Raw genomic sequence first — 55,257 nt, forward strand, 5'->3', positions numbered from 1 at the left:
CAGCGCGAGAAGCCGAGTTCCTCCTTCGCTCGGGCGGCAATGCGTCCGTCTTGGCCCGACGAGGCCGTCTCGCTCATGTGCCGTGGTGTCTCGTGACCGGTATCAGAATTGCGTTCGCGGAGGCTACCGAACTCCGTGTCCACTTTCACGACGGTGGCCCTAGTTACTTCTGTCCACGTCATCTACCGTAGCGTATGTCGCACGAGAAAGAGTCGAAACACACGTTAGCGGGCATCGGAACTGGATCCACTCTCGGCGCGATGGTAGGGGGTCCAGCAGGAGCACTCGCAGGTGCAGTCCTCGGAGGGGCACTCGGGTACAACAAGGACACCGAAGAGGAGTAAGTGAGAGACGCCTGGTGAAATACTCAGAGGCTCTACCAACACGCAGGCTGTTCGGTGCAAACCATCGGTGGGACTGGGATTCGAACCCAGGAGGCCTGACGGCCACCTGCTCTCAAGGCAGGCGCAATAGTCCACTCTGCCATCCCACCGCGTCTGGACTGATGGTCGTCTGTGATTTCAACCTACCGTTCGCGGCTCGGGAACAGACGAGATGGCGCTGGGGAATGTGCCGCAGGCGGTCGAGGTTTTTGAGGTGAGAGGACACGGGTTCGCTCGGAGACAGCAGACCCCCGCACACAGTTTATGTAGCGCGGAACGCAAAGGACCAAATGGAGATGCCAGAGTTTGTCGAATACAGCATTCGACACCTTCCGGACAGTGACAGTCACGACAGTGTCGGTTTGCTCGTCGGATGCTCCGGAGACCGAGACGAACTCAAGCGAGACGTTTGCTCTCTCGACACCGAACGTGTCGATGAAGTGGGACGGAAGACACTGCTTGTGGAACTCCCGGCGTCCGAGGCTGGGGAGATTTGGGAACTCGACAGCATCGAATCGATCGAACCGAACGACACTGGTGTCGAGACACAGGGAAGCTCGTAGTTCTCGACCATCTCTCCCCCGGACAACTGGAAAAATCGGGTTTATTACTCGTTTCTTAATTCGGTACCCTACCACCGATGTAATCACGGGCAGCCGCACTCTGCCATCTCACCGCGTCTCTGACCCCGTCCAGACCGCCGTCGGAAACTGTCGTTCCTCTCGGCTCACTCGCGTGTGATTCCGTCCCAGCCGTGGGTGTCGTAGTACCGACGGAGGGCGTCGGCGAGGGCCGTGACCGCGCGTTCGCGGGTCGTCTCCCCGTCGGTCGCGGTCGTCTCTGGTACCGCCCGCACGACCGCCGCCGGCGGAACTCGGTCCCGACGGTACGGCGCGGCGTTCGTCAGCGTGGTCTCGACCACGCCGTCGCCGTCGGCGACCGTCGTCTCGACCGCACAGACGACACACGCGACGTGTCGCGGCGGCGAGCCGTCGCGGCACCGGTTCGCCTCGGCGACGTGCGCGAGGAATCTGTCGGAGCTGTCGACCGGTGGCTCTTCACCGAGTGGGTACGGAGGTGGCTCGCTCACGGCTCGACAGCTGTGACTATCTGTGGTAATTGTTGGGCCGGTGTCCAGGCAGTTCACCACTCCCCGCCGAAGGAGACTTGCAGACCGACCTCGTCGGCGAGCAGTTCGAGCTTCCGGCGCTTGTCCGCGACACTCAACGAGGTGTACAGGAACGTCCCGTCGAGGAGTTCGTAGAACGCCCGCATCCGTCGCCCGTCGGGGTGGTCGGCGGTGTCGTTGAGCAGACAGTTCTTCTGCGCCCGTGGCGTGGAGTACGGGAGTTCGACCCGGTCGGTCAGATCGTGTGCCGCGATCAGGTGGTCGACGGCGGTCCCCAGCGCCTGCCTCTGTTCCGCGGGTGGAGACTCGCCCGGGGCTGGGAGACGCCAGCCGTCGTCGAAACCGACGGCGTACCCCTCCGACACGTCCTCGACGCGCCAAACGTCGCCGTCGACGGACGCGCCGCGGGTCGGTGCCGTCGTGCCGCCGTCCGTCGGCGTGTACGACTCGGCGACGAACTGACGACGATCCTCCAACACGGCCGCGAGGTCGCGGACGAACTCGCGCGCCTGCTCGCTCGTGTCGACGCCCACGTCGCCGACCTCCGACTCGACCGTCTCCGCGACCGCCTCCGCGACGGCCGTCTCCTCGCTGCGGAGGTGTTCGATCGCCTCACTCGTCCGCCTGATCTCCTCTGCGATCTCCCTGGCGCGCCCGGACTGGATCGACTCCTTCGTCAGCAGTTCCAACACGTCCGGGTCGTCCCCGAGGTCGGCGAGGTCGAACTCCACGACGGACACCTCACCACTCTCGTCGGCGTTCTTCGACAACACCTCGAACTGACGACCGTTCGTCAACACGCCCCACTCGACGCCCAGTTCCTGCCGCATGTAGCTCCGTAGTTGCTCGACGTTGTCGTCGGTCAACCCCGACCGAGCCGCCTTCGCCTCGACGAACACGGCAGGTGAGTCGCCGACCGTCAGCGCGTAGTCGACGTGTGTCGTCCGGGTGGCGAACCGGACGGTGTACTCCAGTTCGACCTCGGTCGACCGGAGGTCCCACCCCAGCAGTTCGAGAAACGGGTTGACGAGCCGAACCTTCGTCGTCTCCTCGTCCATCTGGGGGGAGGCGTCGATCAGCCCCTGGCTCTGATCGACGTACTCCGCGACCGCGTCCTCGTCCATTTTGAGTACAGTTCGAAAGCGTTCAGTATAATACTGCGGTTACGACGGTGTCGTGTGGTCTGCCTGTTTGCCGAGTTTCTGACTACCATAGAGAAGAGAAACCAACACGGCACTGCGGACTGTTTCTACGTAGGGTTGCGCCAGCGGCAGAGGGTGAACAGCGTTTTATATCTCACCAGTATGAACTACACCAATGGCCGACGGCGACGCCCTCCACGGCGCACTCCAGACGATCGGAACGCAGACGGATTCGGACATGAGCGAGCGTGACGTGGAGAGTCTCTTCCTCGAACACGAGTTCTACGACGCGCTCGGCTACGAGGGGACTGGCGTCGACCTCCAGAGCGAATTCAGCCTCCCGGACAACCGACGGCCGGACTACATCACACGAGACACGAACAGGGCGGTCACCGCAGTCTACGAGTTCAAGACCACTGGGGCCGACCTGCTCGAACACGAGTCACAGCTGTTCGACTACATGGACGAGCTCCGTTCGAAGTACGGAGTGTTGACCAACGGGGAGACCCTTCGGCTGTACCGACGCGGGGAGACGACTGCGATCAGTGTCGTGGCGTTGGAGTCGGCAACCGCGAGCGAGGCACGCGACCTGGCGAGCGCCCTGGAGAAACGGGAGTTCGACCTCACGGACCCCGACGACGTGAACCAGTTGCTCGACAGTTCCGACCCGATTCCGCTCGACAGGAACGCCGACCTCGGGAAGGACCACTTCTTCGACACGTTCCAGCTCGACGACCGGAGTCCGTTCGCCGATCTCGTCACCGGGCTGATGGATCTGTTGCACGAACTCAGAGACGAGCGGGACAGGAAGTTCGTGGAGGGTGCGTACGACTTCTGGGAGGCGACGTACGCCGACATCCCGGACGAAGATGACATCCCGACCGCGTGGGAGCCGTTCGTCGACGGTGACGACTCGCTCCGTGACTTCATGTTCTGTCTGGAGAGCGGCCACGCACTGCTCTCGCGGCTCCTGTTGGCGAAGGCGACGGAGGATCACGACTTCTTCGCCGGCACCGGCTACGACGGGATGCAGGGGTACTTCCGCGGGCTACAGGGGTTCAGCGACAGCATCAACCTCGATGCGTTCCCGGTCGCGGCCAACAACCTCATCGACGACATGCAAGAGCAGTTGGTCGAGGGGTTGTTCCAGGACGACATCTTCGTCTGGTGGACCGACGGATACAGGGAGCAACTGGATCGCGGTCACGGGAGCGGCGTGAATCAGTTCGAGGACGTGGCTCGCGGGAGCGGGTCGGTCGAGCGGATCAGTGAGGCGACCCGAGACCGGTTCAGCCGTGCGGTCGCGGAGGTGTTCTTCAACGTCCTCCGGTTCGACTTCGAGGACGTCGAAGGCGACCTCCTGGGTGATCTGTATCAGCAGTACTTCGACCCGGAGACGCGGAAGGCGCTCGGGGAGTTCTACACGCCACAGCCGGTGATCGACTACATCATGGACGGCGTCGGCTACGACCGTGGGGTGTCGGGCGAGCGGCTGATCGACCCGGCGTGTGGCTCCGGGACGTTCCTCGTCGAGGCGATCGAGCGGTATCTCGACGACATCGAGCGGTACGAGGACGACCCGAACTGGGAGGAACACCTGCGTGATCTCTGTACGCGGCCGCGGGTGGTCGGGCTGGACATCCACCCGTTCGCGGTGTTGATGGCACAGATTCGGTTCGTCGTCGCAATCCTCCCGGCGTACCAGAAGGCCAAGACACAGAACCCCGACTTCACACTCCGTCGACTGCCGATCTACCGGACGGACACACTTCGCAACGAGAGAAAATTGACGGGCGTCGACCTCGGTGACGACGGCTCACAGCAGTTGACCCTCGACGCAGTAACCGAGGACGAACAAGACGTGTTGATCCCCGTTCCGTTGCCTGTAGAGGTGGACGAAGGCAACGGACAGGAGACCGATGACGGATTCCTCGTTCGACGGGTCCGGATGCCGTTGTTCGAGACGATCCAACTGGGGACGGGTGTCGACAACTTCGGGGAGTACTTCGCGGCCCTCCAAGGCGTTCTCGACAACGTCAAGGATCACATGCAGTACGCCGAGGAGGTGGGTGACGACTTCGACTGGGAGTACCAGAGTGGGCTCGCTGAGAGTATCGGAACGTACACTTCCCGAGACTACGACGGTGTCGAGGAGTTCTTCGCGCCGTACGTCGACGACATGCTGGAGAACGTCCAGTACCTCAAGGAGGAACACAACGACGGGCGGCTGTTCAAGATGTTCGAGGACACCGTCCTCGCGTTGGTCGTCAAGAACTACATGGAGTACGACTACGTCGTCGGGAATCCGCCGTACGTTCGCGTCCAGAACCTCCCGGACGATCAGAAGACGATGCTAGAGGAACTGTACACCTCGACGACGGGCAACTACGACATCTACTGTCCGTTCTACGAGCGGGGGCTCGACTGGCTCTCGGAGGACACCGGAAAGCTCGGCTACATCACGCCGAACCAGTTCGCGGTCACGGACTACGGCGAGGGACTGCGAGAGGTCCTGCTCCGTGACTCTCGGATCGAAGAGGTGTACGACTTCCGCGACTCCGGCGTGTTCGAGGACGCGACCAACTATCCGGCAATCGTGATCGCCGAAGACGAACCGGACGCGGACGTTCGGGAGAGCAACGACATCCGGTGTGTCCGGGTGAAGGCGGACACGGACGACGACGACGAAGGGCGGGAACTGGACGAGGCGATCATCGACGGCGTGCGAGACCACCGCGACGAGCCGGGCTATAGTGACGACCTGATCGACGTGTTCGACTTCCCGCAGAGGAAGCTGTCTCCAGAGCGGTACTGGGCGTTCATGCCGCCCGAGGAGTTGCAGGTGTTCGAGAAGTTGGAAGAGAACAGCACCGACGAGTTCGAGGACATTACTGACGCCATCTTCGCCGGGACACAGACGAGTGCCAACAAGGTGTACTTGGTGAAGCCAGTCAACGCGGATCGAATTCTCCCCAGCAGTACGGGAGGCACTGTCAAAGTCGTTCCAACCGGGGAGTCCCGTGAGTACGAAATCGAGACGGACCTCCTCTGTCCGTGGCTGAACGGTGACGATGTCGGGCGCTGGAGAGGTGAGTGGTCGGGACTGCACGTAATCCTGCCCCACTACGTCGAGCACGAAGACGGAGAGCCGACGACGAAGTCGTACGACAGAGAGTACCTTCGTGAGAACCTTCCGCTGACTTGGGAGTACTTCGAGGCTCACAGAGAAGCCCTGGAAGGGAGAGAGAGTGGCCGAATGGAGGGTGAAGACGACTGGTACTCGTTCATCTACCCGAAGAGTCACCCTAGATTCGAGAAGCCGAAGATGATAGGCGCACACATCTCACAGAGCGCCCGGTTCATGCTCGACAGCGAAGGTGTCTGGTACTTCAAGACGGCGTACGGAATCGAATTAGACGAGCCGTACCGTCACCTCACAGAAGAGATAGCCTGCCAACTCAACTCGAAGGCGCTCGACTTCTACTTCAAGCACATCACGACAGTCAAGATGGGCGGCTACTACGAGTACCGCTCACAGTACGTCGAGAAGCTACCCTGTGTCACCTCCGACGACGGAGGGGAGTTCGAGACGATGGAAGAGTCCGCCAACGAGATCGTCGACACAGTCGACCTCGACAGCAAGACCAAACGGTTCCCGGAGGCGTACCTCGGCGACTACGACGGCGAACTCCAGTACATCGACTACGAGTGGCAAACTGGCCGACGCCCGGTAGACGCCAGCGTGCAAGGAGAAGTGGACGGTGACTTCACCGTCCAAGCGGGGCGCACGGACACGATCCGGGACCCGGCGATGTACTCCGACGAGCGCGAGGCCCGGAAGCGCCGTGCGGAGTACGTCCACGCGGCCGTCGACGGCCGCAACGTCAAGAGCGGCGAGGAGACCTCAATCCCGATCCCGCGCAGCGACGCCGGCGTGGAGGAACTGCTCGCGCGACTGGAGGCAGACCGCGAGCGTGTCGCCGAGACCGACATCGACGCGCTGGAGGCCGAGATCGACGACGCCGTCTACGACCTGTTCGGCCTCACGCCGGACGAGCGCGAGGTGGTCGAGGAGTATCTGGAGGTGTTCTGACCGCCACAGCCTACCGAATCACACCCTTCTCACCCACCCTCAGTTTGTCACCGAACCTATAATTCCAACCGCAGAGCAAGCGTTAAGTGCCCCTAGGCGCGATGGGAAACTACGACGCTGCGGGCGCGTCACTCGAAAGAGTGGCAGGGTGTTGGAGCACCCTACCCGCTGCGTCGTGGGCCATCCACGACATGTGTTCGAACACTTCGCCGTCTGAAAAGCATGACGGCACGGTGGACGTATCGGAGCTGTGCGACCAGTACGAGCAGCACGTCGAGACCGTCGAGCAGCTACCGCTGCCGGCACACCGGATCGACTCGCTCGTCGCGGAGACGGAGACGGTTCGGGAGACCCTGGCGACGGACGGGGCGGTGCCGGCGAGGACGCTCCAGACGCTCCTCTGTGTGATCGCGGAGGCAATCGGCGACGTGGAGCACGCCCGGACGGTGTCGCCGACGGCCGCGCGGGACGCGGACCGACGCGACAGCGACCCGCGACCCGAACTGACGCCCGACGAGCAGGCGACGTGTCTCGACGCGCTGTCGCAGTTGCAGTTCGCGGTCGTCGAGACGCCGGTCGGGAGCGACTGATCGGCGCGGTCACGCCGCCGTCCGTCGGCGTGTCCGACTCGGCGGCGATCTCTTTGCCCGAGTCAGTAGGTCTCGATCTCGACACCGAGCCGTTCGAAGTCGTCGACGTTCCGTGTGAGTACGGGTTCGTCGACGACCTCGGCGGTGGCGGCGATGATGACGTCACCGTCGCCGACCGGTGTGCCGTCGTTCTGTAGTTCGCCGGCGAGTCGCCCTGCCTTCCGCATCACGGCCGTGTCGGCGGGGTAGACCGGCTTCGACGCGAGCACGTCTTCGACCGTCTTCCGTTCGGCCGCCGAGTCGGTCGCGCGAGCGACCCCGTAGTACAGTTCGAACAGCGTCATCGCCGACAGGCGCTGTTGGACGAGATTCGCTTCGAGTTCGCGTGCCTTCTCCACGGCGTCGGCGTCACCGTTCATCAGATCGACGAGATAGGCGGTGTCGAGGAGCATGCTACCGCAGTTTGTCGGCCGTCGATTCGAGTTCGGCCGCCCGGCGCTCGCGTCGCTCCGAGATTGCGTCCCGAAGCGCGTCTGCTTCCTCGTCGCTCAACACCCCGGCGAGATCCAACAGCGACCGCTCCCCGGCGAGACGGAGCACGACATCCGAGAACGTCTCGTCGTCTGCCTTGTGTGCGTCGAGCCGTTCGTAGGCTTCCTCCGAGAGTCGGATGCTCTTCGACATGTGCATACAGTTGTATGCAGCGCCTCATATCTGTTTTCCTCGGTCCAATGCCGTCGGCCGTTCGTGTCACAGACCTCGACGCCCTCTCGCAGTTGCGGTTCGCGGTCGTCAAGACGCCGGTGGCGATCCGCGAGCGACGCTCAATCCGCCAGTACTCTGAAGTCCACGGAACTCGGAGTTTATCGTGTGACGGGAGAGGACGCGGGGGACGCCGACCCACAGAACGACGCCGATCCGCGAGGCGGCAACGACCCGAGAAACGGCGCCGACACCCAGAGCGACACCGACGAGCGCCCGCCGACGGCAGACGGCGGCGTCGACGCGCGGCTCGCCGGGCTCGACGCGGCGCGGCTCGACCCGGCGGCGATGGCGTCGCAGTCGTCCGGGCTCGACGGGCTGTCGACGCTGTTGGACCGGCCGTCGCTGGCCCGGGTGTACGTGTACGTCTGTTACTGGGAGCCGACGACCGTGCCGGAGACCGTCGACGCGCTCGACCTCTCGGAGTCGACCGCGTACGAGTACGTCGACCGGCTCGTCGACCACGGGCTGGTGACGCGCGCCGACGCCGGCCGGCCGCGGACGCTGCGCGCCGACCCCGTCGCGGTCGTCGACCCGGTCGGCCCGGTGGTCGTCACCCCGACGGTGTTGCACGCCGTCGCGCTGGCCGCGACCGACGAGGGGCTCGCTCGGTTCCACGACCGCCACGGCCTCGGGACGCTCGTCGCCACGCTCCGCGGTGCGGGGCTCCACTACGCCGGCGAGACGACCCGACGGAGCGTCGCCGCGGACGTGGGCGTTCGCCCGACGGAGGCGATGCTCGTGATCGAGGCGCTGGCGCCCGTCCTCGCGGTGGGCCGCGAGCGTGACCCCTACTTCGAGGCGTTGTTCCCCGACGTTGCGACGGCGATGGAGCTGCCGGATCTGACCGACCGCGCGACCGTTCCGGCGACGGACGGGCCGGTGGACGACGGAGCGTGAGTCGATGTCGGGGTCCGACACGCTCCCGACCGGGGCGACTGTTCTCGTAGACACGAACGTCTTCTTCGCAATCGGTGGTCCGTCGAACGAGAAGTACCGACGGTTCCGGGACGCGATACGGGCGGCCGAGGCGTCGTGTCGCCTCCCGCAGCGTGTCGTCGAAGAACTCGGCGGCCCGGAGACGGATCGAATCGAGACCGCGCTGTCGACCGGCTGGGTCGAGATCGCCGAGCCGCCCGACCGGACGGACAGTGACGTGGTCACGGCCACGGACGTGGCTCGCCGGACAATCGCAAACGAGACCGACCGCCCGGAACACGACATCGAGAAGGCAGACGCCGCGCTCGCTGGGCTCGCCGTCCAGTTCGCACAGCGTCGGACCGCGCCGGTCGTCGTCGTGACAAACGACATCCCGGCCCGCGCCGGCGTCGAACACGGGGTGACGGCGAGCGGCTACGACGAGACCGTCGACGTGTGTGGCGTTGACGCCGTGATCGGCGACGACACAGACGATCCGGTTCCGATACTCTGATCGGTCGGCACTCACCACAGCCCGGCGACGGACCCCTCGTGTCGGAGGGCGTACTCGACGCCGGCGACGGCGAGGTACACCGCCACACACATCGGCCAGAAGAAGAGCAGGAGTCCGAACGCGGGCGTCTCCGGCGGATTCCGTTCGAAGAGCGTCGGCACGAGCAGGACGCCGGCGACGACGAGCGGGCTCACCGTGCCGTAGCGAACGTACAGCGCGACCGGGACGCCGGCGACGGCCATCGACCCGACGAGCACGAACCCCTGTCGCAGCAGGGTCGCGGCCGGCTCCTCGCCGAAGGCGGCGAGACTGAATCCGCGCCGGAGGTAGACGGCCAACACCGGCAGCCCGGCGAGGAGGCCCGCGACGACACCTCGGGGGAGGCCGAACTGAACGGACGGGAGAGACACACGTGCCATCGGGCGGGGAGGGCGGTTGTGGTTGTCGGCTCCGACGCGACACTCACCGCTCGGTCGGGGTCACTCGTCGAAGAACGTCCACCAGCCGCTGTGTGACGAGAAGTCGCTGGTGGTGTTACCGACGTAGGTGTACTCGGCGTCGACATCGTGACCGCTCTCCCAGAAGTCGTCGACCTCGTCGCGCGACCGGTCGAGCTGCCAGTCGACGTCGAGCTCCACCATGGGGAGCTTCGAGAGGAACCGCTCGGGGTTGCCGTGGAGACACGGGTCGTAGTGGGCCTGCCCGATCGCGCTGACGCCGTAGTACGGAACGTCGTACAGCCGGACGTGGTACTGCTCCGTGGGACACCAGCCGGCGGACTGCATCACGTGGGCCGTCGTCGAACTGGTCCCCCCGTCCGGGAGGTTCACGTACAGGTCCTTCACCAGGAAGTCGGGGTAGATCCACTCGTTGCCCCACTCCGGGCCGTTCGTCCCGCTCTCCATCGCGGATTCGACCGCCGAGGCGTCGGTGGCGTCCCAGGCGACGTTCATCGGCGAGGTGCGGTCCTGGAGCCCGCCGCCGTCTGCGCCCGACTGCGTCGCGTAGCTGTACAACGGGACGTTGCCGTCCATCTCCGGGACGTACAACGGGTGCGTCTCCTGGTCGTCGACCTGTCGCTTCCAGACCGTCCGTTCGGAGGTGCGTTGTTCGCGCGGTGTCCCGACGACGCGCTGGGTCCGGAAGCTGTACTCCGACCGACCGTCCTCGCGGAGCGTCTCCGGCACCTCGTCGGCCGGGAGCGTCGTCGGATCGTACTCGAACGTTCGGGTGCCGTAGCGCTCGTTCAGCGCGTCGCTGTAGAACGTCGGCTGCACACGGAACCGACTCCCGTCGACTCGGGTCAGTGTCACGACCAGTCGGCCGTCGGCCGCGACCGGCAGCCCCCTGTCGTTGTCGGCGTCGGCTGCCCCGGCCGGTGTCGTGGTGTCGTCACCGCCACGAGCGGTTCCGAGCCCGGCGACACCGACGGTCCCGACTGCCGCGCCGATCGACTGCAGTACGCCACGCCTCCCGAGGCCGCGTTCCTCACTCACACCGGATGGGTTCTCGTGTCTGCACTTGTATTTTCCTCTGACGAGTGCACACGCCACGGAGGCGTCGTTCGGCCGTGACACACCACCTCGTCTCGGCAGGAACTGTGCGCTCCGTCGGCCCGGCAGCCGCGACCGTGTCGGGTGTCTCGAGACGACGAGTAGAACGCGAGTCGAGATCGGATATCTGAGCTAGAGTCGAAGAGTGGATACAACCCACAGATACTTCAACTTCGAGTAGGGAGATATGCGTATGGCACATAAGAACACGTCACCCGAACCGGAAGGATCGGCAGCGCCGGAGCCACCGACGCTCTCGGGGTGGTTCGCGAGCCACTTCGGTGGCTGGGCGCGCGACTACGTCGAGATGCGAGCAGCACGGTACGATTGACTCGTACCGGGGTCGGGTCGTGTTCGACCCGGTGATCGGGAGTCAGACGCCGGCCGCCATCCCGAACAACGCGACCGAGATTACTGCGAACAGTCCGCCGACACCGACGGTGATCGTGTCGGTGTCCAGCGCGTTCGAGACGTACGGAGCGACCTGTCCGCCGGTGACCGTCGCCGGCACGGTGAACACGACCATGTTCCACGGTGTCGACGCCAGGCTCAGCGAGTGACCACCGGGGACGAGCCCGCCGCCGAACACGTGGACCAACGACGCGAGGACGGCCGTCGAGGCGACGACGATGTGGTTCGTCCCGATAGCGACCCGAACGGGCACTTTCGTGCCGAGCATCGAGACGATCCCGAGTTCGCCGATTCCGAAGCCGGCCAGCCCCTGGAACGTCCCGCCGATGCTGTAGTTGAGGAACCGTCGGAGGTACCCCCCGCGGGTGTAAGTGTAGTCGCTCCCGTCACGGTCGACTCGGGTGACGGTCCCCTCGGCGTCCGTCTCGACACCCGCCGGTCCGAGCTTGCCGGGGTCGTCCGGCAGGCCGGCGTGGCCACCGTCCGTCGCGGCGGCGTCGTCGTCGTCGTGAGTCTCCCCGTGGCCGAGGTCGGTCCGGAACAACAACACCGAGGCGGCCAACAGCGCTGCTCCGAGGAGCCCGTGGAACAACGGCTCCGGGATGACGAACGACAACAACGCACCGCCGACGACGAACGGGACTCCGCCGGCGACGAGCGACAACGCCAGCCGACGGTCGACGAGTCCGTACTGGACGAACGCCACCGCGGAGCTCGACAGCCCGAACGCCTCGCTGATCAGTCCGACCTTCACCAACGTCTCCGGAGTCAACGGCTCCGAGAACAACGGGAACACGAAGATAAGGAACGGGACGAACAACGCCGACCCACTGATCCCGACCGTGTTGACGATCGTCGCGCCCAGCAGGAAACACGGGAACAGCCACCAGAACTCCAGCCAGTAGCTCACCCCAGATCCGCTCGTCGGTGCGAACCCCAGCACACCGGCGATGAACACGATGGGGGCGACGAACACCAGTAGATGTTGGTGGCGGAGGAACGTCCGCTGCACCTGTTCGACGTTCACGCCTGCTCACCCGACAGCCGTGTCTCTGTGGCCAGCCGCGTCGCGTGCCGTCTCGTGACGACCGCCAGCATTCAGTGGACACCCCCTCTCGCCGACCGCAACCAGTTCGGTGTCGTGTGTGGGTAGTGACTGCTCTCTCGGGATGTACGGAGAATCACGATAACGCGTCCTTACGGTTCCCCATTGAAAAGCATTGATACCGGTGACCGACCGCCGTCCGTCCCGAACGGTTCTTGAGCCTCCCCGGAGTACGGGGCGACATGTCAGAGCCGCGGATCGTGGTGATCGACAACCACGGCCAGTTCACACACTTGGAGAAGCGCGCGCTCCGGGACGCGGGCGTGGACACGGAGATCGTCGACAACGAGACGGCACCCGCGGAGGTGGACGCCGACGGCGTCGTCCTCTCCGGTGGGCCGTCGATGGACCGCACCGGCCGCGCCGCGGAGTACCTGGACGCGGACGTCCCGGTGTTGGGGATCTGTCTCGGGATGCAGCTGATGGCCACCGAGCTCGGCGGTCGGGTGGCGAGCGGCGACTACGGCGGCTACGCCGACGTGACCGTCGAGGTGACCGACGGCGACGACCCACTGATCGGGTCGTTGGCGCCGGAGACCCGCACCTGGGCGTCACACGCCGACGAAGTGACGGAGCTGCCGGCCGGGTTCACCCGGACGGCCACGAGCGAGGTGTGTGGCGTGGAGGCGATGAGCGACCCGGGGCGTGACCTCTACGGCGTCCAGTGGCACCCGGAGGTGGCCCACACGGAGCAGGGGGAGGCCGTCTTCGAGAACTTCCTCGACATCTGTCGGTAGCTACTGGGGCCGGAGGTCCCCGAGCACTCCGAGGATCAGCCACAGCAACACGCCCCCGACGAGCGCTCCGGCGACGACCGCTCCGACGAGCTGGACCGGAGTCGCGCCCGCCCGGACGGCGACCAGCCCGCCGGAGCCCGCAACCAGGGCGACGAACCCGACCTTCATCCGCGTGCGTGCGGCGTCCCGTTCGGCGGGCGTGGTAGAGGGACCGACCATCTACTCCTCCGTCGGCCCGGCGACGGAGACGTGCATCCCGGCGAACTTCCAGACGGCCGCTTCCCCAGCTTCCGTGTCCCCCGCCTCTGTCCGGGTGAGCGTGCCACTCCAGCGCGTGTCGTACGCGTGAGTCTCGAAGTCGTCCGTGTCGTACCACTCCAGGCGAACGTCGTCGGAGAAGGCGGCGTGGTCGTCCCGCGTGACGGTCTGGAGCGCCCGGCTGTCGACGGTCCAGTCCCGGGTGCGGGCGGTCTGTGACTCCAGCCCGTCCGCGACCGCGGCGTACCCGTCCAGCCGTTCGCCGACGCCGAACTTCACCACGTCCGGCGACTCCAAGAAGAAGGTGGTCAGCGACTCCCCTGTCCGCAGCGCCTCGTAGTACGCCCTGACGGTCGACTCCGGTGTCATACCCACCCGTTGTCACCCGGGTCACGTAATCCATGCCCTTTCGTCGTCCCGAGGCGACACAGTCACCCTGCTCGTCGCGCCGGGGCGAAAGCCGAAAGCCTCCGGCCCGTCTCGTTCGGGTGTGAGCTACACCGTCACCTACTACTGTCCCCGATGTGGGACGCTCGCCGGTCTCGAACGCGAAGGCTACCTCGACGACAAGTCCGTCACGCCGTACCCGTTGGAAGGGTGGTCGTACGTCGCCCCCGACGAGCCGTTCGGCGACGCCGACGGGGTCCGGTTCGTCTGTGGCGCAGACACGACGGTCTCGTGGCAGACACCGCCGACGGCCGACGACCCGGACGCGACACCGGCCGGGGCCAGCGGAGCGACACCTGACGACACGGGCGGAGACGGCCCCGGCGACGAGGGCGACGACGGCGAACCGTCGGAGCTCGGCTGCGGCGAGCCGTTCTACCTCTCGTTCGTCCGGTTCGAGGAGGGGGAGGAGGTGGACCCGCGGGGACCGAACGAACAGGTCGAGCTGGCGGAGGGGAGCGGCCCGACCGGACCGGGCGGCCCGGACGGGCCGACGGGACCGGACGGCGGCGGGTTCTGGGGGTGAACTCGTCGGAGGAGACGGACCGCGGGGTGTCGGTGACATCGACGATCTGCGAGGTGTCGTCGACGCCGACGAGCCGCCGCGCGTCGCCGACCGAGAGGGCCCGTGACGGTGTATCGAGAGGTTCGCCCGACGGTGGAGTTATGTTCGTCACGCGCGAACGGGGCGGCAGTGAGCGTCGAACTGGAGAAGCGGACGGACACACCCGGGGAGGCGACCCACGAGGAGGCGGCGTGGGCGCTCAAGGAACGTATCCGCCGCGAAGATGGGGTGCTCAAGCAGCGTCGCGGGTTCTTCTCCGACGCCTACCGACGGTCGACGACACACCTGTTGTTCGAGCGTGGCCGAGACGACCGGTCCGACGAGCCCGGGGCGCTCGTCGGCTTCGTCTCCGCCCGGCGTGACGGCTACGTCCTGTTCCTGGCCGTCAGCCCGGACGCCCGGGGTCGTGGCTACGGCCGTCGGCTGGTCGGCGAGGTGGCCGAACAACACCGCACGGTGACGTGTCACGCCCGCGCGACGAACGGGGCCGCACTCGACTTCTACGAGGCCATCGGCTTCGACGTCGAGCGCCGGATCACGGGCTACTACGAGGACGGCGGCGACGCCCTCTACCTCAAGCTCGGGGAACAAGAGAGTCTGACCGAGCGGCTCTCGAACCTCCTCCGGTGACGGCCCCGTGACGGCAGGTGTTTGTGTGTCGGGACCACAGTAGGGGTGCGCGCCTTCAGTCCCCGTCCGAGCCGACCCACACGGGTGCGATGACGGAACGGCGAACCCGGGCGCGCGACACCGGCTCTCGTCGGCCGTGACGGCGAGCGCCCGGCACGAGGGTTAGCCGGCCGACCAGGGCACGCCGCCGGGAGTGACGCCGGTCGTTAGTGTTCCGGGCGATACCACTCCTTCGAGCTACTGCTGTGTGACAGAGACGACCCCGTCGGCTCGTCCCGGGTTCGAACGGGCCGACACGCCGAACGACGCCACCTCGTTCCGGATTCACCGTTCGTCTCCCTCCCGGCTCACTCGGGTGGCTCGTCGGGCGCGACGGCGTCTCACGCGGTCGCGTCGGTCCCGCCGTCCGCGTCGTCGAGCCGCAGAGTCGCCGCGTGGAGATCCGCGGCCGCCGCGACCCGTTCCTCGTCGGCGACGGTCCAGTGATCGTCCGTCCGTCTGACGAGCCCCCGGTCGGTCGGTTCGTCGAGCGCCGTCACGACCGTCTCGTGGTCGACGCCGAGTTCGCCCGCGACCTCCGCCGGGGTGTACGCCAGGTCGGCGTGCGACGCGAGAGACGCGACGATCCGGCGTGGTGGCTCCGGACGCGGCGGCTCCGCGCCGTTCTCGAGTCCGTCGATACTGATCGGCACGTCTGCCGTCCCCGTCCCGACCGCAGTCGACGCTGTCGGCGGCCCACAGCACTCAAGCCCGTGACCACGTTACGCGGCCGTGTGACCGTAGACGAACTCGACGCGGACATCGACGACGCCGCCGCGGCGCTGGGCGAGGAGACGACCGTCGAACTGGATCGAGAGACCCGGTCGGAGCTGGCGACGCTCGCGGCCGTCACGGACGCCGACGCGGACGAACTGCTCCGGCGGGCCGTCCACACGTTGTTCCGGCAGTCCGTCGACACGGGCGACCTGGACTTCCAGCTGCGCCGCGCGTACGACCTCACGTACGACGAGTACCTCGCCGGCGTCACCTACGACGAGATGACGAACGACCCCGGTGGACAGCCGCCGGCCGACGACCGCGAGAACGGGAGACCGTACCGTCAGTAAACCGACCTCTCTCCCCCTCGGGTGAGGCGCTGCGCGCGCTCGCCGCTCGGGGCAAAGGTGTCGACCGAAGAGGCGCTCGCTCGGGCTTTCGACCCTCGCTCGCGTCCGAATCGGAGTGCCGCACCGCGACCGCACCTCCGAGTCGGTTCGAGATACCGAAGTAAAGTGCCGAACTGCGTGCCGCAGCGTCCTCCCGACTCAGTTCATCGTACGCTCGGTGACGAGCGTGTCGTCCTCGAGGTAGTGCTCGAGGTGGTGGGCGTGTTCCTCGACGGTCAGGAGCTGCTGGCGCAGCAGTTCCGCCGTCGCGTGGTCGCCGAGCCCCCGCGCGAGCTCGACGTGGTCGCGCATCTGCTCGATGACGTCACCGTACATCTCCATGTCGTTGCGCAGCGACGTGCGGATGTCGTACACGTCGTCACCCTCCGGCTCGACGGGCGCGCGCTCCTCCAGCTGTGCACCGCGGGCCAGCGGCACGCCACCCAGCGACTGGGCGCGCTCTGCCAGCTCGTCTGCGGCCTCCTCTGCGTCCTCGGCCGCCTCGCCGAGGTACTCGTGGATGTCGTTGAACTCCGCGCCCTCGACGTTCCAGTGGTGCTTCTTCAGCTGGAAGTAGAGGACGTACGTCGCGGCGAGGTCGCTGTTGAGCGCCTCGACGAGCTGTTCGGTCTTCTCCTGATCGAGGCGGAGCGCCTCGCTGGCTTCGACGGTGTCGGCGGCGTCACGAACGGACTTCTGTGTGCTCATCTCGTATACCCTTACGAGCGCCACGGCCTTAGTTCCGGTGGTGGTCCCCGCCTTCTTGTAGTTTTCGGGTCTGCTAGCACTCTACATACGTTCGAGGGCGAGTGTGTGTGACGGGGACACGCAGGGGGAGTTCGGGCGACAGGGCCGGGTTCAAGTGTCCGCAGACCGTGGCGAACACTGATGCACCGAACGGGGAGCCGTCAGTTTACCGGGAGTGATCTGGCGTGACGAAGGAGTACATCGAGGTGCGCGGAGCGGAGGAACACAACCTGAAGGATCTCGACGTAGAGATTCCACGCGAGGAGTTCACCGTCGTCACCGGGCTGTCGGGGTCGGGGAAGTCGTCGCTGGCGTTCGAGACCATCTACGCCGAAGGCCAACGCCGGTACATCGAGTCGCTGTCGGCGTACGCCCGGAACTTCCTGGGCCAGATGGACAAGCCGCAGGTGGAGAGCGTCGAGGGGCTGTCGCCGGCGATCTCTATCGACCAGAAGAACGCCGCCAACAACCCCCGGTCGACCGTCGGGACCGTCACGGAGCTCCACGACTACCTCCGACTGCTGTACGCTCGGGTCGGGACACCCCACTGTCCGGAGTGTGGCCGGGAGGTCGGCGAACAGAGCGCCCAGCAGATGGTCCGCCGGCTGTTGGAACTGCCCGAGGGGACGCGAGCGAAGCTGGCCGCGCCGGTCGTCCGGGACCAGAAGGGCGCCTTCGAGGACCTGTTCGAGGAGCTCGCGGGCGAGGGGTACACCCGCGTCGAGGTGGACGGAGAACCGTTCGACCTCTCCGTCGAGACGCCGGAGTTGGACGAGAACTACGACCACACGGTCGACGTGGTGGTCGACCGCGTGAAGCTGCGCCCCGCGGACCGCTCGCGGATCACCGACTCCGTCGAGACGGCCCTGGAGGAGGCCGACGGCACGCTGAAGGTGATCCTCCCCGACCCACCGGCGGCCGTCCGCGACGGCGAGGTGGACATCGGCACACAGTCCCGGTCGACGGGCGACCTCGCGGGCGACGACGACGAGCGTCTGCTCGCGGAGTTCTCGGAGGAGCTGGCGTGTACGGTCTGCGGAATCGACTTCTCGCCTATCGAGACCCGGTCCTTCTCGTTCAACTCGCCGTACGGCGCCTGCCCGGAGTGTGAGGGGATCGGCTCCACCAAGGAGGTGGACCCGGATCTGGTCGTGGAAGACCCGTCGAAGCCGCTCCGGGAGGTGTTCGAGCCGTGGAGCTACGATCGGACGTACTACCGCACGCGGATCGACAACGTCGCCGACTACTTCGGCGTCGACGTCGACACGCCGTTCGCGGACCTCTCCGAGCACGTCCGCCAGCAGTTCCTCTGGGGCACGGACGAACAGGTGACGTTCACGCGCCAGACGAAAGACGGCGTCCGCCGGAAGACCAAGCGGTTCGAGGGCGTCATCCCGAACCTGGAGCGACGCCACGTGGAGACGGACTCCGACCGTACCCGCGACCACATCGAGGAGTTCATGGCCGTCACGACCTGCCCGGAGTGTGACGGCACCCGACTCAAGCCGCAGTCCCGGTCGGTCCTCGTCGACGACACGTCGATCACGGAGGTGAACCGGCTGTCCATCGGGGACGCGCTCGCCCACTTCGAGGGGATGGAAGCGGAGCTGACGGAGCGGGAACGCACCATCGCCGAGGAGATTCTCAAGGAGATCCGCGCCCGCCTCGGGTTCATGGAGGAGGTGGGGCTGGAGTACCTCACCCTCGACCGCGAGGCCGCGACCCTCTCTGGCGGCGAGAGCCAACGCATCCGGCTGGCCACGCAGGTCGGCTCCGGGCTCGTCGGGGTGTTGTACGTCTTAGACGAGCCGTCTATCGGACTCCACCAGCGCGACAACGACCGGCTGCTAGACACGCTAGAGGGGCTGCGCGACCTGGGCAACACCCTCCTCGTGGTCGAACACGACGAAGAGACGATGCGCCGCGCGGACAACATCGTCGACATGGGCCCGGGCCCGGGCAAACAGGGCGGCGAGGTGGTCGTTCAGGGCGAGTTCGACGACGTTGTCGCCGCAGACGAGTCGATCACCGGCGACTTCCTGGCCGGCCGCGAGCAGATTCCCGTTCCCGAGGAACGCCGCGAGGCCGACGGCGAACTCGTGATCCGTGGCGCCCGCCAACACAACCTCCGGGATCTGGACGTGCCGGTCCCGTTGGGGCAGTTCACCGCGATCACCGGCGTCTCCGGCTCCGGGAAGTCCACGCTGATGCACGACGTGTTGTACAAGGGGCTCGCCCGGGAGATGAACGACAACACGGAGGTGGACCCGGGGGACCACGACCGGATCGAGGGGACCGAGGCGGTCGAGAACGTCCGGCTGATCGACCAGTCACCCATCGGTCGGACCCCGCGGTCCAACCCCGCGACGTACACCGGCGTGTTCGACCACATCCGGGAGCTGTTCGCGGAGACGGAGCTGTCGAAGCAACGCGGCTACGAGAAGGGTCGGTTCTCGTTCAACGTGAAGGGCGGCCGCTGTGAGGAGTGTGGCGGCCAGGGCACCGTCAAGATCGAGATGAACTTCCTGTCGGACGTGTACGTCCCCTGCGAGGAGTGTGACGGCGCCCGCTACAACGACGAGACGCTGGACGTGACGTACAAAGGCGAGACGATCTCGGACGTGCTCGACATGTCCGTCGCCGAAGCCAGCGACTTCTTCGACAGCCACTCGGCGCTCTCGCGCCGACTCGAACTGTTGGAGGACGTCGGCTTGGGTTACATGCAGCTGGGTCAGCCGTCGACGACGCTGTCGGGGGGGGAGGCCCAGCGCGTCAAGCTCGCCGAGGAACTGGGGAAGCGCGACTCCGGCGAGACGCTGTACCTCCTAGACGAGCCGACCACCGGGCTCCACAAGGCCGACGAACGGAAGCTGATCGAGGTGCTCCACCGGCTGACGGACAAGGGCAACACCGTCGTCGTGATCGAGCACGAACTGGACCTGGTGAAGAACGCCGACAACGTGGTCGACCTCGGGCCGGAGGGCGGCGAGGACGGCGGCGCGCTCGTCGCGACTGGGACGCCCGAGGCGGTCGCCCGCGACGACGACTCACACACCGGGCGCTACCTCCGGGACCTGTTGCCGGACGTGGACGTGGAGGGGCCGCGAGCCGATCGACGGCAGCCCGCGAAAGGCGACGAGACCGACGACGAAGAGGAAGCCGAGGCACCGGCGGCGTCGGACGACTGATGGGGAGTTAGTCGTCTGCCGCTTCGATCAGCCGCTCGCCACGACGGATCAGGCTCGCGCTCAGTCGTTCCCCCACCTCGTCCATCGCGTACAGTCTGTCGACGGCAGTCTCGGTGTCGATCGAACCGAGTTCGACCGCTCGGACGAGAATACCGATCGGGCCAGTGACGGGAATGGACAGCGCCTGACACGTCTCGCGGAGCGGCTTGTCGTCGCTTGCGACTACGACCTCCTGGCGGGCAGACAGCGCGTGTGCGAGGAGTGCAGTGTCACCTTCGACTCGAACATCGTTCTCATCAGCCGTTTCGGGCAAGCGGGCGGTGTGCTCGGCTCCCAAGTGGTTCGCTGCGTCGCGGAGTTCCGTGAGTGGTGGAAGGTCGGCGATATTGATCCACCCGTTGGTGACAGCTGTCGAGAGTCGGGAGACACCTGGATCGTCGCGCACCTCGCGGTCGACGGCCTCCGGAACGATCACACGACCGTCGATCACACGCAACAACGATAGTTCGCCAACTTCGGACAGGCGGACGACGACACTAGCGTCCGTCAGAATCGTCCGTTGGTCGGTCATCTGAGCGCGTCGACATCGTCCGCCAACTCGGAGACATCGTAGTTCAACAGGACACCCCGCTCGTTCGCCTCGCGCATCATCTCGGCAATCGAGAGGTTGGCGATGTCGGCCGCACCGCGAATGCCGACCTCACCGTCTCTGTACTGCTCGATCGCAGCACGGACGAGTTCCTCACGAGCTCCGCGCTGGACGGCCGCTCGAATCGCCTCACTCCGGCTTCCGCCACGTTCCTCTGCGAGTCTGTCGAGGAGATCTATCTCCTCATCGTCCATCCGAGCCGTGACGTTCTCCATGCGTAATGCAACGCAATCAGACGTAATGAGATTTGGGGAATAAACAATCCGATTGCTGACTCACCGTCGCCACAGCCACGCCACACCCTCGACGAGCAGCCAGACGGCGACGACCGGGACGGTCACGAGCAACGTCGCGGCGTCGGCGGTCGTCGTCCACGTCGGTAGGACGAACAGGAGTCCGTGGAGGACCAACGGCGGTGCCGCGCGGGCGACGCGGTACGCCGGGGCGAGCCCCGTCGCCTCCGGGGTGCGGGAGGTCAGACCGGCGCGGTCGGCGGTCGGGCCGCGGCTCTCGTCGCCGGTGCCCAGCAGTTCCACGTCGTAGACGCCGTCCGGGAACGGCGCGCTGGCGGCGACAGAACCGTTCCGGCCGACGACGAGCACCCGCGAGCCGTGGGAGTCGGCGACGAGTGTCCGCCCGGACGGGAGTCGGTCGGCGTCACGCGGCCACTGGAGTCTGCGGTCGGCCCACCGCCACGTCCGGGTCCAGTTGCCGTCCGTGCGGCGGTACTCCACGAGCCGGTTGTTCTCGCTGTCGGCGATCAGCACCGCCGGCCCACCCCGCGACCGCGGGATGTAGTCCGGGTTGTGCGGCTCGTACAGCCGGTCGTGGGCGCCGTCTGCACCGAGCGTCCAGTTGGCCTGGACCCCCTCGCCCGGCTCCAAGAACACGACCTGGTCGTGGTTGCGGAGGTTGACCATCACGCGGCCGTCCGGGAGCAGCTCCACGTCGTTGAGGTGGGTCCAGTCTGCGGGGTAGCGCCCGCCGCTGTCGGGCGAGAACGCCGACGACACGCGCCACTCCCAGAGCACCTCGCCCGTAGTCGTGTTCACCGTGTACACTCGGTCGGGGTGGCTGATGTCCGCGATCAGGAGGACGCTGTCGTTCACCCGGTCGACGTCGTGGATCTGTTTCGACCCCCGAACGTCGGCGACGGTCGTGTACAGCCGGGTCACCTCGCCGGTCGTCAGGTTCAGGCGTTCGACCACGTTCAGGAGGCAGCCGTCGCAGTCGGCGGCGTCCTGATCGCTGGCGACGTACTCCACCGTCCGATCGCCGACCGGACTCGGGTCTACGTCGTGGTAGATGTCCCACGTCTGGTTGCGGTACTGGAGGTTGCCGTCCGGACCGTAGGCGACGATCTGGCCGGGGCCGGTGCCGTCGACAGTCGCCACGAGCGTGTCGTCGGTCGTCGCCGGTGCGCCGACGGCCGGGTCGCCGGCGAGTGCGGACTGCCCGAGAGCGACGACTGCCAGGAGGGCGGCGGCGAGCGCGAGCAGTCGGAGGAGCGTCAGCGGTCGAACTGCGAGACGGGACACGCCGGTGTTGGCGTCGGCTCGGTTGAAAAGTCCTGGCGTCTACCGCCCGACGGCCGCGCCGTCGCCGCGTCCACGGACGAGGTGGATCACAGTCGCCAGTCCGGTCGGGCCGAGACCCAACAGCAGCGCGGCCGCGAGACTGCCGGCGACGCGGAGTTGCCCGTACAGTATGCCGTCCCACACGGGGCCGCCGGCGACGGCGAACGCCGCCGCGCCGACGACTGCCGTCGGCGGCCACCCGGCCAACACCCGCCCGAACGGGAGTCGCCGGGTCGCGCCGACGGCCAACGGGAACACCCAGACGCTCAGTCCGGCCGCGAGCGCGACGGCGCCGAACGCCGGCGCGTCGCCGGGGTCTACGGCGACGGCGGCCGCGACCGCGACGGTCACGGCCGCAGCGACGGCCAACCCGACCGCGACAGTCAGGAAGCGATCCGCGTCGACGCCGCGCCAGACGCCGACGATCGCCGCCGGGACGGCGAGCACGGCCGCGAGCCCGGCGGCGACCGGCAGCGCCGGCGCGACCGTGTTGCCGTCGACGCGCGCGACTGCGGGTAGGAGGGCTGTGACGACGGCGAGCGAGCCGACTGCGAGCGCAGAGCGGTCCAGACTCACGGGTGGGGCGAGGGTCGGGCGGGACAAGAAACTACTCGCCGTCCACCGGCCGACCGCCGTCGAGCCGTCGCCGACGCCCGATTCTCGTCTGCTCGTCACGGACGGCCGGAACGTTCCTGTCCGCGGCGCGTCGAGACGGGAGGGTGACCGAACTCCACGCACTCCTGGGCGACTGTCACAGACGAGTCGACACTGCGACCGGCACTGTGGTCGAGAGCGACACGCTCGACGGCCGGCGGCTGGAGTGTGTCGCCGCGGACGGCGCCGGGCGCGTGTTCGTCGGGACGTTCGACGCCGGGCTCTGGCGGTCGACGGACGGCGGCGAGACGTTCGAGCAGGTCTCCCTCGACGAGACGTTCGAACGGGCGTCACTCGACGAGACGTTCGAACGGGCGTCACTCGACGAGACGACGTCGCCGGGCGAGACGGCGTCACCGCCGGCGGTGACGGCGGTCGCCGTCGCCGCCGACGACCCGGCAGAAGTGTGGGTCGGGACGGAGCCGTCCGGGGTGTACCGGTCGACGGACGGCGGCGAGACGTTCGCGCGACGGCCGGGGCTGACCGACCTGGACTCCGCCGACGAGTGGTCGTTCCCGCCGCGGCCGGACACCCACCACGTCCGGTGGCTCGCGCCGGACCCGAGCGACCCCGACCGGTGGTACGTCGCCGTCGAGGCCGGCGCGCTCGTCCGGACGCCCGACCGCGGGATGACCTGGCGCGACCGCGTCGCCGACGGCCCGCGCGACACGCACACGATTGCGACCCACCCGGACCGGCCGGAGACGGCGTGGGTCGCCGCCGGCGACGGCTTCGCCGTGACCACGGACGGCGGCGAGACGTGGTCGTTCCCGACCGCGGGGCTGGAACGGACGTACTGCTGGAGCCTGGCGGTCGACCCCGACGACCCCGACCGACTCCTGGTGTCGGCCGCGCGCTCCGCCCGGGAGGCCCACACCGCCGCCCGGGCGGAGACGTACGTCTACCGACGCGCCGGCGACGACTGGGAGCGACTGGACGGACGCGGGCTGCCGCTGGGCGAGGGGGTGACGCGACCGGTGTTGTGTCGCGGTGGCGACGCGGGAGAGTGTTTCGCACTGTCGAACCGCGGGCTGTTCCGGACGACCGACTGGGGTGACTCTTGGGAGGCGGTGGGAGTCGAGTGGCCCGAGCGGGTCGAGACGGGGACGGCGCGGGGACTGACGGTGGTGGAGTAGGTTAACCGTAATTTTACTCGTAGTATCGAATGTTGGAGTATCGCAGTTCGGACAGGTACAAGAGCAAGGGGGCGTTGTGTCGACTTAGATGTCCGAGTCGGAAGAGCAGACCGTTACTCGGGGCCACGAGAGTGCCGACTCGGACACGGTGCGTGGCGAGAACTCGGTAGATAGCGAGGGGTCGCTTCGGTTTGAGCAGTGGGAACAGTGGTGCGACTCCTATAGGTCCGACTTCGATGGATCGTACACTGAGCGGCTACGAGGGCTGACGAAGTACGCCGTGACGTGGGGCCTCCTGTTGGGTTCAACCGGATCCGCCCTCGGCCTCACTATCCACCTATTGCTCGCGGTGCTTCCGGTGAGCTTGTTTGGCTCGTTTCTCGGTAACGTCGGAGCGGTTGTCTCCATCGCACTCGCACCCTGGGGCGCCGCCGTCGGAGGGAAGATCAACGAACTGTTCGGTTAGCGCGACGACGACCGGCCGAACAGGCTGTCGCGGTTGACGAATACGGTCGGCCAGCGCCGCCAAGTCGCAACCCGTTCCGATCCACGACGGACGTTCGGGTCCTTATCCCCGTCATCCGATCGGAGAACGTTCCGGACGGCGAGTCGGGCGAGCAACAGCGACGCGAGAGTGTAGACAGCCACTCCAGTGACACTGAGTGGCACCGGTGCCGGGAGCGCATCCAGCGTCGTGAGTTCCTCCCACCACGGGTAGAACAGTCCCATGAAGACGACCGCGTCCGTGGAGAGTCCGAGTAAGTTTCCGACAGCCGGCAGGGCAACCGCGGCGAACGCGACGATCCCGGAGTAGATGGTCACCGCCAGCAAGCCCCTCCCGAGCATCTGGAGACCGCTTGACTCTGCCGTCTCACCGTCGGACTGCCGGAGCTGCCAGGCGAGTACGAACCCGTAGCCGACGACAACAGCGACCGCGACCCTGGCTGCCGGGTCGCCACGGCCGAGCGCCCACTGCAACCCCGGCATCGACATCATCCCGACCAGAACTGTCGACAGCGTCGCCGCGAAGACGACGCCGACGACGAACCGGACAGGGTCACGGGGTATTTGATCGGTGGTCATCAGTTGCTAGTTCGCTCACTCGACATATACATCTTATGCGTGAGACAACGAGCGAGTTCGCAGTGTTCGAGTGAGTGCTAGTCGGTAGTCGCGTTCACCGCTGCGTTCGACATTCGACTCTAGCTGGACACCACAGAGACAGGCGTTGCAACGATTGACCACGACCCCGTCACAGTTCCACGAGACATATGTGGACCGGGCCGCAACAGCGGTTCATGTACGACTTCCTCGTCGTCGGTGTCGGTCCCGCCGGCGCGCGCTTCGCCCGGCGCGCCGCCGACGTGGGCTACGACGTGCTCGCCCTGGAGAAGGGCGAGGTGGGTGACCCGCTGGCGTGTTCCGGCCACGTGTCGACGGACCTGTGGGAGTACGTCCCGGAGTCGGCCCGCGAGCGACTGTTCCAGAACCGGATCTACGGCGCCGACTTCCACGTCGGCGGCCCGGGGACGGACGCCCACCGCTTCTACAAGCGCGAGGCGGTGTCGAACGTGATCGACCGCGTGGAGTTAGACCGGACGCTGGCGGACGCCGCCCGGGCGGCCGGCGCAGACGTGCGCGAGGGCCACACCGTCACGGCGGTCAGGGAGCACAGCGACCGCGTGACGGCGGCGGTGTCGACACCGGACGGGCAGACGGCGTTCGAGGCCAAGCTGCTGGCGGGCGCGGACGGCCCGGTGTCGCGGGTCCGGACGGAGGTGGGGCTGCCGGAGCCGGACGAACGACTCCACGGCGTGTTGGCGTTCGACGACGCGCCGGACGACGGCGACCACGTCGACGTCCACCTCACGGCGCCACGGTTCTTCGCCTGGCGTATCCCTCGCGGGGACGCCGGGGTGGAGTACGGGCTGGCTGCGCCGCCGGGCGACTCCGTCTCGGAGATGTTCGACCGGCTCACGGCCGCCTACGACGTCGAGACGGACCGGTTCTGTTCCGGCGCCATCCCCATCGGGCCGCCGGCGTCGACGACGAACGAACGGGTGTTCCTGTTGGGGGACGCCGCCGGCCAGACGAAGCCGTTCACCGGCGGCGGCATCCTCTACGGGATGCGGGCCGCCGACGTGGCCGCGGACGTGATCGACCCGACCGACCCCGGGACGCTGTCGGCCTACGAGACGGGCTGGCGGTCGGAGCTGGCCAACGAGATCAGACTCGGCCGGTGGGTCCGGCGGGCGTACTCGCTGCCAGAGCCGCTCCAGCGGCTGGGACTCCGGCTGTTGTCCGGGGAGATCGGCGTCCACATGGACGAACCCAGCTCCTTCTTCTCGCGGGAGAACCTGGCGAAGCTGGTGGGCCGGTAGGAGACTCAGTCGCCAGTCGCCGGTCGGCCGTGGCAGTCGGTCATCAGACTCAGTCGCCAGTCGCCGGTCGGCCGTGGCAGTCGGTCGTCAGACTCAGTCGTCGGTCGCGGGGTACGACGGCAGGCGCGCGGAGCGTTCCGGCGTGTCGACGAGCGGGAGCGAGGTGAGCCGGGCGGGGGTCTCCGTGCCGTCGACGCGGACGGTCACGTCGCCGTCGGCGTCGAAGTCGACGTACGCCAACGCGACCGCGGCGTCGAGCGTCGGCGAGTGGAGTGCACGCGTCACCTCGCCGACGGCGCTGTCACCCTGGAAGACGGCCGCGTCCGCCTGGAGGCCGTCCGTCTCGTCGTCCGCGACCGCGACATCCGTCTCGAAGCGTAGGCCGGCGAGTCGCCGGCTGGGTCGGCCACGGTTCTCCACCTTCGACACCACCTCCTGGCCGACGTAACACCCCTTCTCGAAGTCGAGCCCGTTGCGGACGCCGGCGACGTTCGGGAGGTTACCCTCCAGTTCGAACTCGAACAGGGGGGTGCCGGCCTCGGCGGTCAGGATCTCCCAGGTGCGGTAGCCGAACGGGGCGGCGCTGATGCCCCGCGTGAGCAACGTGTCGAACACCCGCTTGGCGTCGTCGTCGGCACAGATCACCTCGTACCCCTCCTCGCCGGTCGGGGCGTCCGACGCGATCACGGAGACGCCACAGTCGGCCATCGACCCGCGGACGAACGACAGCCGGGGCTCGGGCGCGGGCGCACCGCCGAGGACAGACGCGATCTTCTCCGTCGCGTTCGGGCCGTGGACGCCGAACACGGCGAGGTCGTCCGTCACGTTCTCGATCTCCACGTCCTGGATGAACACTTTCCCGGACCAGTCTTCGACGAGCGGGGTCGTCCGTGCCGGCGGCACGAACAGGAGGAGTCGTTCGCCGGCGTTGTAGACGTACAGCTCCGTCTCGATCCCGCCCTGCGGGTCGAGGAGGAGTGCGTACACCCCCTCCCCGTCGGAGCGGGGAACCTCGTTGGAGACGGCGTCGTCGACGAACTCGACCCGGTCGTCACCGGTGACGCGGACGACGCCGTAGCTGGTCTCACAGGCACCGACACCGTTGCGGACGGCGCGGGCGGCGCTGGCCGGGCGGCCGTAGTGGGCGACGCGACGGCGGCCGTCGCGGCGTTCGAACGTCGCGCCGTACGTCTCGTGGGTCTCGCCGACGGAGGTCACGGCCGGCGATACGCGGTCGAGCGGCAAAACCCCCCCGAGTCGGAGACCGGGTCAGCCGAGCAGTCCGCGCAGCCACTCCACGATTCCGGGCTCCTCGTCGTCCGTCTCCCCGGGGTCCGGGACGACGCTGTCGTCCGGGTACAGCCAGACGGTGTTGTCGTCGGCTTCGACGCGAATCAGGCCGTCCGACTTCAGCGCCGTCAGGGCGGTCTCGATCCGATCGATGTCGGCGTCGACGTGCGACCGCAGTTCGAGGACGGTCATCCCGTCCTCGGCGCGGCCGACAAGCGCGTCCAGGACGGCTACCTCCACTGTGTCCCGGTCGCGGAACTCGGCCCGAGCTGGCATACGAGACAAGAGGGGCGGCGGAGGCTTACGCTTTGCGAGCGGTCACTCGGACGGCGACCGGCGCCGGGCGAGCGTGTCGAACCCCGGGCGCCACCACAACAACACGACCGACAGGAGGAACACGACCGTCGAGGGGCCGTAGCCGATCCCGGTCGCGGCGGCGGCGACGGCGCTACCGCCGCCGACGGTCGACGCGATCGCGCCGGCGAGGATCGGGAACGAACAGGAGACACAGGAGAACAGTCCGAGCAGCCCCGCGAGCCCCGAGGCCGACGCCTCCGCCAGACTGCCGTACAGGAGGTAGACGAGCGCCCCGTACCCCAGGACCTTCGCGGGCAACAACGCGACCGCGACCTCGGGGCCGCCGTAGACGGCGGCGGGCCCCCAGCCCGGGGGGAGGAGCGCCAGCCGCCAGCCGCCGGTCGTGGCCGGCGACGACGGCCCGACGACCCCCCCGAAGACGGCCAACAGGGCGGCGTAGCCGGCGGCGACGGCGGTCGCGGCGAAGCCGGCGCCGGCCGGCGGGTCGTACCAGAGAAACACGACCAAGGCGACGTCGACCCAGACGAGCCCGTAGAAGGTGAACGCGGGCGACGAGAGTGTCGCGTCCGTGAACGCGAAGTACGCGACCACGGCCGCCAGCTGGACGTTGAGCAGGCCGGCGCCGGCGAGGAGTCGCCGGGGGCTGGGGAGGGTAGCCATCTACACCACCAGCGCGTCGACGACAGCCGCCAGCAGGAGTGTGCCGAGGTAGGCGTTGGAGGCGTGGAACGCCCGGAACGCCGCCGACTCGTCGCGCTCGTAGTGGAGCCGGACGACGGCCCAGAGGAACACCGCACCGAGCGACACGCCGACGACGGCGTACAGCGTGTCGAGCCGGGTGAGCCCGACGAGCGCGGCCGCGACGGACAGCGTCGCCCCGAGGTACCAGAGGATGTGCCGGCGGGTGGTCGTCTCGCCGCGGACGACCGGCATCATCGGGAAGCCCGCCCGCTCGTAGTCGTCCTCGTACGCGAGTGCGAGGTTGTAGAAGTGGGCGGGCGTCCACAGGAATATCAGTGCCGCGACGGCGAGCCCGCCGAGCCCGACCGTGCCGGTGACGGCGGCCCAGCCGATCAGCGCCGGCAGCGCGCCGGCGGCGCCGCCGACGACCGTGTTCTGGACGGTGTTGGGCTTCAGGATGAGCGTGTAGACGACGGAGTAGAACAGGATGGCGACGAGCCCGAGCACGGCCGCCAGGAGGTTGACGGTGGCGAACAGTCCGAGCGACAGGGCCGACAGGACCACACCGAACGCGACGGCGTTGGGGACGGAGACGAGATCGACCGCCAGCGGGCGGTCGTTCGTCCGTTGCATCCGGCGGTCGATGTCGCGCTCTAGGACGTGATTGAACGTGCCGGACGCGCCGATGGAGAGGGCGCCGCCGGCGAGCGTGACGGCGACCGTGCGGGCCGACAGCGACGGCCCGGCCGCCAGCGCCATCGCGGCGGCGGCGACGAGACACAACAGCCACATCAGCCGGGGCTTCGTGAGCCGGTAGTAGGCGGTCGCGGTCAGCCGGGCACGCCGGAGCGGACGGTCGGTCCACGCCGGCACGTCCGGCCGGGTCGGCTCGGACAACGGCGGTGCGTCTGCCTCCTCCGGGCCGGAGGGTGGGTCGGTCGGCGTGTCGGTCGGGTCGCCGGTGCGGCGCTCTAGCTCCCAGGCGAGCGCCGCCAGCAGCCCGCCGAAGATAGCGAGCCCGACGAGGAGGTGGAGTGTCCGAACTGTCAACGACAGGCCGGCGACGGCCGCCAGCACCGTGTCGCCGCCGGCAGTGGCGACGAACGCGCCGAGACCGGCCTGGAGCGGGAACAGGAGCGTCGCGGCCGCGAGTGCGGCGGCGACACGACGGCTCGGGCGCACACGGACGGCGACGGCGGCCGTGACGAGCACGAACAGGCCGACGACGGCGGCGACCGCCCGGTGACCGAGCGCGACGAGCGCCGGGCCGGTGGTTGCGAGCCCGCCGTCACACAACGGCCAGCCGACACAGGCGTCGGCGGCACCGGTGACGGCGGTGGTCGCTCCGACGACGAGCAGGAGGTAGACGCCCATCGCGGTGGACGCCAAGAGAGCCGGAAAACGGTCCATCGTTGGTCGTCTGCGCTACCAACTGGCCACATATCAACCCCCCGCTTCGGACCCCGACCGTGGGAGCCGTCGGCGCGACGACGCGGCCGTACGAGGGGTGTGCCGGCGTGGTGACGGCGCCGTCACCGTGATCGTGGTAGCTCGGTGACAGCCCGGGACGGGAGCGGGGTGGACAACAGTAGGTATTTACGTACCCTACGCCAAGCGCGGCGTAATGACGGAGACGCGACTCGGGAGCCTCGCCCGAGGACTACTGGTCGGGGCGCTCGCGACGGTGCTGTTCGCGGTGCCGGCGGCGGCACAGACCTCCACGACACAGCAGTTGATCGACGGGCTCAACGCCCGGCTGCTGTGGGTGGCGATCCCGATCACGATCCTCGTCGAGGCGATCCTGATCTACACCGTGTTGAAGTTCCGGAACGCCGACGAGGCCAAGGAGACGAAGGAGAATCGTCGCCTGGAGATCACCTGGACGGTGGCGACGGCCGTGATCCTCCTGTTCGTCGGTGTCGCCTCCTACGGCGTCCTGGCCAACGAGGACGTGACCTACACCCAGCCGGAGCCCGGCGAGGACGGCGTCCACGTCGAGACGGTCGCCTACCAGTGGAACTGGAAGATGAACTACCCGAGCGAGAACATCTCGCGGCTGACCGCCCGTGACGTGAACTTGGACGTCGTGGAGGAGAACGACGTATCCGGGCCCATAATCGTGGCACAGAAGGGTGAACCCCTGTACATCACCACCACCTCGGAGGACGTGATCCACGCCGTCCACGTCCCGAAGATGGGGCTCAAGCAGGACGCGATCCCGGGCCAGAACAACACGATCCGCACGGTCCCCCTAGAGACCGGTGTCTTCCAGGGCTACTGTGCGGAGTACTGTGGCCAGGGGCACTCGAAGATGTACTTCCAGGTAGTCGTGGTCGATGAAGACACGTACCAGCAGTTCCTCCAGCGGCAGTCCGACGACGGGACGACGAACGCCTCCGTGACCGCGCCCGCCTGAGGCCGGGCGCGACCGCCAGCGTTGATTACACTCCGGTCGTTACACCGGGGTATGCGTGACGAAGAGGAGATCCGCGAGCAGTACGAGTTTCTCGAAGAACAGCTCGACGCCGAGGAGATGAACCACGAGGGTGTCCGCGAGATGTTCACCTACTACAAACGGGCGCTCGGGTGGGCGCTGGAGGAAGAACACATGTAGACCGCCTCGGGGCCGAGCCCCGAGGCTCTCGCGTGAGCCACCGTCGCTCCCTCGCGCTACCACCCCGGCGCTCGGGGTGGGGTCGGAACGCACCGGGCGTCGACTGTCTACGTCGTCGTTCCCGAGCGGACCGTGCTCCGGCGTTCCTGCTCGTCGGAGTTGTCTGTCTGTGAACCCACAGTCGGTCCGAGCACGGCGTCGGGACGTGTGTTCCGGCTCGGTCCGCTCTACGAGACGGCCCGTTCTGGTGGCGTGTACTCGACACACGCGCAGAGGTGTCGAAGCGAAACAGCCAGATACCACCGCTTCGCTCGGGGAGGCGACCGCGCACCGTTCGCCGACAGTCACAGTCCCGCGCCACCTGCCGACAGTCCTAAACCGATGGCGTCTGTCATACCATACGACGCTTCGCTTGGAGGGCCGAAGCGTCAGCGGGGACCAACTCAAGGCGGCACGCGCTGCAGTTGCGGCGCGTATCCGCTTTCTCACGTCAGTCCGTTCAAGTCGCCGGAGCGTTAGGTGTCGGTATGTCCGTCTCGTACGACTTCGACGGCACGGTGGCACTGATCACGGGCGCGTGCGGCGCGCTCGGGAGCGCCGCGGCGGCCGCGTTCGCCGACGCGGGAGCGACGGTCGCGGCCGCAGACGTGGTAGACGTCGACAGCGACGACAGCCTCTTGGACCGGGAGACGGTCGACAGCTTCCACCGGACGGACTTCACGGACGAGGAGGCGGTCGGAGAGACAGTGGCGGCGGTCGTCGCGGAACACGGCCGACTGGACCACCTGCTCAATGTGGCGGGGACGTGGCGCGGCGGCGACCCCGTCGACGAGACGCCCGTCGAGACGTTCGACATGTTGTTCGACGTGAACCTGAAGACGGCGTTCCTGGCGTCGAAACACGCGATCCCACACCTCCGGGAGACGGACGGCGCGATCGTCTCCGTGTCGGCGGAGTCGTCCCTGGAGGGTGGCGAGGGTGACGCCCCCTACCGGGCGAGCAAGGCCGGCGTCCGGCTCCTGACGGAGTCCATCGCCGAGGAGAACCTCGGCAGCGTCCGGGCGAACGCCGTGATGCCGTCCGTGTTGGACACGCCGATGAACCGCGACATGATGGAGCCGAGCGACGACTGGGTCCAGCCGGCAGAAGTCGCGGACGTGATGTTGTTCCTCTGTTCGGACGCCGCGGACGTGACGAGTGGTGCCGCCGTCCCGGTGTACGGGCAGGCGTAGTCGCCGTCAGACGCCCTCGGACTCGCGTTCTCGCCGGCGGCGTGCCTCGCGTCTGGTCGACTGGAGTCGTTCCTCGTCGGGGGCGTCGTCTGCGGTCACTCGTTCACCGGGCGCTTCGCGGGCCGCGAACACGTCGTCCAGTCGGCGCTCGAACTCCTCGCGGGTGAGCTCGCCGGCTGCGTAGCGGCGTTGGAGGATCTCCTCCGGGTCGGCTTCGGGCGTCTCCAACCCGTCGCCGACGCCGTAGGCGGCCGGCTCCCGGAGGTTGCCGATGACCGAGAGGTAGACGGGCCACAGCGCCGCGAGCCCGACGACGAACAAGGGGACGCCGACGAGCAGCCCGGCGACCCCGACGAGGAACGCCGACACCGTGCCGGCGAACACGCCGGCCAGTCCGATCAACGCCGTCCCGGCTCCGACGCTCCCCACGAGCAGCCCGAACAGGAGCCGTCCGAGCGCGCCGTCGGGGGTGTAGTGTTCGATCAGTGCGTGGTAGTCGGGGTCGTCGTCTGGAGGGCGGGTCACAGCGACGAGTGACGGCGGCAACGACGTAAGTGTACCCGTGTTCAGTTCTTCTTCTCTCGGACCTTCTTCCCCCGCCGGACCATGTCCTCACAGTGAGGACACGCCCGGGGGCTGGTGATCCCCTCGGGCTCGAACACCTTCACGTACCGCTCCGTCACGAAAGAGCCGCAGTTCTGGCACTCTGGCATACCCGTCCGAGCGCCACACTGCTGTAAACCAGTTGTGGATCGACACCGGCGTGTGAACGAATCCCGTGGCGAGAGGAGGGACGGCTCACTCCCGCAGCCACGCCAGCGTCTCCCCGTCTCGTTCCTCGACGGCGACGAGCCCGTCGTCCGCGAGGTCGGTGACGAGCCCGCGGAGCCACTCGCGGCCGTGGTCGCCGTCGGGTGTGTAGTTCTCGACGGCTCTATTCGTCGGGGTCGAGTTGGATACGCGTCACACCGCCGAGGTCGTCGTACACACCGTCACTGGAGACGATACGCCCCTCGGAGAGCGCGGCGTGGAACGCGTCGAACGGTGACAGGCCTCTCTCGACGTTCTGTGACGCCTGGTACACGACCGTTGGGTCTCCCGGGAACGTCGCCAGTTCGAGTATCGCAGTGATGGCACGCTCACGGTCGAATCCGAACCGCTCTTCGACCAGAAACAGTTCGACGAACGTCGCCAGCGAGACGGTGAGTTCCCCCTCGTGTTCGTCGAGAATCCGCTCGGCACGGGCGGCGAGCCAGTCGTCGTCTTTCAGGAGTGCCAGCCAGAAGTCGAGATCAGCGTACATGTTCGCTGCTCTCGTCGCGTGCCGTCTCGCTGGCTGCGGCTTCGAGTTCGTCGAGTGACGCCGAACGGAGCTCCGCCGATCCGGCGGCGCGGAGTGCCTCCACTGGGTCGTCCGGGATCGGAACGAGTTTGATGCCGTTGTCCAACTCCACGAGTCTGAATCTGTCTCCGTACTGCTCGCGCGTCTCCTTGGGAATCGTCACTCGCCCTCGTTCGTCTGTCTGTAGTTCACTGGTCACACTCGTACGGTCGTGGTGGGGGAGTGTAAAGGCTGCTCCCACTCAGTTAGAATTCGTGGGTCAGAACTACTCGCCGCGGGAGTCCGGGCGTCGGTCTACCCTCACTGACGCAGCCGGGCGACGAGCTCCCCGTCCCGTCGTTCGAGGTCCACCAGTCCGTCGTCGGCCAGATCCGAGACCAGCCCGCGGAGCCACTCGCGGCCGTGGTCGCCGTCGGGTGTGTAGTCGACGCGGACGCGTGGACCGAGGGTGTCCAACGCCAACGGGCCGTGTTCACCCAGGACGCCGACGACCCGGCCGCGCATCTGGCGGCGACTCCCCTCGAACGACGGCTGTTCGGGCACGTCCGGCGCGGTGAAGTCGCCGGTCTCGTAGGCGCCACACCACCGGCGCCACGGGCACCCCTCTTCGTCACACCGCGGCGTCGACTCGCAGGCGACACCACCCAGTTCCATGATCGCGTTGTTCCAGACCCGCGACTCCCCGGCGGGCATCAGTTCGTTCGCGGCCCGTTCGAAGGCGTCGTCGTCGTCCGGTACGTCGAACGCACGGTGTAGCACTCGTTTCACGTTCGTGTCGACGACGGCGTCGCCGTTGTCGAACGCGAAGGATGCGACGGCGTTGGCGGTGTACGGCCCGACGCCCATCAGCTCCTGGAGTCCGTCGGGGTCGCGGGGGAACTCGCCGTCGTGGTCGTCGACCACCTGGCCGGCGGCCTCGTGGAGGTACTTCGCACGGTTGTTGTAGCCCAGCGAGTGGTCCGACCAGAAGGCGACGACGGCGGCGCGGTCGTCGGCCGCCAGCTCCTCGACGGTCGGCCAGCGGTCCAAGAAGGCCTCGTAGGCGTCGACCACCCGGGAGAGCTGGGTCTGTTGGCTCATCACCTCCGAGACGAGCACGGCGTAGGGGTCGGTCGTCTCCCGCCAGGGGAACGAACGGTGGTCCGTCTCGTACCAGTCGACGAGCGCCTCGCGGACATCGGCGACGGCGGAGGCGTCGTCCGCGAGCCGCGGGAGGTGGTCGGGCACGCCCCGCGGTACGACGCGCGTTCACTTCGACCCGTCGGGTCGCACACGGGCGTCTCCGTCGCCGGGTCGCACACGGGCGTCTCCGTCGCCGGGTCGTGCACGGGCGTGCTCCCTGTGGTATCGCACACGGGCGTGTCCAGCGCCGGGTCGCGTCGATCCGACGTGTTCAAGCTTGTGCAACCGTCCAACACCGGCATGAACAGAGCAGAGAAGGCGACTCTCCAACTGCGGGCGGTCGCCGTGTTGCGGACGCTGAAGGAGACTCGGACGTACGAGGAGTTGGCAGAGCTGACCGGGCTGCCGGCGGGCGACCTCAACCGCTACGTCAACGGGCACGTCCTGCCGGGCGCCGACCGGGCGGAGGCGGTCGTCGCCGGGGTCGGTCGGGAGGCGCTGGCGACGGAACTGCGCGAACGGGTGTCGTTCGACGACGAGGGGTACGTGGACAACTCTGCGGTCGTGTTCGACCAGTCGTTCTTGGATCTCGTCGCCCCGGTCGCGGCCGAACGCCTGGGGTTCGAACGGCCGGACGTGGTGTTGACGGCCGCGACGGACGGGATCACCCTCGGCGCGGCGATGGCCTCGCACTTCGACGCCCGGGTGGCGTACGCCAAGAAGTCGAAGGAGACCGCCGTAGAGGAGTTCGTGGAGTCGCGCCAACGGCTCGCGTCCGGGATCGAGCTGACGTACTACCTCCCGGCCGACGCCGTCAACGACGGGGAGACGGTGCTCGTCGTGGACGACCTGATCCGGTCGGGCGAGACACAGGAACTGTTGTTAGACATCGTCGAGCGGGCGGGCGGCGAGGTGACGGGCGTGTTCGCGCTGATCGCGGTCGGCGACGAGGGCGTCCAGCGGGCCGAACGCCAGACGGACGCGCCGGTGGGATCGCTGACGCAGTTCGAGCAGTAGTCTCCTCACACTCGCCCGACAGTCACGTCGAACGGTACGACCTCCACGCGCTCGTAGTCGTCGGTCTGCATCTGTTCGACCACGTCGCGGCCCATCGCCCGCCAGCGCTGTCGGAGGTCGTCGTAGGCGGTCGGGGACAGCGCCCGGCGGAGCTCAGTCTCGTGGCTGGCGAGCGCGGCGCCGGTCGCCTTCCGGGTCGCCCCCTCCAGGTCCGTCTCGGAGTACGGCGGCGTCACGCGTTTCTCGTGGTGGTAGCGACGGGTGGAGACGGCAGACAGCCCCGCCGCCGCGAACGTCTCCGTCAGGTCGGCGGTGGTCACGTCCGTGGCGACCCCGTCGACGAACGCCGCTCGCGCCTCCGCCTCCAGCGACGCCTCCGTCTCGACGGTCGAGGAGACGGCCACGTCGGCGTTGTCCGGCTCCACCGCCGCCACCAGATCACGAGAGACCCGGGCGAACTCCCGGAGCGCCGCCGGGGGCTCCGGGAGGTTGACCAGCAACGCCTGACAGACGACCAGATCGAAGCTGTCGGCGGCGAACGGGAGTCGGACGGCGTCGCCGGCGGCGTAGCCGTCGATCCCGTCTCTCGACCGGTCACGGGCCGTGGTCAACAGTTCGGTGTCGGCGTCGACGCCGACGACGGTGCCGCCGGTCTCCTCGGCCAGCACGGCCGTCAGCTCGCCGGTGCCACAGCCGACGTCGAGAACTCGCTGCCGGCTCGACAGGGAGAGGTCCGCCAGCGCCGCTCGGCTGTCGGCCCACATCCCGCGGCGCGTGCGGTCGAGGTAGTCGGCAGAGAACTCGCGCACTGGCGCCGGCTCGGGGAGCGACGCGCCTGAGTCTGACGGTCGCGGGTGGCGCCGGGCGACCGAGCCGTGCCCGTCGGGTCCGCGGGACGGTGAGCTACACCGACTCCTCGAGGTCGTACAGCGCGCCGTACTTCTCGCGGACGTACGAGAGGAAGGCGTCGGCGGTGAGCTCCTCGCCGGTCGCCTGGGCGACGAGTTCGTTCGTCTGGTAGCGGGCGCCGTGGCGGTGGACGTTCTCGCGGAGCCACTCCTGGAGCCGGCCGAACTCGGCGTCGCCGATCTCCTCAGTGAGGTCACCCAGGTCGTCTTCGGCGGCGTCGAACAGCTGTGTCGCCATCACGGAGCCCAGCGAGTAGGTGGGGAAGTAACCGAAGTTGCCGTGGCTCCAGTGGATGTCCTGGAGACACCCCTCCGCGTCCGTCTCCGGCCGAATTCCGAGGTACTCCTCGTACTTGTCGTTCCACACCTCGGGCACCTCCGAGACGTCGAGGTCGCCACGGATCAGGTCGCGTTCGATCTCGAACCGGATGACGATGTGGAGGTGGTAGGTGAGTTCGTCCGCCTCCACCCGGATCAGGTTGTCGTCGTACACCTGATTGACGGACTCGTACGCCTCTCGGGCGGTGGCGTCCGTGTCGAAGTACTCCGCGAACGCGGGGATGATCTGCTCCCAGAACGCCTCCGTCCGGCCGACGTGGTTCTCCCACAGTCGTGACTGGCTCTCGTGGACGGACAGGTCGCGCGACTCACCCAACGGTGTCCCCCAGCGATCCTGGGGGAGGCCGAGGTTGTAGAAGGCGTGCCCGAACTCGTGGACGGTCGCCGTCAGTCCGCCGAGCGGGTCGGACTCGTCGAACCGAGTCGTGACACGGCAGTCGTGCTGGTTGCCGGAGGTGAACGGGTGCGAGGAGGTGTCGAGGCGTCCGCGCTCCCAGTCGTACCCCAGCGTGGACAACACGTCCCGCGAGAACGCCTCCTGGTCGTCCGTGTCGTACGTGCCGGAGAAGGCGTCGGTGGTCACGTCGGCGTCGCTGTCGGCAATCTCGTCGATCATCGGCACGAGCGCCTCCTTCAGCCGTTCGAGGATACGCTCGGCTCGGTCGAGAGAGAGGTACGGCTCGTACTCCTCGAACAAGACGGCGTACGGGTCGCGGTCGTCGTCGATAGCGGCCGCCTCCTCCCGGCGGAGTTCGACGAGCTCCTCCAGGTACGGCGCGAACGTCTCGAAGTCGTCGTTCGCCTTCGCCTCCTCCCAGGCGGACAGCGCCTCCGAGGAGGTCTCGGAGATCTCCTCCACCAGCTCGCGGGGCTTCGACGCCTCGCGGTCGAACTCCCGACGGACCTCCCGCACTGCCGCCGCCTGCTCGTCGTCCAGGTCGCCCGCCTCCGCCGTCTCCAGCAGTTCGGCCATCTCGTCGTCCGTCAGGAGGTCGTGGCCGATGGACGACAGCGTCGACAGCTCCTTCGAACGGGCCGGAGTACCCCCCTCCGGCATCGTCACCTGTTGGTCCCACTGGAGGACGCCCGCCGCCGACGCGACGGCGCTCATCCGCTCGTACCGGTCGAGCAGTCGGTCGTAGGCCGTCGGCTCCGCGTCGGCGTCTGTGGTCTCCGTTGACATACTACTCCGTTGCGCGCCACGGTTTTTCAAATGCCCGTTCCAGATCGTCCGCGAGGGTGGTCCAGTCAGTCCGGATCGTTCGATTTGTCTGTGGGCGTTTGCGGCGTGTCAGACGGCGACGTGGTCGCGTTGTCGCCGGCGGTTCTCCGGAGATCCCACTCGACGGCCTTGCGAACAACCCCGCCGCGACGGTCAACTGTGTGTTGCCACGCCCGTCCGGTAATCGGAATGCCCATCGACTGTGCTCGTCTCGGGCGCATCGTTATGTGAGACCAAAATACAATTAACCTGGTGGAAGCGAATCCGTGTAAATGCGCGAAGCGCTCACCCGCAGACGAGTGCTGGCTGCCTGCGGCGCAGTGGCGACAGCCGGGTGTCTCAGCGGCGGCGACCCACCACTCGGGCTCCAGCAAATCGAGATCACCAACTACGCAGACACAGACGTGACAGTCGACGTGACAGTCGTCAAGGGAGAAGAGATTGTGTACGATAGCACCATCCCCGTCGAAAGCGAACACGGGCACAGAGTGGTGCAGATACGACGCGACTGGATGGGTGACAGGGTCTACTACGAGGGCCGCTTCAGCACGGTCGTCAACGGACAGCGACTCGAAGCGTCGTCGGACTCGTTCGCGTTGGTCGGCGACGACGGAGACTACGGCGAGATGGCTTGTTTCGCCCTCCACGCGGACGTGTACCCTGACGAGATTCTGACCGCCCACGGGTACTCTGACACCTGCGAACCGCCGACGACAGAGACCTCAACCGAGTGAGTCTCTCCCGATCAGTCGGCTCTCCTGCGTTCTTTTCTTCTAGAGTGGCTCACTTCGACGTTCTTGAACGGGCACTCCGTAGCAACGTGCGTGACTTCGTGCCTCTCTCCGTCTACGACCGTCGTCAACCGCTCGTCTTCAGGAACCCGGCGGATCGGGAGTTCTTCCATCTCTCTTGCCGTCAGGCGAGTCGGGTCGTCCAGACTGGAGGGATGTGAGTAGTCACTCAGGCTGTAAGTGATGTCGTCCCAGAAGTACACATTGCTCGCCGTCACTAGGTCAGAGATGGAGGTTCGAACGTTGAGTTCGGGGCTGAACAGGTCACTCTCATACTGGACCTGATGAAAGGAGGTACACTCTCGCCAGCTCTTGATAGAGACTGTATTCGTGTGCTTGAATCCGTGGGGAACGCCTAAGTCGAAGCCATCAACTGGGCCGAGTTTGTTTCGGAGCTTGTCCGTGACGAGGAAGAACCACGATGGAGCGGCGGTCTTACTCAGTGTTGAGAGGGTGGTCTTCAGGACGGCGGCGGTCCACTGTTCAATCTCTCCGCTGTTCGGTCCAGGGTGCTCGCCGTGCGTATTCTTGCTTGTTCGGGCTAGAATACTTCCATCTGGCCCCTGGATCTTGTACTGTTGTCCCTGCAGCACATCACCGTAGGTGTACTGATCGGTTGAGGCTGCACCCACAGAGACCGAAATTTCGTGCTCCCACGTGTTCCTCGTATCGAGGTAGACTGAGCTAAACCAGTGAATAGCAGACCCACCCTTGTAGCCACCACCGGGAGAGAACTCGTCGTCACGGATCACAGTGTCAGGACAGTCGGTGCTGCAGTTCCACTCGTCTGTGGATTCGACACCCGCGACACGCTGGGAGCCGAACCCAACGAGAGACGTAGCGCCTGCGGCAGCGATTGATCCCAGTACACCTCTTCTTGACGTGCTCGAACTGTGTTTTTCAGACACATGGTTAACATCCGGGCAGATAGTATTAAGTGTTCTGAAAAAGAGCGTGACTGGGGCGCGATAACATGCCTACCAAGGCAGGGCTCGGTGTAGGTGGTCGTCTGGGAGAGCGGACCCGAGTCCGTATCGGGACTGATCGACACATCGAGTCCGAACCAACTGAATCGTTCTACTGTTCTATTGGGAACAACAATGGTGAGCAGGGCGTGTTACCTGGCAACACGGACTTGCCGCGGATAGCGACGGGGGGTGTCTTCGACAGCCAGCCACGGATCGACAACACTCGGGTTCAGTTCTATTCGCCCCAGAGCGCGTTGGAGTCACGGGCGAGACACCCCGGCCGCCACGACCTCGCTGTCGCCGACGTGTATCACACTCTCGCGTACTACCACGATCCCACCGACGGTGTCGTCCGTGACGCTGGCTACGACACCGTCTGGGAGTGACGGCTGTCGTCGCCCCCGAGTGAGTCGGGTCTCGTCGGACACGAGCCTCCGGGTGGGACAGCGGGGTCGCGCGCTCCAGTCGTCCGACCACGCCAGCCACTCCGAGCCCGTCCGAGCGACGGCGAGGTCGACGTCGCCGCGCTCGACTGCGCCGGCGAGTCGGTACCGGCCGGGCCACCCCAGGCCGTCGAGTCCAGCGGGCGCGGCGTACACCGAGACGAGAGCCGTCGCCGTCTCCGCGGCTGTCAGCGCCGCGCGCACGCTCCCGGTCGTCGGACAGGTCACGCCGACGCGGTCGTCGGCCTCGACCGCGTAGCGGTACATCGCCGCCGCGGTCGGCAGCCGGACCGTCGTGGAGTCGGCCACGCTCACGACGCCACACCCCCGTCGGGTGTCGACCCGGACGTTCCAGCCGTCACGTCCGTCGCCTTCTCACGGCGTTCTCATGTAACCCAGAGTTCTACGAAACGTCGGCGGCGAGCGTGTCACGCGACGCGGGAACGGCCGTCCCGTCGCCGGACGGGGCGAGCGGCACTGCCGCCGGGAGGAGCCGCTCGTAGTCGGGGAGGTACTCCAGCTCCAGGTCGACGACGATCTCGCTGGCGATCCGGCCGTCGGCGACCGCCCGGACGACACACAGCCCGCGGACGCTACAGTGGAGTCTGACGGTCTCGTCCGTGGGCGACACGCTCGCGGAGTCGATCGTCCTGCCGCTGGGCGTGGCGGTCGTCACCTCGACGACACCGCTGCCCTGTGAGATCCGGAAGGTGACGGGGACCTGGCCGGAGATGGCTCGGTCCGGCCGCTCGACGCCGGTGAACACGTCGGAGTCGTCCACGCCGTACGTCGTCACGCGCACGTCGCCCGTGAGCACGACCGCCGGGCCGACGACGACCGCGACGGCAACCAGCGTCACCAGAACGACCTTGGCCGCCCGGAACGGACTCGTCTTCCCTGTAGGCAGCACGCACCACACCATGTCACACCGACGAGTAAATCCGTTTCGGGGCCACCGAACTGGAGACGACAGAGCGGCGACGGTCGGGTGACGGACGGGCAGCGAACGAGAGAAGGGGAGACGAGTAACGGACGAAACGACGGCAGACGAGTAACGGACGAAACGACGACGAACGGGCGACGGTCGGCCGGTCAGCCGTGGGCGTCGATCACGCGTTTCGCGGCCTTCGCCTTCTCCTTCCACCCGTAGCCCGCCTCGTACACGTGTCGCTTCTTGTCGACGAGCTCCGCGGGCGAGGTCTCCTCGAACCCGCCACGCTCCCAGGTGCCCGACTCCCGGAGCCACTCGATCACACTCTCGCGGGTCTCGGCCCACGACAGGCCGACCATCTCGTAGAAGGCGATCATGGCGAACACGGCGTTGTCGTGGGCACCGGGGTACGACCCCTCGCGGTAGATCGTGGCGACGGGGTCGGTCGTCGGCTCCGACACCGCCTCCCGGTACGCCTCGCCGGACAGCAGATCCAGTCCGGCGTCCGCCTCGGCGAGCCGGCCCTCCCGTTGGAGCAGGTCCAGTGCGGCGCGGTGGAGGCCGGACCAGGCGTCCGGGCCGCCGGGGATCGCGTGTCTGAGTGTCGACTCCGGCACCGTCTCGTCCACGAGCACGGACAACAGGTCCGTGTAGGCGCGCTCGATCTCGTGCCAGTCTGTCCCCTCGAACTCACAGCCGGTGTCGTGGAGGCTGTTGGTCGTGCGACAGTCGGGACAGGGGTAGGCGAACCGCGGCACACGCGGACGTGTGACCCGGACGGATTTAGCCGTCGTGGTTCCCGGCCGGCTACTCCGCCGTCGGCTCCTCGTAGTCGACGGTCGGCACCTCGACGCGGTCCAACACCCCCGCGAGCACGTCCGACTTCTGCACCTCGTTCACCTTCGCGTCCGGCGTGAGCACGAGCCGGTGGGCGATCACGGGCTGTGCCACCCGTTTCACGTCGTCCGGCGTGACGAACCCTCGTCCGGACAACACCGCGGCCGCGCGGGTCGCCTCCAACAGTCGCTGGGTGCCACGCGGCGACACCCCGACCTCCACGCGCCGGTCCGTTCGGGTCGCGTGGGTGATCCGGGCCATGTACTCCAAGAGGTCGTCGTCCACCCGGACCTGTTCGGGCGCCTCGCGGACCCCCGTCACCGTGTCGCGGTCCAACACGTTCGAGACGCTCGGGTCCTGGTCCGTCCGGCCGACCCGCCGGCGCAACAGCTCCACCTCGCCGCCCTCGTCCGGGTAGCCCATCGCCGTCTTCACGATGAACCGGTCCAACTGCGCCTCCGGCAACGGGAAGTTCCCCTCCTGTTCCACCGGGTTCTGGGTGGCGATCATGAAGAACGGCTGGGGCAGTTCGTACGTCTCCCCGTCGACGGTCACCTGTTCTTCCTCCATCGCCTCCAACAACGCCGCCTGCGTCTTCGGCGGCGCGCGGTTGATCTCGTCGGCCAACACGACGTTCGCGAAGATCGGCCCCTCGGAGAACTCGAAGCTGGCTTCACCCTCGTTGTACACGTTCGTCCCGGTCACGTCCGACGGCAGCAGGTCCGGGGTGAACTGTACTCGGGAGAACGACAGCCCCAGCGCCGTGGCGACGGACCGCGCCGTCAGCGTCTTCCCCGTGCCGGGCACGTCCTCGATCAGAACGTGACCCCGGGAGAGTAGTCCCAGGAGTACGTTCTCGAAGAACGTGTCTTCGGCGACGATCGACTCCGAGAGGGCAGACAGCACGTCCGAGCAGGCACCACTCGCGTCGGTGACGTCCATGCGTGGACGTGACAGGGACTGTACTTGAAGCGTCGGGGTTCGTCTCCGCGAACGGAGCGGTCCCGTTCACAGCCGAATCGATCGACCGAGGATGTACACGAGCAGCGCGAGAACGAACGCGCCGAAGAACGCCTCGACGCCTGCCAGAACTCGTCCGAGCGGCGAAGTCAGAGCGAAGTTGCCGTAGTCGACGGTGGTGAACGTGACGAAGCTGAAGTACAGCGAGTCGAGCAACGCGGTCGTGGCGTCAGAGCCGTACCGCAGTGTCGTTCCGTTGCGTGCGAGCCCGCCGGTCGCCGGGTACAGCACGGCGAACCCTAGGACGGTGGCGACGGACATCAGCACTACCCGTCCGGGTCGTTCCCCGTAGCCCGTGAGAACACCCAACGTCGTGTTGCTCACAGCCCGGTAGAGGCTCACGAGGCCAGCGATCGACACCGGTGACGCAGAGAGCGTGTCGAGGTAGCCGTTCCGACGGTGACGCATCTCCCGGACGAAGAACTCCGAGGCGGCAACCGTGTCTCCGTGGTCGTCTGCGCCCTGTTTGGCACGGAGATACGTCGTCTCGAAGTCGATCGGCTCGTCGGCGACGGCGGCAGCCGGCTCGTGGATGTTCCAGTCGACGGCAGCCAACGCCTCGCGGTGGGCACCCCTCGCAAAGTCGAACCCGTCGAACACCGTGTCTCTGAGCAGGAACGACTCGAACATGTCCGGCGGCCCCTCGAACGTGACATCGCCGAGCGTCGCCTCAGTCAGGTTACAGGTGAACTCCTCGTCGTCGGGTACCTCGATACGCCCCTCGTGGAGTGTGCCGGTCATCACCGTCAGCGTCTCCGTCGTCAGATTCGCCGCGCGCAACTGCTCGACAGTTGCGCCCGCGAAGTTGATCTGCTGATCGACGACCACGTCGTCGAGAGAGATCGGCCCAACTGTCGCGTCGGCGAACAGGACAGCCTCGGCTCGGATCTCGTCACAGAGCAGTCGTTCGCCGAACGTGGTGCCGACGAACACGAGTTCGTCGGTCGCCTCACTCCCGTCGAACACCGCCATCTTGTCGAAACGAGCACGCGAGAAGGAGGTCATCTCCGCCGTCAGCCGCTCGAACGACGCGATCCCCTCGAACGTCGCGGTCTTGAAGTTCCCGGTCGTCAGTTCGGCACCGTCGAAACTCGTCTCGTCGGTGAACGTCGTGCCGAAGAAGTTCGCCTCCGGAAGCGAGGCGTCGTCGAACGCGACGGACCCGCGGAACACTGCTCGCGTGATGCGCACGTCGTCACCGGCTCGCAGCCGCTTCGCATCCAGTCTGCCGCCGACGGTCGCCTCGTCCGCGTCGAACCCTGTCTCGAATTCGGCCCCTCGAAGCGCGAGAAACCGCTCGAACGTCGCGTTGTGGAAGCTCGCGTCGCCGGTCACCCGGGCGTACCGGAGGTTGAGTCCCTGCGTGACCGTCGCACTGTGGAAGTCGAGCCCGTCGACAGTCGCGTACGACAACACCAACGGATGTGTGTCGGGGGCGGCGATGCGTTCGAACCGGAAGTCCAGCGACGGGAACGTGCCACCAGAGAGGAGTCGGTCGGCCCGCCGCTCCGAGTCGATCGCCTCGGAGACGGCAGCCCGGACGGTCTCGTCGTCGGCGTCGCCGTGGAACACGCAACGGTCACCCCCCGTCGGCTCGTGTGGACACGCCTCCGGCGGGTCCGGCGTCACCTCTCGGTCGTCCCACGCGGCCAACACGTCCTCGCGCGTCCAGCCGGCGACCGGCGTCTCCCGCGGCCACACGTCGCCGACTGTGAACGCAGACAGTTCCGTCTCCTGTGACCGCGACTCCGGGTTCACGACACCCGCGAGCGCGTCCTGCACGTCGGCGTCGACGAACGCCGCGAATCCGTCGAGTTGCCACTCGGAGGCGGCACGCCACCGTCGGTCGTCCCACTCGACGGAGTCGAAGTACTCGCACTCGTTGTGCATTCGTCAGTTGAGTTTGCCCGTCGGAAGATAATACCTTCCTAGTCGGGGTGGTACGTCGCCGCCGCGTCCGAACCGAAACGGACTAAAACGGCAGTGCGTTACGCTTTGGTGAGCCGAGGTAGCCTAGCCCGGCCAAGGCGGTTGATTCGAGATCAACTGTCCGTTCAGGACACAGGAGTTCAAATCTCCTCCTCGGCGCTTTCCACCGGCGAGCCGCGCTACTCCTCGTACAGCCGTTCGATCTCCGCGTCGTAGTACGACTCGATCTCTCGGCGTTTCTTCTTCATCGTCGGGGTGAGCATGTCGTTGTCTTCCGTGAACGCCTCGGACACGAGCCGGAACTGCTTGATCCGTTCGTGTTTCTCGAACCCCTCGTTGATCTCGTCGACCTCGCGCTGGATTCGGTCGATCACGGCCTCGTCCTGACAGATCAGCCGCTCGGCGTCCGGCAGGTCCACGCCGTTGGCGTCCGCCCACGCCCGGACCCCCTCGAAGTCCGGGACGAGCAACGCGCCGACGAACTTCCGGGCGTCACCCACCACCATCGTCTGCTCGACGAGTTCGGAGGCGGCGAACGCGTCCTCGATGGGGCCGGGCGGCACCATCTTCCCGGTCGACAGCTTGAGCAACTGCTTGGCCCGCTCGCGGAAGGCGACGTAGCCGTCGTCGCGGATCTCCACCACGTCGCCGGTACGGAACCACGGCTCGTCGGAGGTCGTCGCCTCGCTCTCGCCCGTGTCGACGGCGACGCCGCCGTCGGCGGCGGCGCCCGACAGCGCCGACTCCGAGACGAACGCGGCGTCGGTCTTGTCCGGCTTCTCCCAGTAGCCGTCGAACACGTTCGGCCCGCGGACGAGCAGTTCGCCGACGTCGTCCCCGTCGTCCGGAGCGACGCTCGTGTCCAGTCGGATCTCTACGTCCTGCACCGGTGGGCCGATGGTGCCGACCTGCGGCGTCTCCGGCGGGTTGACCGCGACGACCGGCGAGGTCTCCGTGAGGCCGTACCCCTCCAACACCGGCACGCCCATCGCGTGGTACAGCTCACACAGGTCCGCCGACAGCGACCCCCCGCCGGAGATGAAGAAGTCGACGTTGTCGCCGAGCGCCTCCCGGACCGACGAGAAGACGAGTCGATCCGCGAGCGCGTACTTCGCCCGCAGGAACGGCCCGGGGCTGTCCGCACGGTAGTGCTCCCGACCCACCTCCGTCGCCCACGAGAAGATCCGGCGGCTGATGTCGGACTCGCTCGCCTGCTCCCGAATCGCCGCGTACAGCTTCTCGTACACCCGGGGGACGCTCGCGGCGGTGTCGGGCTGCACGAGTCCGAAGTCCTCCCGGAGCGTGTCCGGCGACTCCGCGTACGCGACCGTCGCGCCCGCCGACAGCATGAGGAAGTGGCCGGCCAGCCGTTCGAACACGTGCGCCAACGGCAGAAACGAGAGGTTCACTTTCCCCGGCTCGATGGCGGGGGTGTCCGTCCTGGTCTTGTCCGGCCGCGGGCCGAATCGGCGGTAACACTGCTCGACGTTCGACAGGAAGTTCCGGTGGGTCAACACGGCACCCTTCGGCTGGCCGGTCGTCCCGGAGGTGTAGATCAGACTCGCGGGGTCGGAGCCGTCGCGGTCGACGATCCAGTCGTCGCCCGGGCCACACGCCTCGCCGGCGCGGTACACTTCGCCGAGCGTGTACACGTCCTCGCGTTCGTGAGCGCCGCCGTCGATCAGGACGACGAACTCCAGGTCGAGGTCGTCCTCGACGGCCAACACCCGGTCGAGCAGTTCACGATTCTCCACGACCACCCCGTCTGCGTCCGGGTCGTCGAGCAGATACCCCACCTGATCCGCCGACGAGGAGGTGTACACGGTGGTGACGACGCCGCCGGCGCCCAACACCGCCAGGTCGGTCTGTGCCCACTCCATCCGGGTGTGAGACAACAGACCGACCCGATCGCCCGGGTCGACGCCGATCTCTCGGAAGCCGACAGAGAGTCGCTGGACGACCTCGTGGCTCTCCTCGTAGGTGAGCCCGGCGAACGCGCCGTCGGGCGCGGGGTCGATCACCCCGGCGTCCACGAGCGAGCGGTCGTAGACCCCACCCTTGTACTGCTGGGCCTGGAGGCCGGCGTGTTCGTCCGCCGCCGCGCGAAACGTCTCCGGAATCGTCTCCCGGACCACGTCGGGGTGGAACTCCGTCTCCGCGCTCTGCCAGTCCATACCACGCTCTCGGCGGTTCTCCGATAAATAAGCGTGTGGTACGGCGAGCGCGTTTCTGACTGTTGTCACGGCGTTGGAACGCCGTCGTCCCGGTCGTCACCGTCCCACTGCCGTCGTCTGCCGCTGGCCTCCGGCGACACCGCGGCCGATCACGGCTCCGCGGCGCCGTCGAGGTAGCCCAGTACACCACGGGTGTTGAGCCGTTCTTCGGCGCGTGCCTTCTCTTCGCCCCACACCTCGATCAGGTCCCCGTCGACGGCGTCCGCGAACGACGCCACCACGCTCTCGTCGTCGGTCGCCTCCGCGCGGGCCCGGCGGACGTTCTCGACCCACTCGACGAGGGTGCGCTTGTACCCCGAGAACAACGAGTCACTGGCCGTGGTCGCGCCGAAGTGAGGGAAACACAGCGTCTCCGGGTCGAGCGCCGCGACCGTCTCCACGTCTGCGATGGCCCGATCCAGGTCGAACTGCGAGGGAGGTGTGGTCTGGCGGACGGCGTCCAACGCCGGGACGTAGATGCCGACGGCGTCGCCCGTGAACACGGCGTCGTCGCGGTCGTCGTGGAACACGACTTGGTGGGGGGCGTGGCCGGGAGCGTGGTGGGCCGTCAGCGTCCGGTCGCCCAGGTCAACCTCGTCACCGTCCGTCAGCGGGGCGATCCGGTCGGCCGGCACCGGCTCCGGGTCGACGTAGTACTCCCACTGCTCGCCGACGGCCGCCTTCGTCCCGGCGACGAGCCGGGAGGGATCGACGAGGTGGTCCAGGCCGATCTCGTGGACCCGGACTTCGGCGTCCGGGAACGCCTCCGCGAGGAAACCGGCCCCGCCGGCGTGGTCGAGGTGGACGTGTGTCGGTAAGATCAGCTCCGGCTCGACGCCCAGCTCCGCCAGCGCGTCCAGCACGCGGTCGTGGTGAGTGCCGATCCCGGTGTCGACGACTGCCGGCCGGTCGGCGTCGATCACGTACACTGCGCCGTAGCCGGGGGTGCCGTACATCCCGGTGTCGACGTAGTGGAGGTCGGTACACTCCGCGACGGTCGTCACGTCGCCGGCTGCCATACTGTGGCACGCGGCCGGGCGGGCGATAAGCGTTCGGAATCCGCGGGTCGACCCCGCGACGGCAGCGAGGAACGAACGGTTTTAGTGGCGGTTCGGCGTTACCTGTCCGTATGGCAATCAAGCCGAAGTACGTCAAGAAGACCGCCAGCCTCCTGCTGGAACGGTACCCGCAGTCGTTCAACGCCGACTTCGAGACCAACAAGGAACACGTCTCGGAGCTCACCAACGTGGAGTCGAAGTCCGTCCGCAACCGGATCGCCGGCTACATCACCCGACAGAAGGCCAACGCCGGTCCCGCCTGACGAACCGACCGCCAACGACGAACGCGGCCGAGACACGCGCCGACCGCCAGCGACACGAACGACGGAGGCACGCACCTCCCGCCAGACACCGACAGATTCTCACACACGGCCGACCCGTCGTCGGGTATGGCTACGGTCACGGACCGCGTCGACACGGACTTCTCGGCGACGACGCTGTGGGTCGCGAGCGCCGCCGCCGTCACGGCCGTCCTCGGCGTCGGCAGTCTGCTCGCTCCGGAGACGTTCTACGACGGCTTCCTCTGGCACTACTTCTGGGGGCCGGTCCAGGCGGACGCTCAGTCTGCCGTCTGTGCCGTCCGGCCCGGCAGCACCGTCCAGTACCTCTACAGCTCGGCGGAGTGTGCGGCCGCCGCCGAGCCGGTGGCGTACCCCGGCTACACTGTCGTGAGCGAGGTCGGCTACGCCGTCACCCTCGTGTTCGCGCTGTCGGGGGTCGTCCTCCTGCTCCGCCGGCTGGAGATCGCCGAGGACCCACGGTTCTTCTACGCGATGGTGCCGTTCTTCTTCCTCGGCGGGGCGCTCCGGGTCGTCGAGGACGCCGACAACGCCTCCGAGGCGGACGTGCTTCCGGAGCTCGTGAAGTCGTTGCTCATCAGCCCGATCATCTACTTCACGTTGTTCTTCCTCACGCTGACGATCGTCGCCGGCGCCGTCGTCGCGGTCCGGCGCGGGCTGCTCCCCGCCGTCGGCGACGGTGAGGGGTACGAGACGCCGATCCTCGTCGCCGGCAGCGCCGTCCTCGCGGGCACGCTGGGGTACCTCCTCCTGTTCGGGCTCTCGCCCGACAGCCCCGGCACGGTCTACCCCCAGGTGATCGCCACGATCCTGATCGTCGCCGTCGTGTCGACGGTCGCCACCTGGTACGGCACACGAGAACTACTGCCGTCGATCCACGGGGGCACCGGCGCCGCCGGCGTGGTCGTCGTGTTCGCCCACGCGTTGGACGGCGCCGCGAACGTGATCGGGCTGGACTACATGGTCGCGCTCGGCGCCGGCCCGAACCTCGTCCCGAAACACCCCGTCAACCAGTTCGTCGTCGACGTCGCCGGCGCCGCCTGGCCGTTCCTCCTCGTCAAGCTCGCGGCCGCCGTGTTCGTCCTCTCCGTGCTGGACGAGCCGTTGTTCGAGGAGTCACCCCGCTACGCCGTGTTGCTGCTGATCGCCGTGACCGCCGTCGGGCTCGGGCCCGGGACGCGGGACATGCTGCGGGCGACGATCGGGGTGTGACCGGCGGCGTCGCTGCTCGTTCCACACAGTTATTTAGACCTGACGACAGTTAGTCGCAGGGTAACGTGGGCGAACCTCGAACGGTGTTCTAGGACGAGAGAGTCGGCCTGACCGTCACGATCACCCTCGTGGCCGTCGTCGCATTGGGGGCGTCGCTGTACACGGCCGGGCGCTATCAAGAAACCGACGGCCCACCCATCGAGACGGACTGTCAGTACGACGAGCCGGCGGCGCAGTTGAGGTTCGAGGTGGAACGCGGGAGCGTCACGGAGAGGGAGTTCGACGGGCTCTGGGTGTACGTCGACGACGAACTGGCGTCGCTGTCCGGGCCACAGGGGCGCACCGACACCGGGGCGTGGGTGATCGACGGGAACGTGAGCGACGCCGCGGACTACCCCGTCGAGCGCGGGTCGACGGTGACCGTCCACGGCGTGGGTCCGGACTCGGACGTGTACGTGACCGTCGCGTGGGAGAACACCGAGGCGAACTCACTGACCGCGGCTGCCGACCCCGCGGCGGCGGACTGTTCGCGGGTGTCGGTGTAGCTACTCCAACACGAGCAACACGTCGCCCATGTCGACGCTGTCGCCCTCGGCGACGGGCACGTCCGTCACCGTGCCGCCGGCGTCGGCGGTGATGTCGTTCTCCATCTTCATCGCCTCCAGCACGCACACCACGTCGCCGGGGGCGACCTCGTCACCCTCCGACACCTCGACGGAGAGGAGCGTCCCCTGCATCTCCGCCGCCACGGTCTCGCCGTCGCCGACGGCGACCGTGTCGTCGTCGCCGTCGTCGTCCGTGGCCACGTCCGGCCGGTCGCGGCCGCCGCCGGTGTCGGGCGTTGGGATCGCGGGCGCGCCACGCTCTTCTAAGTTCACCTCGAAGCGCTTGCCGTTCACCTCGACGGTGAACTCGCGTTCGGTGGTCTCCTCGTCGTCGTCGGCGGTCGGGGCGTCACCGGTGCCGTACTCCTCCTGGGCGGCAGCGATGGCGTCTCTGTCGGCGTGTTCGTCGAGGTACTTCGTCGTGTGGGTGCCGCCGACGAAGGCGTCGTCGTCCGTCACCATCAGCCGGTGGAACGGGACGATCGTCACCACGCCCTCGACGTCGTACTCCTTGAGCGCGCGGGCCGAGCGAGCGAGACAGGTCTCCCGGTCCGGCCCGTGGACGATCAGCTTGGCGATCATCGAGTCGTAGTCCGTGACGAGGTCGTCGCCCTGCCGGAGCGCGTCGTCCACCCGGACGCCGATCCCACCCGGCGGGTCGTACACGTCGAGACTCCCCTCGTTCGCGGGCTGGAACTCGTCGGCGGCGTTCTCGGCGTTGATCCGGTACTCGACGGCGTGACCTTCCAACTCCACGTCGTCCTGTGTGAACGCGATCTCCTGGCCGGCGGCGATCTTCAGTTGCTCCTCGACGATATCGATCCCCGTCAGCTCCTCCGTGACGGTGTGTTCCACCTGGATCCGGGTGTTCACTTCGAGGAAGTAGAAGTCCGTCTCCGGACCGAGCAGTTCCCCGGGCTCGCGGTCGGGATCCTCCTCCACGAGGAACTCCACGGTGCCGGCGTTGGTGTAGCCGGCCTCGCGGACGCCGTCGCGGGCGGCCTCGCCGATCTGCTCGCGGAGCTCGTCCGACAGCGCCGGGCTCGGCCCCTCCTCGATCACCTTCTGGTGGCGACGCTGGAGCGAACAGTCGCGTTCGCCGAGGTGGCGGACGTTGCCGTGTTCGTCGGCGACGATCTGCACCTCGATGTGGCGGGGGGTCTCCAGGTACCGCTCCAGGTAGACGGAGTCGTTCGAGAAGTACGCCTCACCCTCGCGTTTGGCCGACTCCAGCTCCTCGGCGGCCTCCTCGGGGCCGCGGACGACCTTCATCCCACGGCCGCCGCCGCCGCCCTCCGCCTTGATGGCGACGGGGTAGCCGTTCTCCTCGCCGAACTCGCGGACGGTCTCCGCCTCGGTGACGGGCTCCGTCGTCCCCGGGACGATGGGGACGCCCGCCTCGTTCATGATCGAGCGCGCCTTCGTCTTCTCGCCGAGCGTCCGCATCGGGCCGGGGTCGGGTCCGACCCAGGTGATCCCCTCGGTGTCGGCGACCCGCCGGGCGAAGTCGGCGTTCTCCGCGAGGAAGCCGTAGCCGGGGTGGATCGCGTCTGCGCCCGCCTGCCGGGCGGCGTCGACGACCGCCTCGCCGTCGAGGTACGAGTCGGCAGCCCGCGCCGGGCCGACGTTGTACGCCTCGTCGGCGTACCGGACGTGACCGCCGTGGCGGTCCGGGTCGCTGTAGACCGCGACCGTGTCGATCCCCAGATCCTCACAGGCACGCATCACGCGGACGGCGATCTCTCCACGATTTGCGACGAGCACCTTGTCGAACATCCTTGCCACCAGTTCGCGCAAAACCTACCTCAATCCGTCGGTCTACGACGACGGGGAGTCGCCGGGGCACCGGTCGGACGCTACGGCGGCGACTCGGGAAACTCCAGCGGCTCTCCGTCGGTGCCGTCCGTCTCGTCGGCGACCTCGTCGACCAGATCGTACTCCAGCTCGGCGAGCCGCTCCGCGACCGGGCTGTCGCGGTTGATCTGGTACAACGGGCTCCCACTCACCTCTCGCGTCTGCTCGACCACGCCGAGGTCGATCGGTATCGGGCTCGTCCGAGAGAAGGGTCGTGGGACTGTGACGCTGAAGAGTGTACAAGATGGAAAGCGGTTCCTCGAACGCTTCGACGAGGACGACGACTACGCCTGGTTCTACCGAACCCGATCACTCCCGCACGCCCAACTCCGACAACGCCAACTGCACGAGCCGCGCTTCCACCAGGTCCCGTTCCTCCGTCATCGGGTCGTCGGCGGCGGTGACGGTGTCTGCGGCCTCGGACAGCATCCGTTCTTCCAGCTCCGTCTGGTCGGGCTCGCCGCGGGTGTCGTTCAGGAGTGCCTCGAAGTCCTCCCGGAGGTCGAAGTCGGCGCGGGCGACGTTACACCGCGACAACGGGGACATCCCGGTCTCCAGGACGAGGTCTCGGACGACGGCCCAGTCGGACTCGCAGAACTCCAGGGTGACGGCGCCGACGACGTCTCGCCAGGCGATTGGGTCGCCGTTCTCCATCAGCTGGATCGCGCGGGGCGGCACCGCGACCCGGTGGGCCGTGTCGGGGTCGTCACACAGACAGCAGGGCTGCTGGGTGCGTCCGGTGTACACGTCGACAGACAGGAGCCGCGGCGACAAGTCCCCGTCGGTCGGGCGTCTGCCGGACGGCAGACAGTTCTCGCGGACGATACGCCCAGGACAAGACCTTTAGCCCAGTTGGTCGAACCCTGTGGTAGCCGCGAGAGCGGGAACCCAGTATGCTCGACCCGAAGGAGTACGACCCGGAGGAGCTGCGAACGCTGGCGGGCGCAGCGAGCCCGACGGCGGAGCCGACCGACGAGGAGCGCCGCTGGGCAGAGCCCGCGGACTTCCTCGGCCAGGCAGAAGCGAGCGCGATGGCGGCGCAGCTGGGGGACGTCTACTACCTCCAGGCGGCACAGGGCGGCGCCGAGCGGCCGTACCTCTCGGCGCTGCCTGCCGCCGCCCCGGGGGCGCGACTGGCGCTCGACTGGCTGGAGTTCCTCGTCGCCGTCGGCGGCCACGACCGTGCCGAGGAGGCGCTGGACTACTACCAGCGCGTCCAGTGGATCGGCGCCGACGCGAGCGAGACGCTGGCGGAGCTGTTGCCCGGGCTGTCGGCCGGCGGCGACGACCGCCTCCGACCGGCACACCACCGGACCAGCCTCCTGTTCGTCGCTCGCCTCGCCGCCCTCCGGTGAGACTCTCGGGCCCACGCGGCAGACGGCACTGGACGGATCGAACGACCACCACGGCCACGACCACGGTCACCAGAAATGTCAACAGAAGACGACGAGACGGACGGATTCGAGAGTTCGCAGTCGGTCCCGGTCGGCGTGAAGCTGGGGTCGACGCGGACGGTCGTACGCTACCCCGACGCGGCGGGCGAGACGCAGACGGTCAGGACCCTCACCTGTCTGGCGACGTACGAGGACGCCATCACCGGCTCCGAGCGGGTGTTGTTCGGCGAGCAGGCGGCCGCCGAGTACCCGAATCGGGTGGAGTTCATGCTCCGGTCGGGACTGCCCGAGGACGACGAGCGGACGGAACTGGCACGGCGGTACTTCGACGAACTCGTCGAGACGAACGGTGTCCCGCAGGACAGCACCGTCGTGTACGCCATCCCGACGATCGACAACGAGGCCGGACTCCGGAACCTCTCGGCGGTGATCGAGGAGTCGGCCATCGGGACGGTGGAGATGCGGTCGTACCCGGAGTCGCTGTGTAGCGCCATCCCGGCGATGGGCGACGGGGTCGAGGCTATCGACGACGTGTTCGTCGCGGTCAACATGGGCTCGACCAACCTGGAGGCGTGCGCCTACCGACGGGGCGAACAGCTGCTCCCCTTCTCCACCGGCTCGGTGACGGGCAACGCCGTCGACCGGCGGATCGTCAACAACGTCGAAGAGGAGACCCAGGGGCGCGTCCACGTCGACCTCACGACCGCCCGCGAGTACAAGGAAGAACACGGCAGTGTCGGCGGCTTCGAGCCGTTCTCGGACGTGGTCCAACAGCCCGGCGGCGGCTCGCACGAGTTCACCATCGAGGAGTCCGTCCCGGACGCGCTGAACTGGTACGTCGACGAGGCGGTCGACCGCGTCGCCAACGAGTTCCTGCCGGACTTCGCCAACGAGTACATGAAGC

Annotated in this window: 62 protein-coding genes, 2 tRNA genes and 1 pseudogene (2 of these 65 only partly in view); 24 read left to right on the plus strand and 41 right to left on the minus strand. The window is 67.5% G+C overall.

What is annotated here, in order from left to right; genetic code table 11:
* Window positions 1-77 carry the start of an OFA family MFS transporter gene (locus RYH79_RS11370; RefSeq protein ID WP_370899180.1) on the minus strand. 1,258 nt of this gene lie to the left of the window's left edge, so 77 of the gene's 1,335 nt are visible here — the first part of the coding sequence; its start codon is at window positions 75-77; its stop codon lies off the left edge, out of view.
* Window positions 78-409: 332 nt separating this feature from the next.
* A tRNA-Ser gene (locus RYH79_RS11375) sits at window positions 410-493 on the minus strand.
* 180 nt (window positions 494-673) lie between these two features.
* On the opposite strand from RYH79_RS11375, the gene RYH79_RS11380 reads away from it, so the two are divergent.
* Window positions 674-946, plus strand: coding sequence for a hypothetical protein (locus RYH79_RS11380; RefSeq protein WP_370899182.1), 273 nt, complete (start codon window positions 674-676; stop codon window positions 944-946).
* Between the two features lie 164 nt (window positions 947-1,110).
* Here RYH79_RS11380 and RYH79_RS11385 read toward each other — a convergent pair whose 3' ends face one another.
* Together RYH79_RS11385 and RYH79_RS11390 are read right to left on the minus strand one after the other, a co-directional pair.
* Entirely contained in the window at window positions 1,111-1,473 is a 363-nt protein-coding gene (locus RYH79_RS11385; RefSeq protein ID WP_370899184.1) for a hypothetical protein, read from the minus strand.
* A gap of 53 nt (window positions 1,474-1,526) precedes the next feature.
* On the minus strand, window positions 1,527-2,636 hold the full coding sequence (locus RYH79_RS11390) for a type I restriction enzyme HsdR N-terminal domain-containing protein (protein ID WP_370899186.1): 1,110 nt from the start codon (window positions 2,634-2,636) through the stop codon (window positions 1,527-1,529).
* Window positions 2,637-2,829: 193 nt separating this feature from the next.
* Between RYH79_RS11390 and RYH79_RS11395 the strand changes: the two genes are divergently transcribed.
* Window positions 2,830-6,747: an Eco57I restriction-modification methylase domain-containing protein gene (locus RYH79_RS11395; protein WP_370899188.1), complete on the plus strand. Its 3,918-nt coding sequence runs from the start codon at window positions 2,830-2,832 to the stop codon at window positions 6,745-6,747.
* A 191-nt stretch (window positions 6,748-6,938) separates the two neighbouring features.
* On the plus strand, window positions 6,939-7,337 hold the full coding sequence (locus RYH79_RS11400) for a hypothetical protein (protein ID WP_370899190.1): 399 nt from the start codon (window positions 6,939-6,941) through the stop codon (window positions 7,335-7,337).
* A gap of 62 nt (window positions 7,338-7,399) precedes the next feature.
* Here RYH79_RS11400 and RYH79_RS11405 read toward each other — a convergent pair whose 3' ends face one another.
* Window positions 7,400-7,789: a type II toxin-antitoxin system VapC family toxin gene (locus tag RYH79_RS11405; RefSeq protein ID WP_370899192.1), complete on the minus strand. Its 390-nt coding sequence runs from the start codon at window positions 7,787-7,789 to the stop codon at window positions 7,400-7,402.
* 1 nt (window position 7,790) lies between these two features.
* A complete protein-coding gene (locus RYH79_RS11410; protein WP_370899194.1) occupies window positions 7,791-8,021 on the minus strand; it encodes an antitoxin VapB family protein in 231 nt (76 codons plus the stop codon).
* Between the two features lie 186 nt (window positions 8,022-8,207).
* On the opposite strand from RYH79_RS11410, the gene RYH79_RS11415 reads away from it, so the two are divergent.
* A complete protein-coding gene (locus tag RYH79_RS11415; protein ID WP_370899196.1) occupies window positions 8,208-8,999 on the plus strand; it encodes a DUF7437 domain-containing protein in 792 nt (263 codons plus the stop codon).
* A gap of 4 nt (window positions 9,000-9,003) precedes the next feature.
* On the plus strand, window positions 9,004-9,531 hold the full coding sequence (locus tag RYH79_RS11420; RefSeq protein ID WP_370899198.1) for a PIN domain-containing protein: 528 nt from the start codon (window positions 9,004-9,006) through the stop codon (window positions 9,529-9,531).
* Window positions 9,532-9,542: 11 nt separating this feature from the next.
* On the opposite strand, the gene RYH79_RS11425 is transcribed toward RYH79_RS11420, so the two are convergent.
* From RYH79_RS11425 to RYH79_RS11435, 3 genes are all read right to left on the minus strand, one after another.
* Entirely contained in the window at window positions 9,543-9,950 is a 408-nt protein-coding gene (locus RYH79_RS11425) for a hypothetical protein (protein ID WP_370899200.1), read from the minus strand.
* A 60-nt stretch (window positions 9,951-10,010) separates the two neighbouring features.
* Entirely contained in the window at window positions 10,011-11,027 is a 1,017-nt protein-coding gene (locus tag RYH79_RS11430) for a hypothetical protein (RefSeq protein ID WP_370899202.1), read from the minus strand.
* A gap of 430 nt (window positions 11,028-11,457) precedes the next feature.
* A complete protein-coding gene (locus RYH79_RS11435) occupies window positions 11,458-12,522 on the minus strand; it encodes a TSUP family transporter (protein WP_370899204.1) in 1,065 nt (354 codons plus the stop codon).
* Between the two features lie 260 nt (window positions 12,523-12,782).
* On the opposite strand from RYH79_RS11435, the gene RYH79_RS11440 reads away from it, so the two are divergent.
* On the plus strand, window positions 12,783-13,337 hold the full coding sequence (locus tag RYH79_RS11440) for a GMP synthase subunit A (RefSeq protein ID WP_370899206.1): 555 nt from the start codon (window positions 12,783-12,785) through the stop codon (window positions 13,335-13,337).
* Here the strand turns inward: RYH79_RS11440 and RYH79_RS11445 are convergent, their stop codons facing one another.
* Together RYH79_RS11445 and RYH79_RS11450 are read right to left on the minus strand one after the other, a co-directional pair.
* Window positions 13,338-13,556 carry a DUF8527 family protein gene (locus RYH79_RS11445; protein WP_370899208.1) on the minus strand — a complete coding sequence of 73 codons (219 nt, stop codon included), beginning with the start codon at window positions 13,554-13,556 and terminating at the stop codon, window positions 13,338-13,340. It abuts the gene before it with no gap.
* Window positions 13,557-13,964 carry a nuclear transport factor 2 family protein gene (locus tag RYH79_RS11450; protein ID WP_370899209.1) on the minus strand — a complete coding sequence of 136 codons (408 nt, stop codon included), beginning with the start codon at window positions 13,962-13,964 and terminating at the stop codon, window positions 13,557-13,559.
* 121 nt (window positions 13,965-14,085) lie between these two features.
* Between RYH79_RS11450 and RYH79_RS11455 the strand changes: the two genes are divergently transcribed.
* Complete coding sequence (locus tag RYH79_RS11455; protein WP_370899211.1) at window positions 14,086-14,568, plus strand: DUF7969 family protein; 483 nt, start codon at window positions 14,086-14,088, stop codon at window positions 14,566-14,568.
* Between the two features lie 168 nt (window positions 14,569-14,736).
* Window positions 14,737-15,237 (plus strand): GNAT family N-acetyltransferase, encoded by a 501-nt coding sequence (locus RYH79_RS11460; RefSeq protein WP_370899213.1) that lies wholly within the window; start codon window positions 14,737-14,739, stop codon window positions 15,235-15,237.
* A gap of 380 nt (window positions 15,238-15,617) precedes the next feature.
* Here the strand turns inward: RYH79_RS11460 and RYH79_RS11465 are convergent, their stop codons facing one another.
* Entirely contained in the window at window positions 15,618-15,929 is a 312-nt protein-coding gene (locus RYH79_RS11465) for a hypothetical protein (protein WP_370899215.1), read from the minus strand.
* 81 nt (window positions 15,930-16,010) lie between these two features.
* Between RYH79_RS11465 and RYH79_RS11470 the strand changes: the two genes are divergently transcribed.
* Complete coding sequence (locus RYH79_RS11470) at window positions 16,011-16,343, plus strand: ribbon-helix-helix protein (protein WP_370899217.1); 333 nt, start codon at window positions 16,011-16,013, stop codon at window positions 16,341-16,343.
* A gap of 198 nt (window positions 16,344-16,541) precedes the next feature.
* On the opposite strand, the gene dpsA is transcribed toward RYH79_RS11470, so the two are convergent.
* The gene (dpsA, locus tag RYH79_RS11475; protein WP_370899219.1) at window positions 16,542-17,090 is read right to left on the minus strand and encodes a DNA starvation/stationary phase protection protein DpsA; all 549 of its coding nucleotides are present in this window, start codon (window positions 17,088-17,090) and stop codon (window positions 16,542-16,544) included.
* 224 nt (window positions 17,091-17,314) lie between these two features.
* Between dpsA and uvrA the strand changes: the two genes are divergently transcribed.
* Window positions 17,315-20,317: an excinuclease ABC subunit UvrA gene (gene uvrA / locus RYH79_RS11480; protein ID WP_370899221.1), complete on the plus strand. Its 3,003-nt coding sequence runs from the start codon at window positions 17,315-17,317 to the stop codon at window positions 20,315-20,317.
* Window positions 20,318-20,324: 7 nt separating this feature from the next.
* Here the strand turns inward: uvrA and RYH79_RS11485 are convergent, their stop codons facing one another.
* The 4 genes from RYH79_RS11485 to RYH79_RS11500 are packed head-to-tail and all read right to left on the minus strand — an operon-like array spanning window position 20,325 to window position 23,119.
* Window positions 20,325-20,888 carry a PIN domain-containing protein gene (locus RYH79_RS11485; protein ID WP_370899223.1) on the minus strand — a complete coding sequence of 188 codons (564 nt, stop codon included), beginning with the start codon at window positions 20,886-20,888 and terminating at the stop codon, window positions 20,325-20,327.
* Complete coding sequence (locus tag RYH79_RS11490; protein ID WP_370899225.1) at window positions 20,885-21,181, minus strand: UPF0175 family protein; 297 nt, start codon at window positions 21,179-21,181, stop codon at window positions 20,885-20,887. Before RYH79_RS11490 ends, RYH79_RS11485 begins: the two co-directional genes overlap by 4 nt.
* Window positions 21,182-21,241: 60 nt before the next feature.
* Window positions 21,242-22,504, minus strand: a complete 1,263-nt coding sequence (locus tag RYH79_RS11495) for an aryl-sulfate sulfotransferase (RefSeq protein WP_370899227.1) — start codon at window positions 22,502-22,504, stop codon at window positions 21,242-21,244.
* Between the two features lie 39 nt (window positions 22,505-22,543).
* Window positions 22,544-23,119: a hypothetical protein gene (locus tag RYH79_RS11500; protein ID WP_370899229.1), complete on the minus strand. Its 576-nt coding sequence runs from the start codon at window positions 23,117-23,119 to the stop codon at window positions 22,544-22,546.
* A 143-nt stretch (window positions 23,120-23,262) separates the two neighbouring features.
* Between RYH79_RS11500 and RYH79_RS11505 the strand changes: the two genes are divergently transcribed.
* Together RYH79_RS11505 and RYH79_RS11510 are read left to right on the plus strand one after the other, a co-directional pair.
* Window positions 23,263-24,333 (plus strand): WD40/YVTN/BNR-like repeat-containing protein, encoded by a 1,071-nt coding sequence (locus tag RYH79_RS11505; RefSeq protein WP_370899231.1) that lies wholly within the window; start codon window positions 23,263-23,265, stop codon window positions 24,331-24,333.
* A gap of 88 nt (window positions 24,334-24,421) precedes the next feature.
* Window positions 24,422-24,799 carry a hypothetical protein gene (locus RYH79_RS11510; protein WP_370899233.1) on the plus strand — a complete coding sequence of 126 codons (378 nt, stop codon included), beginning with the start codon at window positions 24,422-24,424 and terminating at the stop codon, window positions 24,797-24,799.
* Here the strand turns inward: RYH79_RS11510 and RYH79_RS11515 are convergent.
* Entirely contained in the window at window positions 24,796-25,416 is a 621-nt protein-coding gene (locus RYH79_RS11515) for a hypothetical protein (protein ID WP_370899235.1), read from the minus strand. The genes RYH79_RS11510 and RYH79_RS11515 overlap by 4 nt on opposite strands.
* Before the next feature lie 215 nt (window positions 25,417-25,631).
* On the opposite strand from RYH79_RS11515, the gene RYH79_RS11520 reads away from it, so the two are divergent.
* Window positions 25,632-26,714: a geranylgeranyl reductase family protein gene (locus RYH79_RS11520; RefSeq protein ID WP_370899237.1), complete on the plus strand. Its 1,083-nt coding sequence runs from the start codon at window positions 25,632-25,634 to the stop codon at window positions 26,712-26,714.
* 93 nt (window positions 26,715-26,807) lie between these two features.
* On the opposite strand, the gene ygfZ is transcribed toward RYH79_RS11520, so the two are convergent.
* The 4 genes from ygfZ to RYH79_RS11540 are packed head-to-tail and all read right to left on the minus strand — an operon-like array spanning window position 26,808 to window position 30,413.
* On the minus strand, window positions 26,808-27,932 hold the full coding sequence (gene ygfZ / locus RYH79_RS11525; RefSeq protein WP_370899239.1) for a CAF17-like 4Fe-4S cluster assembly/insertion protein YgfZ: 1,125 nt from the start codon (window positions 27,930-27,932) through the stop codon (window positions 26,808-26,810).
* A gap of 51 nt (window positions 27,933-27,983) precedes the next feature.
* A complete protein-coding gene (locus RYH79_RS11530; RefSeq protein ID WP_370899241.1) occupies window positions 27,984-28,280 on the minus strand; it encodes a DUF6432 family protein in 297 nt (98 codons plus the stop codon).
* A 42-nt stretch (window positions 28,281-28,322) separates the two neighbouring features.
* A complete protein-coding gene (locus RYH79_RS11535; protein ID WP_370899243.1) occupies window positions 28,323-28,982 on the minus strand; it encodes a DUF7546 family protein in 660 nt (219 codons plus the stop codon).
* Window positions 28,983-30,413, minus strand: a complete 1,431-nt coding sequence (locus RYH79_RS11540; RefSeq protein WP_370899245.1) for a heme o synthase — start codon at window positions 30,411-30,413, stop codon at window positions 28,983-28,985.
* A gap of 214 nt (window positions 30,414-30,627) precedes the next feature.
* Here RYH79_RS11540 and coxB point away from each other — a divergent pair, with 214 nt between their 5' ends.
* The 3 genes from coxB (at window position 30,628) to RYH79_RS11555 (ending at window position 32,849) form a co-directional block, all read left to right on the plus strand.
* Entirely contained in the window at window positions 30,628-31,419 is a 792-nt protein-coding gene (gene coxB, locus RYH79_RS11545; protein WP_370899247.1) for a cytochrome c oxidase subunit II, read from the plus strand.
* Window positions 31,420-31,470: 51 nt separating this feature from the next.
* Entirely contained in the window at window positions 31,471-31,617 is a 147-nt protein-coding gene (locus tag RYH79_RS11550; protein ID WP_370899249.1) for a DUF8555 family protein, read from the plus strand.
* Window positions 31,618-32,144: 527 nt separating this feature from the next.
* Window positions 32,145-32,849, plus strand: coding sequence for an SDR family oxidoreductase (locus RYH79_RS11555; protein WP_370899251.1), 705 nt, complete (start codon window positions 32,145-32,147; stop codon window positions 32,847-32,849).
* A 6-nt stretch (window positions 32,850-32,855) separates the two neighbouring features.
* Here RYH79_RS11555 and RYH79_RS11560 read toward each other — a convergent pair whose 3' ends face one another.
* From RYH79_RS11560 to RYH79_RS11585, 6 genes and pseudogenes are all read right to left on the minus strand, one after another.
* Window positions 32,856-33,374: an SHOCT domain-containing protein gene (locus RYH79_RS11560; protein WP_370899253.1), complete on the minus strand. Its 519-nt coding sequence runs from the start codon at window positions 33,372-33,374 to the stop codon at window positions 32,856-32,858.
* 41 nt (window positions 33,375-33,415) lie between these two features.
* Window positions 33,416-33,562 (minus strand): DUF7563 family protein, encoded by a 147-nt coding sequence (locus RYH79_RS11565; RefSeq protein ID WP_370899255.1) that lies wholly within the window; start codon window positions 33,560-33,562, stop codon window positions 33,416-33,418.
* 85 nt (window positions 33,563-33,647) lie between these two features.
* A pseudogene (locus tag RYH79_RS11570) lies at window positions 33,648-33,773 on the minus strand (HhH-GPD family protein); the annotation flags it as partial.
* Between the two features lie 10 nt (window positions 33,774-33,783).
* Window positions 33,784-34,152, minus strand: a complete 369-nt coding sequence (locus RYH79_RS11575) for a PIN domain-containing protein (RefSeq protein WP_370899257.1) — start codon at window positions 34,150-34,152, stop codon at window positions 33,784-33,786.
* Window positions 34,142-34,390 (minus strand): AbrB/MazE/SpoVT family DNA-binding domain-containing protein, encoded by a 249-nt coding sequence (locus RYH79_RS11580; RefSeq protein ID WP_370899259.1) that lies wholly within the window; start codon window positions 34,388-34,390, stop codon window positions 34,142-34,144. Before RYH79_RS11580 ends, RYH79_RS11575 begins: the two co-directional genes overlap by 11 nt.
* 101 nt (window positions 34,391-34,491) lie before the next feature.
* The gene (locus tag RYH79_RS11585) at window positions 34,492-35,418 is read right to left on the minus strand and encodes an HhH-GPD family protein (RefSeq protein ID WP_370899261.1); all 927 of its coding nucleotides are present in this window, start codon (window positions 35,416-35,418) and stop codon (window positions 34,492-34,494) included.
* A 195-nt stretch (window positions 35,419-35,613) separates the two neighbouring features.
* On the opposite strand from RYH79_RS11585, the gene RYH79_RS11590 reads away from it, so the two are divergent.
* Window positions 35,614-36,330, plus strand: coding sequence for a phosphoribosyltransferase family protein (locus tag RYH79_RS11590; protein WP_370899263.1), 717 nt, complete (start codon window positions 35,614-35,616; stop codon window positions 36,328-36,330).
* Window positions 36,331-36,335: 5 nt separating this feature from the next.
* Here RYH79_RS11590 and RYH79_RS11595 read toward each other — a convergent pair whose 3' ends face one another.
* Together RYH79_RS11595 and RYH79_RS11600 are read right to left on the minus strand one after the other, a co-directional pair.
* The gene (locus tag RYH79_RS11595) at window positions 36,336-37,139 is read right to left on the minus strand and encodes a class I SAM-dependent methyltransferase (RefSeq protein ID WP_370899265.1); all 804 of its coding nucleotides are present in this window, start codon (window positions 37,137-37,139) and stop codon (window positions 36,336-36,338) included.
* A gap of 94 nt (window positions 37,140-37,233) precedes the next feature.
* A complete protein-coding gene (locus RYH79_RS11600; protein WP_370899267.1) occupies window positions 37,234-38,760 on the minus strand; it encodes a carboxypeptidase M32 in 1,527 nt (508 codons plus the stop codon).
* A 311-nt stretch (window positions 38,761-39,071) separates the two neighbouring features.
* Between RYH79_RS11600 and RYH79_RS11605 the strand changes: the two genes are divergently transcribed.
* Window positions 39,072-39,533 carry a hypothetical protein gene (locus tag RYH79_RS11605; protein WP_370899269.1) on the plus strand — a complete coding sequence of 154 codons (462 nt, stop codon included), beginning with the start codon at window positions 39,072-39,074 and terminating at the stop codon, window positions 39,531-39,533.
* Window positions 39,534-39,544: 11 nt separating this feature from the next.
* On the opposite strand, the gene RYH79_RS11610 is transcribed toward RYH79_RS11605, so the two are convergent.
* From RYH79_RS11610 to RYH79_RS11635, 6 genes are all read right to left on the minus strand, one after another.
* The gene (locus RYH79_RS11610) at window positions 39,545-40,498 is read right to left on the minus strand and encodes a hypothetical protein (protein WP_370899271.1); all 954 of its coding nucleotides are present in this window, start codon (window positions 40,496-40,498) and stop codon (window positions 39,545-39,547) included.
* Window positions 40,499-40,818: 320 nt separating this feature from the next.
* Entirely contained in the window at window positions 40,819-41,316 is a 498-nt protein-coding gene (locus tag RYH79_RS11615) for a hypothetical protein (protein ID WP_370899273.1), read from the minus strand.
* Window positions 41,317-41,404: 88 nt separating this feature from the next.
* A complete protein-coding gene (locus RYH79_RS11620) occupies window positions 41,405-41,911 on the minus strand; it encodes a hypothetical protein (RefSeq protein ID WP_370899275.1) in 507 nt (168 codons plus the stop codon).
* A 182-nt stretch (window positions 41,912-42,093) separates the two neighbouring features.
* Window positions 42,094-42,690 carry a DUF7474 family protein gene (locus RYH79_RS11625; RefSeq protein WP_370899277.1) on the minus strand — a complete coding sequence of 199 codons (597 nt, stop codon included), beginning with the start codon at window positions 42,688-42,690 and terminating at the stop codon, window positions 42,094-42,096.
* Window positions 42,691-42,739: 49 nt separating this feature from the next.
* Window positions 42,740-43,711 carry an AAA family ATPase gene (locus RYH79_RS11630; RefSeq protein ID WP_370899279.1) on the minus strand — a complete coding sequence of 324 codons (972 nt, stop codon included), beginning with the start codon at window positions 43,709-43,711 and terminating at the stop codon, window positions 42,740-42,742.
* A gap of 66 nt (window positions 43,712-43,777) precedes the next feature.
* Window positions 43,778-45,679, minus strand: coding sequence for an ion channel (locus RYH79_RS11635; protein WP_370899281.1), 1,902 nt, complete (start codon window positions 45,677-45,679; stop codon window positions 43,778-43,780).
* A gap of 112 nt (window positions 45,680-45,791) precedes the next feature.
* Between RYH79_RS11635 and RYH79_RS11640 the strand changes: the two genes are divergently transcribed.
* Window positions 45,792-45,877: transfer RNA gene (locus RYH79_RS11640), tRNA-Ser, on the plus strand.
* Window positions 45,878-45,897: 20 nt separating this feature from the next.
* Here the strand turns inward: RYH79_RS11640 and RYH79_RS11645 are convergent.
* Both RYH79_RS11645 and RYH79_RS11650 read right to left on the minus strand, forming a co-directional pair.
* On the minus strand, window positions 45,898-47,892 hold the full coding sequence (locus RYH79_RS11645) for an AMP-dependent synthetase/ligase (RefSeq protein WP_370899283.1): 1,995 nt from the start codon (window positions 47,890-47,892) through the stop codon (window positions 45,898-45,900).
* Between the two features lie 149 nt (window positions 47,893-48,041).
* Complete coding sequence (locus RYH79_RS11650; RefSeq protein WP_370899285.1) at window positions 48,042-48,950, minus strand: MBL fold metallo-hydrolase; 909 nt, start codon at window positions 48,948-48,950, stop codon at window positions 48,042-48,044.
* Between the two features lie 110 nt (window positions 48,951-49,060).
* Here RYH79_RS11650 and RYH79_RS11655 point away from each other — a divergent pair, with 110 nt between their 5' ends.
* The 3 genes from RYH79_RS11655 (at window position 49,061) to RYH79_RS11665 (ending at window position 51,045) form a co-directional block, all read left to right on the plus strand.
* Window positions 49,061-49,252 carry a 30S ribosomal protein S17e gene (locus tag RYH79_RS11655; protein WP_370899287.1) on the plus strand — a complete coding sequence of 64 codons (192 nt, stop codon included), beginning with the start codon at window positions 49,061-49,063 and terminating at the stop codon, window positions 49,250-49,252.
* Between the two features lie 126 nt (window positions 49,253-49,378).
* Window positions 49,379-50,500 (plus strand): DUF63 family protein, encoded by a 1,122-nt coding sequence (locus tag RYH79_RS11660; protein WP_370899289.1) that lies wholly within the window; start codon window positions 49,379-49,381, stop codon window positions 50,498-50,500.
* Window positions 50,501-50,628: 128 nt separating this feature from the next.
* Window positions 50,629-51,045, plus strand: a complete 417-nt coding sequence (locus tag RYH79_RS11665; RefSeq protein ID WP_370899291.1) for a hypothetical protein — start codon at window positions 50,629-50,631, stop codon at window positions 51,043-51,045.
* Here RYH79_RS11665 and RYH79_RS11670 read toward each other — a convergent pair whose 3' ends face one another.
* The 3 genes from RYH79_RS11670 to RYH79_RS11680 form a co-directional block, all read right to left on the minus strand.
* On the minus strand, window positions 51,046-52,881 hold the full coding sequence (locus tag RYH79_RS11670) for an acetyl-CoA carboxylase biotin carboxylase subunit (protein WP_370899293.1): 1,836 nt from the start codon (window positions 52,879-52,881) through the stop codon (window positions 51,046-51,048).
* Between the two features lie 80 nt (window positions 52,882-52,961).
* Window positions 52,962-53,132 (minus strand): hypothetical protein, encoded by a 171-nt coding sequence (locus RYH79_RS11675; RefSeq protein WP_370899295.1) that lies wholly within the window; start codon window positions 53,130-53,132, stop codon window positions 52,962-52,964.
* A 136-nt stretch (window positions 53,133-53,268) separates the two neighbouring features.
* Complete coding sequence (locus RYH79_RS11680) at window positions 53,269-53,706, minus strand: DUF7960 family protein (RefSeq protein WP_370899297.1); 438 nt, start codon at window positions 53,704-53,706, stop codon at window positions 53,269-53,271.
* 146 nt (window positions 53,707-53,852) lie between these two features.
* Here RYH79_RS11680 and RYH79_RS11685 point away from each other — a divergent pair, with 146 nt between their 5' ends.
* Window positions 53,853-54,314 (plus strand): FlaD/FlaE family flagellar protein, encoded by a 462-nt coding sequence (locus tag RYH79_RS11685; protein ID WP_370899299.1) that lies wholly within the window; start codon window positions 53,853-53,855, stop codon window positions 54,312-54,314.
* Window positions 54,315-54,389: 75 nt separating this feature from the next.
* Window positions 54,390-55,257: the 5' portion of an actin-like salactin gene (locus RYH79_RS11690; RefSeq protein ID WP_370899301.1), read on the plus strand. 194 nt of this gene lie beyond the right edge of the window; only the first 868 of its 1,062 coding nucleotides appear in the window; it begins with the start codon at window positions 54,390-54,392; its stop codon lies off the right edge, out of view.

The organism is Halobaculum sp. MBLA0143 (assembly GCF_041361465.1).
GTDB lineage: Archaea > Halobacteriota > Halobacteria > Halobacteriales > Haloferacaceae > JAHENP01.

Bases quoted from the DNA above. Each gene is read 5' to 3' on its own strand.
- RYH79_RS11380 (WP_370899182.1), top strand. From the start codon at position 674: ATGGAGATGCCAGAGTTTGTCGAATACAGCATTCGACACCTTCCGGAC.
- RYH79_RS11390 (WP_370899186.1), bottom strand. From the start codon at position 2,636: ATGGACGAGGACGCGGTCGCGGAGTACGTCGATCAGAGCCAGGGGCTG.
- RYH79_RS11395 (WP_370899188.1), top strand. From the start codon at position 2,830: ATGGCCGACGGCGACGCCCTCCACGGCGCACTCCAGACGATCGGAACG.
- RYH79_RS11400 (WP_370899190.1), top strand. From the start codon at position 6,939: ATGTGTTCGAACACTTCGCCGTCTGAAAAGCATGACGGCACGGTGGAC.
- RYH79_RS11405 (WP_370899192.1), bottom strand. From the start codon at position 7,789: ATGCTCCTCGACACCGCCTATCTCGTCGATCTGATGAACGGTGACGCC.
- RYH79_RS11410 (WP_370899194.1), bottom strand. From the start codon at position 8,021: ATGTCGAAGAGCATCCGACTCTCGGAGGAAGCCTACGAACGGCTCGAC.
- RYH79_RS11420 (WP_370899198.1), top strand. From the start codon at position 9,004: ATGTCGGGGTCCGACACGCTCCCGACCGGGGCGACTGTTCTCGTAGAC.
- RYH79_RS11425 (WP_370899200.1), bottom strand. From the start codon at position 9,950: ATGGCACGTGTGTCTCTCCCGTCCGTTCAGTTCGGCCTCCCCCGAGGT.
- RYH79_RS11440 (WP_370899206.1), top strand. From the start codon at position 12,783: ATGTCAGAGCCGCGGATCGTGGTGATCGACAACCACGGCCAGTTCACA.
- RYH79_RS11445 (WP_370899208.1), bottom strand. From the start codon at position 13,556: ATGGTCGGTCCCTCTACCACGCCCGCCGAACGGGACGCCGCACGCACG.
- RYH79_RS11450 (WP_370899209.1), bottom strand. From the start codon at position 13,964: ATGACACCGGAGTCGACCGTCAGGGCGTACTACGAGGCGCTGCGGACA.
- dpsA (WP_370899219.1), bottom strand. From the start codon at position 17,090: ATGAGCACACAGAAGTCCGTTCGTGACGCCGCCGACACCGTCGAAGCC.
- RYH79_RS11485 (WP_370899223.1), bottom strand. From the start codon at position 20,888: ATGACCGACCAACGGACGATTCTGACGGACGCTAGTGTCGTCGTCCGC.
- RYH79_RS11490 (WP_370899225.1), bottom strand. From the start codon at position 21,181: ATGGAGAACGTCACGGCTCGGATGGACGATGAGGAGATAGATCTCCTC.
- RYH79_RS11510 (WP_370899233.1), top strand. From the start codon at position 24,422: ATGTCCGAGTCGGAAGAGCAGACCGTTACTCGGGGCCACGAGAGTGCC.
- RYH79_RS11515 (WP_370899235.1), bottom strand. From the start codon at position 25,416: ATGACCACCGATCAAATACCCCGTGACCCTGTCCGGTTCGTCGTCGGC.
- RYH79_RS11520 (WP_370899237.1), top strand. From the start codon at position 25,632: ATGTACGACTTCCTCGTCGTCGGTGTCGGTCCCGCCGGCGCGCGCTTC.
- RYH79_RS11530 (WP_370899241.1), bottom strand. From the start codon at position 28,280: ATGCCAGCTCGGGCCGAGTTCCGCGACCGGGACACAGTGGAGGTAGCC.
- RYH79_RS11535 (WP_370899243.1), bottom strand. From the start codon at position 28,982: ATGGCTACCCTCCCCAGCCCCCGGCGACTCCTCGCCGGCGCCGGCCTG.
- RYH79_RS11540 (WP_370899245.1), bottom strand. From the start codon at position 30,413: ATGGACCGTTTTCCGGCTCTCTTGGCGTCCACCGCGATGGGCGTCTAC.
- coxB (WP_370899247.1), top strand. From the start codon at position 30,628: ATGACGGAGACGCGACTCGGGAGCCTCGCCCGAGGACTACTGGTCGGG.
- RYH79_RS11550 (WP_370899249.1), top strand. From the start codon at position 31,471: ATGCGTGACGAAGAGGAGATCCGCGAGCAGTACGAGTTTCTCGAAGAA.
- RYH79_RS11555 (WP_370899251.1), top strand. From the start codon at position 32,145: ATGTCCGTCTCGTACGACTTCGACGGCACGGTGGCACTGATCACGGGC.
- RYH79_RS11565 (WP_370899255.1), bottom strand. From the start codon at position 33,562: ATGCCAGAGTGCCAGAACTGCGGCTCTTTCGTGACGGAGCGGTACGTG.
- RYH79_RS11575 (WP_370899257.1), bottom strand. From the start codon at position 34,152: ATGTACGCTGATCTCGACTTCTGGCTGGCACTCCTGAAAGACGACGAC.
- RYH79_RS11590 (WP_370899263.1), top strand. From the start codon at position 35,614: ATGAACAGAGCAGAGAAGGCGACTCTCCAACTGCGGGCGGTCGCCGTG.
- RYH79_RS11600 (WP_370899267.1), bottom strand. From the start codon at position 38,760: ATGTCAACGGAGACCACAGACGCCGACGCGGAGCCGACGGCCTACGAC.
- RYH79_RS11605 (WP_370899269.1), top strand. From the start codon at position 39,072: ATGCGCGAAGCGCTCACCCGCAGACGAGTGCTGGCTGCCTGCGGCGCA.
- RYH79_RS11630 (WP_370899279.1), bottom strand. From the start codon at position 43,711: ATGGACGTCACCGACGCGAGTGGTGCCTGCTCGGACGTGCTGTCTGCC.
- RYH79_RS11635 (WP_370899281.1), bottom strand. From the start codon at position 45,679: ATGCACAACGAGTGCGAGTACTTCGACTCCGTCGAGTGGGACGACCGA.
- RYH79_RS11645 (WP_370899283.1), bottom strand. From the start codon at position 47,892: ATGGACTGGCAGAGCGCGGAGACGGAGTTCCACCCCGACGTGGTCCGG.
- RYH79_RS11650 (WP_370899285.1), bottom strand. From the start codon at position 48,950: ATGGCAGCCGGCGACGTGACGACCGTCGCGGAGTGTACCGACCTCCAC.
- RYH79_RS11655 (WP_370899287.1), top strand. From the start codon at position 49,061: ATGGCAATCAAGCCGAAGTACGTCAAGAAGACCGCCAGCCTCCTGCTG.
- RYH79_RS11660 (WP_370899289.1), top strand. From the start codon at position 49,379: ATGGCTACGGTCACGGACCGCGTCGACACGGACTTCTCGGCGACGACG.
- RYH79_RS11670 (WP_370899293.1), bottom strand. From the start codon at position 52,881: ATGTTCGACAAGGTGCTCGTCGCAAATCGTGGAGAGATCGCCGTCCGC.
- RYH79_RS11685 (WP_370899299.1), top strand. From the start codon at position 53,853: ATGCTCGACCCGAAGGAGTACGACCCGGAGGAGCTGCGAACGCTGGCG.